General features: G+C 71.2%; 53 protein-coding genes and 1 pseudogene (1 of these 54 only partly in view). 28 read left to right on the top strand and 26 right to left on the bottom strand.

Annotation, left to right across the window (positions count from 1 at the left end; all coding sequences use genetic code 11):
• The 3 genes from F0L68_RS27800 to F0L68_RS27790 form a co-directional block, all read left to right on the top strand.
• On the top strand, positions 1 to 462 hold the 3' portion of the coding sequence (locus tag F0L68_RS27800; protein ID WP_149852773.1) for a hypothetical protein. The gene continues 660 nt to the left of window position 1, outside the view; 462 of the gene's 1,122 nt are visible here — the last part of the coding sequence; its start codon lies off the left edge, out of view; it ends in the stop codon at positions 460 to 462.
• Between the two features lie 52 nt (positions 463 to 514).
• Entirely contained in the window at positions 515 to 958 is a 444-nt protein-coding gene (locus F0L68_RS27795) for a GNAT family N-acetyltransferase (RefSeq protein WP_188316868.1), read from the top strand.
• A 337-nt stretch (positions 959 to 1,295) separates the two neighbouring features.
• Positions 1,296 to 1,640, top strand: coding sequence for a histone-like nucleoid-structuring protein Lsr2 (locus F0L68_RS27790; RefSeq protein WP_149852771.1), 345 nt, complete (start codon positions 1,296 to 1,298; stop codon positions 1,638 to 1,640).
• Between the two features lie 255 nt (positions 1,641 to 1,895).
• Here F0L68_RS27790 and F0L68_RS27785 read toward each other — a convergent pair whose 3' ends face one another.
• Positions 1,896 to 2,759, bottom strand: a complete 864-nt coding sequence (locus tag F0L68_RS27785) for a lysozyme (RefSeq protein ID WP_149852770.1) — start codon at positions 2,757 to 2,759, stop codon at positions 1,896 to 1,898.
• A 277-nt stretch (positions 2,760 to 3,036) separates the two neighbouring features.
• On the opposite strand from F0L68_RS27785, the gene F0L68_RS27780 reads away from it, so the two are divergent.
• The 5 genes from F0L68_RS27780 (at position 3,037) to F0L68_RS27760 (ending at position 9,222) form a co-directional block, all read left to right on the top strand.
• The gene (locus tag F0L68_RS27780; protein WP_149852769.1) at positions 3,037 to 4,083 is read left to right on the top strand and encodes a LacI family DNA-binding transcriptional regulator; all 1,047 of its coding nucleotides are present in this window, start codon (positions 3,037 to 3,039) and stop codon (positions 4,081 to 4,083) included.
• A 271-nt stretch (positions 4,084 to 4,354) separates the two neighbouring features.
• Complete coding sequence (locus tag F0L68_RS27775) at positions 4,355 to 5,719, top strand: ABC transporter substrate-binding protein (RefSeq protein ID WP_149852768.1); 1,365 nt, start codon at positions 4,355 to 4,357, stop codon at positions 5,717 to 5,719.
• Positions 5,716 to 6,606 (top strand): carbohydrate ABC transporter permease, encoded by an 891-nt coding sequence (locus F0L68_RS27770; RefSeq protein ID WP_223199180.1) that lies wholly within the window; start codon positions 5,716 to 5,718, stop codon positions 6,604 to 6,606. Before F0L68_RS27775 ends, F0L68_RS27770 begins: the two co-directional genes overlap by 4 nt.
• Complete coding sequence (locus F0L68_RS27765) at positions 6,603 to 7,526, top strand: carbohydrate ABC transporter permease (RefSeq protein ID WP_149852767.1); 924 nt, start codon at positions 6,603 to 6,605, stop codon at positions 7,524 to 7,526. The genes F0L68_RS27770 and F0L68_RS27765 overlap by 4 nt, the downstream gene beginning before the upstream one ends.
• A gap of 46 nt (positions 7,527 to 7,572) precedes the next feature.
• On the top strand, positions 7,573 to 9,222 hold the full coding sequence (locus tag F0L68_RS27760) for a glycoside hydrolase family 13 protein (RefSeq protein ID WP_223199179.1): 1,650 nt from the start codon (positions 7,573 to 7,575) through the stop codon (positions 9,220 to 9,222).
• A 100-nt stretch (positions 9,223 to 9,322) separates the two neighbouring features.
• Here the strand turns inward: F0L68_RS27760 and F0L68_RS27755 are convergent, their stop codons facing one another.
• The 4 genes from F0L68_RS27755 to F0L68_RS27740 all read right to left on the bottom strand — a co-directional run bounded on the left by F0L68_RS27755 (position 9,323) and on the right by F0L68_RS27740 (position 13,977).
• Positions 9,323 to 10,669: a GH1 family beta-glucosidase gene (locus F0L68_RS27755; protein WP_149852803.1), complete on the bottom strand. Its 1,347-nt coding sequence runs from the start codon at positions 10,667 to 10,669 to the stop codon at positions 9,323 to 9,325.
• A gap of 53 nt (positions 10,670 to 10,722) precedes the next feature.
• Positions 10,723 to 11,580, bottom strand: coding sequence for a carbohydrate ABC transporter permease (locus F0L68_RS27750; RefSeq protein WP_149852766.1), 858 nt, complete (start codon positions 11,578 to 11,580; stop codon positions 10,723 to 10,725).
• The gene (locus tag F0L68_RS27745; protein ID WP_149852765.1) at positions 11,573 to 12,565 is read right to left on the bottom strand and encodes a carbohydrate ABC transporter permease; all 993 of its coding nucleotides are present in this window, start codon (positions 12,563 to 12,565) and stop codon (positions 11,573 to 11,575) included. The genes F0L68_RS27750 and F0L68_RS27745 overlap by 8 nt, the downstream gene beginning before the upstream one ends.
• 83 nt (positions 12,566 to 12,648) lie before the next feature.
• Positions 12,649 to 13,977 (bottom strand): ABC transporter substrate-binding protein, encoded by a 1,329-nt coding sequence (locus F0L68_RS27740; RefSeq protein WP_149852764.1) that lies wholly within the window; start codon positions 13,975 to 13,977, stop codon positions 12,649 to 12,651.
• A gap of 164 nt (positions 13,978 to 14,141) precedes the next feature.
• On the opposite strand from F0L68_RS27740, the gene F0L68_RS27735 reads away from it, so the two are divergent.
• Positions 14,142 to 15,416 carry an ROK family transcriptional regulator gene (locus F0L68_RS27735; protein ID WP_149852763.1) on the top strand — a complete coding sequence of 425 codons (1,275 nt, stop codon included), beginning with the start codon at positions 14,142 to 14,144 and terminating at the stop codon, positions 15,414 to 15,416.
• A 48-nt stretch (positions 15,417 to 15,464) separates the two neighbouring features.
• On the opposite strand, the gene F0L68_RS27730 is transcribed toward F0L68_RS27735, so the two are convergent.
• The 4 genes from F0L68_RS27730 to F0L68_RS27715 all read right to left on the bottom strand — a co-directional run bounded on the left by F0L68_RS27730 (position 15,465) and on the right by F0L68_RS27715 (position 21,415).
• Positions 15,465 to 16,496: an acetate/propionate family kinase gene (locus F0L68_RS27730; RefSeq protein ID WP_149852762.1), complete on the bottom strand. Its 1,032-nt coding sequence runs from the start codon at positions 16,494 to 16,496 to the stop codon at positions 15,465 to 15,467.
• Between the two features lies 1 nt (position 16,497).
• A complete protein-coding gene (locus tag F0L68_RS27725; RefSeq protein ID WP_149852761.1) occupies positions 16,498 to 18,879 on the bottom strand; it encodes a phosphoketolase family protein in 2,382 nt (793 codons plus the stop codon).
• Positions 18,880 to 19,026: 147 nt separating this feature from the next.
• The gene (locus F0L68_RS27720; RefSeq protein ID WP_149852760.1) at positions 19,027 to 19,890 is read right to left on the bottom strand and encodes a class II glutamine amidotransferase; all 864 of its coding nucleotides are present in this window, start codon (positions 19,888 to 19,890) and stop codon (positions 19,027 to 19,029) included.
• Between the two features lie 97 nt (positions 19,891 to 19,987).
• Entirely contained in the window at positions 19,988 to 21,415 is a 1,428-nt protein-coding gene (locus F0L68_RS27715) for an MFS transporter (RefSeq protein WP_223199177.1), read from the bottom strand.
• A 123-nt stretch (positions 21,416 to 21,538) separates the two neighbouring features.
• Between F0L68_RS27715 and F0L68_RS44930 the strand changes: the two are divergent.
• Both F0L68_RS44930 and F0L68_RS44785 read left to right on the top strand, forming a co-directional pair.
• Positions 21,539 to 22,168 (top strand): annotated as a pseudogene (locus F0L68_RS44930) (helix-turn-helix domain-containing protein); the annotation flags it as partial.
• Entirely contained in the window at positions 22,161 to 22,448 is a 288-nt protein-coding gene (locus F0L68_RS44785) for an MmyB family transcriptional regulator (RefSeq protein WP_368732283.1), read from the top strand. The pseudogene F0L68_RS44930 and the gene F0L68_RS44785, both read left to right, overlap by 8 nt.
• A gap of 96 nt (positions 22,449 to 22,544) precedes the next feature.
• On the opposite strand, the gene F0L68_RS27705 is transcribed toward F0L68_RS44785, so the two are convergent.
• Positions 22,545 to 24,464 carry a right-handed parallel beta-helix repeat-containing protein gene (locus F0L68_RS27705; protein WP_149852759.1) on the bottom strand — a complete coding sequence of 640 codons (1,920 nt, stop codon included), beginning with the start codon at positions 24,462 to 24,464 and terminating at the stop codon, positions 22,545 to 22,547.
• Between the two features lie 95 nt (positions 24,465 to 24,559).
• Between F0L68_RS27705 and F0L68_RS27700 the strand changes: the two genes are divergently transcribed.
• The 3 genes from F0L68_RS27700 to F0L68_RS27690 all read left to right on the top strand — a co-directional run bounded on the left by F0L68_RS27700 (position 24,560) and on the right by F0L68_RS27690 (position 26,719).
• Positions 24,560 to 25,453 (top strand): TetR/AcrR family transcriptional regulator, encoded by an 894-nt coding sequence (locus tag F0L68_RS27700; RefSeq protein ID WP_149852758.1) that lies wholly within the window; start codon positions 24,560 to 24,562, stop codon positions 25,451 to 25,453.
• An 87-nt stretch (positions 25,454 to 25,540) separates the two neighbouring features.
• Positions 25,541 to 26,008 (top strand): NUDIX hydrolase, encoded by a 468-nt coding sequence (locus tag F0L68_RS27695; RefSeq protein ID WP_149852757.1) that lies wholly within the window; start codon positions 25,541 to 25,543, stop codon positions 26,006 to 26,008.
• Between the two features lie 135 nt (positions 26,009 to 26,143).
• A complete protein-coding gene (locus F0L68_RS27690) occupies positions 26,144 to 26,719 on the top strand; it encodes a DUF5994 family protein (protein ID WP_149852756.1) in 576 nt (191 codons plus the stop codon).
• Here the strand turns inward: F0L68_RS27690 and F0L68_RS27685 are convergent.
• Positions 26,710 to 27,135 (bottom strand): nucleoside deaminase, encoded by a 426-nt coding sequence (locus F0L68_RS27685; protein ID WP_149852755.1) that lies wholly within the window; start codon positions 27,133 to 27,135, stop codon positions 26,710 to 26,712. The two genes, F0L68_RS27690 and F0L68_RS27685, sit on opposite strands and share 10 nt — an antisense overlap.
• Positions 27,132 to 27,998 (bottom strand): LLM class flavin-dependent oxidoreductase, encoded by an 867-nt coding sequence (locus F0L68_RS27680; RefSeq protein WP_149852754.1) that lies wholly within the window; start codon positions 27,996 to 27,998, stop codon positions 27,132 to 27,134. The genes F0L68_RS27685 and F0L68_RS27680 overlap by 4 nt, the downstream gene beginning before the upstream one ends.
• A gap of 92 nt (positions 27,999 to 28,090) precedes the next feature.
• Here F0L68_RS27680 and F0L68_RS27675 point away from each other — a divergent pair, with 92 nt between their 5' ends.
• Entirely contained in the window at positions 28,091 to 28,537 is a 447-nt protein-coding gene (locus tag F0L68_RS27675; RefSeq protein WP_149852753.1) for an Lrp/AsnC family transcriptional regulator, read from the top strand.
• Positions 28,538 to 28,679: 142 nt separating this feature from the next.
• A complete protein-coding gene (locus F0L68_RS27670; protein ID WP_223199174.1) occupies positions 28,680 to 29,090 on the top strand; it encodes a DoxX family protein in 411 nt (136 codons plus the stop codon).
• 71 nt (positions 29,091 to 29,161) lie between these two features.
• Here the strand turns inward: F0L68_RS27670 and F0L68_RS27665 are convergent, their stop codons facing one another.
• Complete coding sequence (locus F0L68_RS27665) at positions 29,162 to 30,346, bottom strand: AI-2E family transporter (RefSeq protein WP_149852752.1); 1,185 nt, start codon at positions 30,344 to 30,346, stop codon at positions 29,162 to 29,164.
• Between the two features lie 228 nt (positions 30,347 to 30,574).
• Here F0L68_RS27665 and F0L68_RS27660 point away from each other — a divergent pair, with 228 nt between their 5' ends.
• Positions 30,575 to 31,321, top strand: a complete 747-nt coding sequence (locus F0L68_RS27660; protein ID WP_223199173.1) for a GAF and ANTAR domain-containing protein — start codon at positions 30,575 to 30,577, stop codon at positions 31,319 to 31,321.
• A 96-nt stretch (positions 31,322 to 31,417) separates the two neighbouring features.
• Here the strand turns inward: F0L68_RS27660 and F0L68_RS42700 are convergent, their stop codons facing one another.
• Positions 31,418 to 31,591: a hypothetical protein gene (locus tag F0L68_RS42700; RefSeq protein ID WP_188316867.1), complete on the bottom strand. Its 174-nt coding sequence runs from the start codon at positions 31,589 to 31,591 to the stop codon at positions 31,418 to 31,420.
• Between the two features lie 86 nt (positions 31,592 to 31,677).
• On the opposite strand from F0L68_RS42700, the gene F0L68_RS27655 reads away from it, so the two are divergent.
• Positions 31,678 to 32,331, top strand: coding sequence for a DUF4230 domain-containing protein (locus F0L68_RS27655; RefSeq protein WP_188316866.1), 654 nt, complete (start codon positions 31,678 to 31,680; stop codon positions 32,329 to 32,331).
• Positions 32,332 to 32,374: 43 nt separating this feature from the next.
• Entirely contained in the window at positions 32,375 to 33,121 is a 747-nt protein-coding gene (locus F0L68_RS27650; protein ID WP_149852751.1) for an MBL fold metallo-hydrolase, read from the top strand.
• On the opposite strand, the gene F0L68_RS27645 is transcribed toward F0L68_RS27650, so the two are convergent.
• Positions 33,118 to 35,055 (bottom strand): ABC transporter ATP-binding protein, encoded by a 1,938-nt coding sequence (locus tag F0L68_RS27645; RefSeq protein WP_149852750.1) that lies wholly within the window; start codon positions 35,053 to 35,055, stop codon positions 33,118 to 33,120. The two genes, F0L68_RS27650 and F0L68_RS27645, sit on opposite strands and share 4 nt — an antisense overlap.
• Positions 35,056 to 35,144: 89 nt before the next feature.
• Here F0L68_RS27645 and F0L68_RS27640 point away from each other — a divergent pair, with 89 nt between their 5' ends.
• The 5 genes from F0L68_RS27640 to F0L68_RS27620 all read left to right on the top strand — a co-directional run bounded on the left by F0L68_RS27640 (position 35,145) and on the right by F0L68_RS27620 (position 41,832).
• Positions 35,145 to 36,215, top strand: a complete 1,071-nt coding sequence (locus F0L68_RS27640; RefSeq protein WP_149852749.1) for a DUF2855 family protein — start codon at positions 35,145 to 35,147, stop codon at positions 36,213 to 36,215.
• A gap of 161 nt (positions 36,216 to 36,376) precedes the next feature.
• Positions 36,377 to 38,479, top strand: a complete 2,103-nt coding sequence (locus F0L68_RS27635) for an alkaline phosphatase family protein (protein ID WP_149852748.1) — start codon at positions 36,377 to 36,379, stop codon at positions 38,477 to 38,479.
• 172 nt (positions 38,480 to 38,651) lie between these two features.
• Positions 38,652 to 38,813, top strand: a complete 162-nt coding sequence (locus tag F0L68_RS27630) for a hydrophobic protein (protein ID WP_149852747.1) — start codon at positions 38,652 to 38,654, stop codon at positions 38,811 to 38,813.
• 58 nt (positions 38,814 to 38,871) lie between these two features.
• The gene (locus F0L68_RS27625) at positions 38,872 to 39,045 is read left to right on the top strand and encodes a CsbD family protein (RefSeq protein WP_149852746.1); all 174 of its coding nucleotides are present in this window, start codon (positions 38,872 to 38,874) and stop codon (positions 39,043 to 39,045) included.
• A 405-nt stretch (positions 39,046 to 39,450) separates the two neighbouring features.
• Positions 39,451 to 41,832 (top strand): DUF7617 domain-containing protein, encoded by a 2,382-nt coding sequence (locus F0L68_RS27620; protein ID WP_223199172.1) that lies wholly within the window; start codon positions 39,451 to 39,453, stop codon positions 41,830 to 41,832.
• A 49-nt stretch (positions 41,833 to 41,881) separates the two neighbouring features.
• On the opposite strand, the gene F0L68_RS27615 is transcribed toward F0L68_RS27620, so the two are convergent.
• Positions 41,882 to 42,295, bottom strand: coding sequence for a YchJ family protein (locus tag F0L68_RS27615; protein WP_149852745.1), 414 nt, complete (start codon positions 42,293 to 42,295; stop codon positions 41,882 to 41,884).
• A 191-nt stretch (positions 42,296 to 42,486) separates the two neighbouring features.
• Here F0L68_RS27615 and F0L68_RS27610 point away from each other — a divergent pair, with 191 nt between their 5' ends.
• The 3 genes from F0L68_RS27610 to F0L68_RS27600 are packed head-to-tail and all read left to right on the top strand — an operon-like array spanning position 42,487 to position 44,743.
• Positions 42,487 to 42,810: a YciI family protein gene (locus F0L68_RS27610; RefSeq protein ID WP_149852744.1), complete on the top strand. Its 324-nt coding sequence runs from the start codon at positions 42,487 to 42,489 to the stop codon at positions 42,808 to 42,810.
• The gene (locus tag F0L68_RS27605; protein ID WP_149852743.1) at positions 42,807 to 44,051 is read left to right on the top strand and encodes an RNA polymerase sigma factor; all 1,245 of its coding nucleotides are present in this window, start codon (positions 42,807 to 42,809) and stop codon (positions 44,049 to 44,051) included. Before F0L68_RS27610 ends, F0L68_RS27605 begins: the two co-directional genes overlap by 4 nt.
• A gap of 38 nt (positions 44,052 to 44,089) precedes the next feature.
• Positions 44,090 to 44,743 carry a maleylpyruvate isomerase family mycothiol-dependent enzyme gene (locus tag F0L68_RS27600; protein ID WP_149852742.1) on the top strand — a complete coding sequence of 218 codons (654 nt, stop codon included), beginning with the start codon at positions 44,090 to 44,092 and terminating at the stop codon, positions 44,741 to 44,743.
• 127 nt (positions 44,744 to 44,870) lie between these two features.
• Here F0L68_RS27600 and F0L68_RS27595 read toward each other — a convergent pair whose 3' ends face one another.
• Genes F0L68_RS27595 through F0L68_RS27575 form a run of 5 tightly spaced genes read right to left on the bottom strand, consistent with a single transcriptional unit; the run spans position 44,871 to position 52,203 of the window.
• Positions 44,871 to 47,468, bottom strand: coding sequence for a glutaminase domain-containing protein (locus tag F0L68_RS27595; RefSeq protein ID WP_149852741.1), 2,598 nt, complete (start codon positions 47,466 to 47,468; stop codon positions 44,871 to 44,873).
• A 53-nt stretch (positions 47,469 to 47,521) separates the two neighbouring features.
• Positions 47,522 to 48,559 (bottom strand): ABC transporter permease, encoded by a 1,038-nt coding sequence (locus F0L68_RS27590; RefSeq protein WP_149852740.1) that lies wholly within the window; start codon positions 48,557 to 48,559, stop codon positions 47,522 to 47,524.
• Positions 48,556 to 49,524 carry an ABC transporter permease gene (locus F0L68_RS27585; protein WP_149852739.1) on the bottom strand — a complete coding sequence of 323 codons (969 nt, stop codon included), beginning with the start codon at positions 49,522 to 49,524 and terminating at the stop codon, positions 48,556 to 48,558. Before F0L68_RS27585 ends, F0L68_RS27590 begins: the two co-directional genes overlap by 4 nt.
• Positions 49,517 to 51,073 carry a sugar ABC transporter ATP-binding protein gene (locus F0L68_RS27580; protein WP_149852738.1) on the bottom strand — a complete coding sequence of 519 codons (1,557 nt, stop codon included), beginning with the start codon at positions 51,071 to 51,073 and terminating at the stop codon, positions 49,517 to 49,519. Before F0L68_RS27580 ends, F0L68_RS27585 begins: the two co-directional genes overlap by 8 nt.
• A 38-nt stretch (positions 51,074 to 51,111) precedes the next feature.
• Complete coding sequence (locus F0L68_RS27575) at positions 51,112 to 52,203, bottom strand: ABC transporter substrate-binding protein (protein ID WP_149852737.1); 1,092 nt, start codon at positions 52,201 to 52,203, stop codon at positions 51,112 to 51,114.
• A 168-nt stretch (positions 52,204 to 52,371) separates the two neighbouring features.
• Here F0L68_RS27575 and F0L68_RS27570 point away from each other — a divergent pair, with 168 nt between their 5' ends.
• Complete coding sequence (locus F0L68_RS27570) at positions 52,372 to 53,382, top strand: LacI family DNA-binding transcriptional regulator (RefSeq protein WP_149852736.1); 1,011 nt, start codon at positions 52,372 to 52,374, stop codon at positions 53,380 to 53,382.
• A gap of 24 nt (positions 53,383 to 53,406) precedes the next feature.
• Here F0L68_RS27570 and F0L68_RS27565 read toward each other — a convergent pair whose 3' ends face one another.
• From F0L68_RS27565 to F0L68_RS27550, 5 genes are all read right to left on the bottom strand, one after another.
• On the bottom strand, positions 53,407 to 53,895 hold the full coding sequence (locus tag F0L68_RS27565; RefSeq protein WP_223199171.1) for a MarR family transcriptional regulator: 489 nt from the start codon (positions 53,893 to 53,895) through the stop codon (positions 53,407 to 53,409).
• A 60-nt stretch (positions 53,896 to 53,955) separates the two neighbouring features.
• Positions 53,956 to 54,492, bottom strand: a complete 537-nt coding sequence (locus F0L68_RS27560) for a hypothetical protein (RefSeq protein ID WP_149852735.1) — start codon at positions 54,490 to 54,492, stop codon at positions 53,956 to 53,958.
• Positions 54,493 to 54,587: 95 nt separating this feature from the next.
• Complete coding sequence (locus F0L68_RS42695; protein ID WP_188316865.1) at positions 54,588 to 54,731, bottom strand: hypothetical protein; 144 nt, start codon at positions 54,729 to 54,731, stop codon at positions 54,588 to 54,590.
• Positions 54,732 to 55,055: 324 nt separating this feature from the next.
• On the bottom strand, positions 55,056 to 55,622 hold the full coding sequence (locus F0L68_RS27555; RefSeq protein WP_223199170.1) for a nuclear transport factor 2 family protein: 567 nt from the start codon (positions 55,620 to 55,622) through the stop codon (positions 55,056 to 55,058).
• A 664-nt stretch (positions 55,623 to 56,286) separates the two neighbouring features.
• On the bottom strand, positions 56,287 to 56,499 hold the full coding sequence (locus F0L68_RS27550) for a hypothetical protein (RefSeq protein ID WP_149852734.1): 213 nt from the start codon (positions 56,497 to 56,499) through the stop codon (positions 56,287 to 56,289).
• Between the last annotated feature and the right edge of the window lie 79 nt (positions 56,500 to 56,578).

The following is a 56,578-nucleotide window of genomic DNA, read 5'->3' as shown; positions in this document are numbered from 1 at the left end:
GGCCACGTGCTGCGCGGGGCCGAGCTGACCCCGTCGGCGTGGGACTCGGCGGACGGCGTGCTGTGGCGGCGGCTGCCCGTGCCGGCCGGCGGGGGAGCGGCCACCGCCGACCGCGTCGCCTGCGCGGGCGAGCAGTGCGTGCTGGTCGGCGCTGCCGTCGGCGCGCGGTGGACGGCGATGTGCTGGCCGGTGGCCTCTGGCGCCGTCGGCCAGGGCCTGCCTGGGCCGAGCGGCACGACGGTGCAGGTGTCGCAGGTGCTCTCGCGCGGCACGCGGATGGTCGCGGTGCTGCGGGTCGACGGGACGGCGCGGCTCGGGTCGACGGACCGAACCTGCGCGGACTGGCAGGACCTCACGGCGCCGGTCGGCTCCCGCGACGCCGTGCTCGGCGACCTGCCCGGCGGCCTGCTGTTGGCCACCACCGACCAGGACTCGAGCCGCCTCTGGCTCCGTTCGGACTGAGCGGATCCGCGCCGAGCACGGGTTTCACCCGCGCAGGTCGATGCTGGCGCACATGCTGGTGTATCAACTGACGGCGGAGGATCGCGAGCTGCTCGACGTGGCCGTGCGCAGGTTCCGCCGGATCGAGGTGGCCGACCACAGGCCGTTCCTCACCGATCCCGCGACCGTCGTGTTCGTCGCGCTCGACGGGAACGACCTGGTCGGCTGGGCGTGGGGGCTGCGTCAGCGGCACGTCGCCGGATACTCCCAGGTGCAGCTGTACGAGCTGGAGGTCGTCAGGGCGGCGCGCCGCCGCGGTGTCGGGCGGGCGCTGGTGACGGCGATGCTGGAGCTGGTGGTCTGCGAGGGCCATCGAAAGATGTGGCTGTTCACCGACGAGAACAACGCGGCGGCGAAGGCGCTCTACGAATCCGTCGGCGGCGGTCCGTCCGCCCACGACGACGCGGCCTACTGGTGGACGTTCGACGACGCCGAACGCCGCACGGGACAAGGCTGAGGTCCCATACCGATGTCCCGGCCGCCGAAATGTGCGGTTCGGTAGGGCCGGGGGAAGCGGATTTGGCCGAGGATCTGCGTGGGTGGCCACGACGGTGTTCCCGGTCGGTATTCGATGGAAGCCGAGGCGAATCGGTACCTGGTGGGCATCAATCACCTGCGGTGTTCGATGCCGGCTTACCCGCCGAGCGGTTGGCCGGCGTCCCCGTGGCGGCGATCACTCTTTGAGTGTTTGTGGCGACACTCCGCGATGGTGTTTGGCGCAACGCGGTTCGGCTATGTGTGAGCTGTTACGCTGCGCCCAACTTTCAACTGATTCTTTCCTGCGAGGTTTGCACATGGCACAGAAGACCATCGTCCAGCTCTTCGACGACCTGGACGGCAGCACTGGCGAGGACATCCAGACGGTGTCCTTTGCCCTTGATGGCGTTACCTACGAGATTGACCTGAGCGAGGCCAACGCTGCCAAGCTTCGCGACGGTATCGCCGAGTTCGTGGCCTCCGGCCGCCGCCTCGGTGGCCGCGCCAAGCGCGGTTCCGCCCCGGCGTCCAGCGGTAGCGGGCGCACCAAGGAGCAGACCCAGGCTATCCGCGAGTGGGCGCGCGGTAACGGTTTCGACCTCTCCGACCGCGGTCGCATTCCGGCCAACGTCATCGAGGCGTTCGAGGCAGCGCACAACTGACCTCGACTTCGTGGCGCGCGGCAGGGTCGGCGCGTCCCGCTGTGGCAACCCGAGGACACGTCGAAGCTCCTGACCCCCGTGGATACGAGCGGGGGCCAGGAGCTTCGACGTCGGTGCCTTCGGGCCGGGGTCCGCGCACCGGATTCCGTGGTGGCATTAACAGACCTGTTCACTTCGAGTGAACATTTCGCCGGCGGCGTCCTGTCGGGACGGACGGATATCCCGGTCTACCCTCGGTTCGGCCGCATTTCGGCGTCAGCCGTTGGCCAGCGCCACCAACCTGTCGTATGGGCCGTTGAAGTAGTCCTGGTCGCCGGGGAAGATGCCGTGGTCGGCGTACTGCCAGAACGTCCAGAAGCCCCACCCGGCCGGCAGTGTGCCTGGCCCGCTGGAGTACCTGGCGATGAACAGCGGATTGGTCGAGCCGAGCCCGCCCCAGTTACCGGTGCACGTTGTCCACCAGTCCAACGTGGTGTATACGGTCGGGTAGCGGCCGGTGCGGGCGACCATCTCGTTGCTGAACGACTGAATCCAGGACCGCATCCCGCTCTGGCTGTAGCCGTAGCAGGTCGAGCCGTACGGGTTGTACTCGATGTCGAGCATGGGCGGCAGTGTCTTGCCGTCCCTTGACCAGCCGCCGCCGTGCGAGACGAAGTAGTCGGCCTGCGTCGCGCCGCCGGACCGGTCGGGCAGCGCGAAGTGATAGGCGCCGCGAATCATGCCCACGTTGTAGGAACCGTTGTACTGCTGGGCGAAGTACCCGTTGATGTAGCCGGTGCCCTCGGTTGCCTTGACATAGGCGAACAATCCGCCGTTCGCCTTGGCCGCGCTCCAGTTCACGTTGCCCTGGTAACCGCTGACGTCCATGCCGTTGAGCAGCGTGTTCGGCGTGATCGCCGAGGGTGCCGCCGAGCCGCCCTCGTGCTTGGCGACCTCGGAACCGGCGTGGTCGAGGCCCGGGTGGGTGATCGGGCCGGGTGTGTAACCGGGCGTCCGGTCGGCGGCGGCGGGGGTTGTCGCCGCGGTCGCGGGCAGGGCGCCGACGACCAGTGCCGCGGCCGCAAGGCCGATCGCGGCGGCGAGCAGCGCACTACGTCTTGCTCGGTTGGACGATCTCATCGCGGAACCTCTCGATCTGGTGGCAGGGAAGGCGATCGCCGCGCGCGAGGATCGCCGCCGCACCAGTTTCCACGGCTGTCAACGGACTAGCCGGACAGTTGGTGTATTTCTCACGTGACGTTCTGTGGAGCAATATTCACTGTTAATCACCGAACGCTCAACTGTCCACTGTGGACTGTCGGTGAGATTCGCCAGTCGGTCCGACGGGGACGCGCCTGCGTGAAAGCGCGCGTAAGCTATCGCAAGTCGTTTGCGATCAGTGTCGTATAGTTGCGGCATGACGCAGCGCAGGCTGGCCGAGGTGGCCGAGAAGGTCGGGGTCAGCGAGGCGACCGTGAGCCGGGTGCTCAACGGCAAGCCCGGCGTGTCCTCGGCGACCCGCGCCGCCGTGCTCACCGCGCTGGACGTGCTCGGCTACGAGCGGCCGACGCAGCTGCGCGGGGAGCGGGCCAGGCTCGTCGGCCTCGTGCTGCCCGAGCTCCAGAACCCCATCTTCCCTGCCTTCGCCGACGTGATCGGCAACGCGCTGGCGCGGCGGGGTTTCACGCCGGTGCTGTGCACCAGGACCGCGGGCGGGGTGTCCGAGGCCGACTACCTGGAACTGCTGCTGGAGCAGCACGTCTCCGGGGTCGTGTTCGCCGGCGGCCTCTACGCGCAGGCCGACGCGCCGCACGAGCACTACCGCGCGCTGACCCGCCGCAACCTGCCCGTCGTGCTGGTCAACGCGGCCATCGACGACCTCGGCTTCCCCGGGGTGTCCTGCGACGACGCGGTGGCCGTCGAGCAGGCGTGCGGCCACCTGCTCGCGCTCGGCCACGAACGGATCGGCGTCGTGCTCGGGCCGGCCGACCACGTGCCGTCCATGCGCAAGCTGGCCGCGCTGCGGGCCTGCCTCGACCGGGCGAGCCTGCCGCTGGCGCCGGACGCGATCGAGCACTCGATGTACTCGCTGGAGGGCGGCCAGGCCGCCGCCGCGCGGCTGGTCCGGCGCGGGATCACCGGCATCGTCTGCGCCAGCGACCCGCTCGCGCTCGGGGCCATCCGCGCGGTGCGCCGGCACGGCCTGAGCGTTCCCGGCGACGTGTCCGTGGTCGGCTACGACGACTCGGCGTTGATGAACTGCACCGACCCGCCGCTGACCACCGTGCGCCAGCCGATCGAGGCGATGGGCCACGCGGCTGTAGAGCTGCTCGCCGGGCAGATCGCGGGCAGTGCCGTCCCGCCGGACGAGCTGCTGTTCGAGCCGGAGCTGGTGGTGCGCGCGTCGACCGCGCCGGCTCCGGGGTACGGCCGCGCGTACGCGCAGGCGGTCAACCGGGCCTGAGTCCTCCGTGGTGACGGGGGCGGGCCGGGCGGCCCGCCCCCGTTCGGCGTGCGCGCGAAATCGGTAGTCAGGATATTGCGAAATATCGTGGACATATTGCGGTCACAAGTTCGGCGGTCCTATGGTGTGCGACACACCCAACGACCCGGGTCCGCCGCCCCGACCGCCGGCACGGATCCCGCACCCGCTCACCTCGACCCGACGGCCACCAGGCCGAAGGGCTGATGGCGCACGCCCGGCGGCACGTCCGCGTTGAGGAGGGTCCACTCTGATGAACAGCTTCAGAGCCCGCACCGCCGTCGCCATCGCCCTGTTAGCCAGCGCGGGCCTGCTGGCCTCGGCTTGCGGCAGCAGCACGCAGAACACCGCACAGGGCGGCAAGGTCACCATCTCGGTCAACGGCCAGCCACCGCAGACGCAGGCGTTCGACCGCAAGGTCTTCGACCAGGACGTCGCCGAGTTCGAGGCGTCCCATCCCGACATCCACATCGAACCGCACGAGGGGTTCATGGACCCCAAGACGTTCTCGGCGAAGTTGGCCGGCGGCCAGCTCGAGGACGTCTTCTACGTCTACTTCACCGACCCGGCCAACCTCATCGCGCGGCACCAGGCGGCCGACATCACCTCCTACCTCAAGGACGTGCCGCACGTCGGCGACCTCCAGCAGCAACTGCGGGACGTGTTCGGCGACGGCAAGGGGCACACCTACGGCCTGCCGACAGCCAACTACTCGATGGGCCTGCTGTACAACAGGACCCTGTTCACCAGGGCAGGCCTCAACCCCGACCAGCCGCCACGCACCTGGGACGACGTGCGCGCCGACGCCAAGAAGATCAGCGCGCTCGGCAACGGGACCGTCGGCTACGCCGACTACAGCAAGAGCAACCAGGGCGGCTGGCACTTCACCGCCTGGATGTACTCCGAGGGCGGCCAGGTCGCGCGCAAGGACGGCGACCAGTGGAAGGCCGACTTCAACAACGACAAGGGCCGCGACGTCGTCAGCCACCTGAACCAGATGCGCTGGGCCGACAACTCCATGGGCGACAAGCAGTTGCTCGAACTCGCCGACGTGCAACAACTGATGGGCGCCGGCCAGCTCGGCATGTACATCGCCGCGCCGGACAACGTGCCGACCCTGGTCAACCAGTTCAAGGGCAACTACACCGACTACGGCCTCGCCTCGCTGCCCGGCGGCGGGGGCACGCTGCTCGGCGGCGAGGGCTACATGCTCAACCCCAAGGCCACCCCCGAGAAGATCAAGGCCGGCCTGACCTGGTTGCAGTGGAAGTACCTCAACCCCGACCGGATCGAGAAGAAGCTCCAGCTCTACCAGGCGGACAAGCAGCCCGTCGGGCTGCCGGTGCCGCCGGTGGCCGACATCTGGACCGGGCCCGTCCGCGACCAACAGGAGCAGCTCAAGGCCAAGTACGCCACGGTGCCGGTGGCCAACTACCAGCCCTACATGGCCACGGCGGCCACGCTGCCCGGCCACATCGAGCCGCCGAACGCCCAGCAGGTCTACGCAGCGCTCGACAACGTCATGCAGGCCGTGCTGACGACCAGGGACGCCAACGTCGACCAGTTGCTCGGTGCCGCGGAGACCACGGTCAACGCCGCGCTGGCACAGGTCAGGTGACCTCGTTCACCGCGGCCAGGATGCGCAGGAGACTCGCCGAGAACCTGACCGCGTACGGGTTCCTCTGCGCCGCGCTGGTGTGTTTCGCGACGTTCTCCTGGTACCCGATCGTGCGTGGCGTGCTGCTGAGCTTCCAACAGGTCGACTTCGTCAACTCGCCGACCTGGGTCGGGCTGGACAACTTCCGCCGCCTGTTCGCCGACCCGCTGTTCGGGGTGGCGTGGCGCAACACCCTGCTGTTCACCGGGCTCGCCCTGGTGCTCGGCTTCGCCGTGCCGTTCCTGGTCGCGGTGGTGCTCAACGAGTTGCGGCACGCGACGGCGTACTTCCGGCTGGTCGTCTACCTGCCCGTGATGCTGCCGCCGGTCGTGGTGGCGCTGCTGTGGAAGTGGTTCTACAACCCGGGTCCCGGCCTGTTCAACACGCTGCTGCACCTGGTCGGGCTGCCGGGACTGAGCTGGCTGGACTCGACGAGCACCTCGATGCTGTCGCTGGTGCTCGTGGCCACCTGGGCGAACATGGGCACAGCCACGCTGATCTACCTGGCCGCGCTGCAAACCGTTCCGCCCGACCTGTACGAGGCGGCCGAGCTGGACGGCGCCGGGGTGTGGCAGCGGCTGCGGCACGTCACCATCCCGCACACCAGGTTCGTCCTGATGATCCTGCTGCTGCTCCAGGTCGTCGCGACGATGCAGGTGTTCACCGAGCCGTACGTGATGACCGGCGGCGGCCCGCAGGACTCGACGGTGACCGTGTTGCTGCTGCTGTACCGCTACGCCTTCGTCTACAACGACTTCGGCACCGCGAGCGCGCTGAGCCTGTTGCTGTTCCTCGTGCTCGGCATCTTCTCCGCCGTCTACTTTCGGCTGACCAGGAGATCAGGATGACCACCAGCGCACGGCGCGCCACGGCGCGGTCGGGGCGACCCGAGCGGCCGGGCCGCACGCTCGTCTCAGCCGCGCAGTGGCGCAGCAGGCGGGGCAGGATCGCCTACCCGGTGATCCTCGCCCTCGCCCTGCTCGCCTTCACCGTCGCGTTCGTCCTGCCGCTGGCCTGGGTGGCGGTCGGCGCGATGAAGTCCCCGCAGGAGCTGGCCACGGTGCCGCCGTCGGTGCTGCCGAGCACCTGGCACCCGGACACCTACGGCACCGCGTGGCAGTACATGGACCTGGCCAAGTACTTCCTCAACACCCTGGTCGTCGCGGTCGGCGCGTGGGCGGTGCAACTCGCCGTGCAGGTGCCGGCGGCGTACGCGCTGTCGGCGCTGCGGCCCAAGCTGGGCAACGTGATCCTCGGCCTGATGGCGGTCACCCTGATGCTGCCGGCGGCCGCGGTGCTGGTGCCGACCTACCTGACGATCACCGACGTGCCGCTCGTGCACGTCAACCTCGTCAACACGCCGAGCGCGATCTGGTTCCCCGCCGCGGCCAACGCGTTCAACATCTATCTGCTCAAGCGGTTCTTCGACCAGCTGCCGGCCGACCTGCTTGAGGCCGCCAGGATCGACGGGGCCGGGCCGGTCAGGACGATGTGGAGCATCGTGCTGCCGCTGTCCCGGCCGATCCTCGCGGTGGTGTCCATCTTCGCGGTCGTCGCCGCGTGGAAGGACTTCATCTGGCCGCTGCTGGTCTTCCCCGATCCGGCCCGCCAGACGCTGAGCGTTGCGCTGCAACGGTTCGCGCCGGACACGCCGATCAACCTGCTGCTCGCCGGCCTGGTGCTGGCCAGCGTGCCCATGGTGGGGGTGTTCCTGGTCTTCCAGCGGCAGATCCTCGCCGGGCTCACCACGGGCGGGGTCAAGGGCTGACCGGACGACATCGCGGCACCCGCACCACTTCCGAGAGGACGCCTCCGTGGCCGACAACAGCCGGACGAGCCCGCCAGCACAGTGGTGGCGCGACGCCGTGATCTACCAGGTGTACCTGCGCAGCTTCGCCGACGGCAACGGCGACGGCGTCGGCGACCTGGCCGGGCTGCGCCAACGCCTGCCGCACCTGGCCGAACTGGGTGTCGACGCGATCTGGCTCAACCCCTGGTATCCGTCGCCGATGGCCGACGCGGGCTACGACGTCGCCGACCACCGGGACATCGAGCCGACCTTCGGCACCCTGGCGGAGGCCGAGAAGTTCGTCGAGGAGGCGCACGCGGCCGGTATCCGGGTCGTCATCGACCTCGTGCCGAACCACAGTTCGACCGAGCACACCTGGTTCGTGGACGCGCTGGCCGGCGGCCCCGGCTGCGCAGCCCGCGAGCTGTTCTGGTTCCGGCCGGGTCGAGGGCCGGGCGGCGAGCTGCCGCCCAACGGCTGGCAGTCCCGGTTCGGCGGGCCGGCCTGGACCAGGGTGACCGAGCGGGACGGCACGCCGGGGGAGTGGTACCTGCACCTGTACAGCCCGCAGCAGCCGGACCTCAACTGGACCAACCCGGCCGTGCGCGCCGAGTTCGAGGACATCCTGCGGTTCTGGCTCGACCGCGACGTGGACGGCTTCCGTATCGACGTGGCCGACGGGCTGGTCAAGGCCGACGGGCTGCCCGAGGTGGCCGCCGAGGGCGGGCCGCTGCCGTACTCCGACCAGGACGGCGTGCACGAGATCTACCGGTCCTGGCGGCGGATCGCCGACGGCTACGGCGGCCGGCGGGTCCTCGTCGGCGAGCTGTGGCTGCCCGACAGCGAACGCTTCGCCCGCTACCTCCGGCCGGACGAGCTGCACTCGGCGTTCAATTTCGACTTCCTGTGCTGCGCCTGGGACTCGGCCGCGCTGCGCGGCGTCATCGACGCGACGCTGGCCGCGCACGCGCCGGTCGGGGCCGCCCCGACCTGGGTGCTGTCCAACCACGACGTGACCCGGCACGTCACCCGCTACGGGCGGGCCGACACGTCCTTCGACTTCGGCAACCGGCAGCACGGCGCGCCGACCGACCGGCCGCTGGGCACCCGGCGCGCCAGGGCCGCGCTGCTGCTGACGATGGCGCTGCCCGGCGGCGCCTACGTGTACCAGGGCGAGGAACTCGGCCTGTGGGAGGTCGAGGACCTGCCGGACGAGCTGCGCCAGGACCCCGTGTGGGTGCGGTCGGGGCACACCGACCGAGGGCGGGACGGCTGCCGGGTGCCGGTGCCGTGGGGCGGCGCCGAGCCGCCGTTCGAGTTCAGCCCGGCCGACGCGACCGCGCCGCCGTGGCTGCCGCAGCCCGCGGACTGGCACGCCAACACCACGTCCGCCCAGGCGGCCGATCCCACGTCCATGCTCGCCCTCTACCGCGCCGCGCTGCGCCTGCGCCGCGCCGAACCGGGCCTCGGCGACGGCGACGGCGAGTTGCGGTGGTCGGCGAGCGCGGCCGACGGCGTACTGGCCTTCGACCGGCCGCCCGGCCTGCGCTGCGTCGTCAACCTCTCGCCAGCACCGATCCCGTTGCCCGCCAACGAAAGCGTGCTGCTGGCCAGCGCCCCGCTCGCCGGCGACCGGCTGCCGCCCGACACCGCCGCCTGGCTCCGCGTCCGCTGACCGACCGCCGAGCCGACCGCCGAGCCGACCGCCGAGCCGCCCGCCGAGCCGCCCGCCGGACCGACCGCTCCGAACCCGGGAGCACGCCCGTCGCGACTGGTCAGGCCGCGGCCTCCAGGTGCGCGCGGATCAGCTCGGCATACCGGCGGCCGCTGGACTTCACCGTCCTGCGCTGACTGCCGTAGTCCACGTGCACCAACCCGAACCGCTTGTCGTAGCCGTAGGCCCACTCGAAGTTGTCCAGCAGCGACCACGCGAAGTACCCGGCCAGCGGGGCGCCCCGCCGCACGGCGCTGGCGCACGCGGCCAGATGCTCCTCGAGGTAGTTGGTCCGGTCCAGGTCCTCGACGCCCGTCCCGTCGGCCGTGTCGTGGTACGCGGAGCCGTTCTCCGTCACCAGGATCCGCCTCGCGCCGTACTCGCGGGTCAGCCGCAGCAACAGGTCCTCGAGGCCGGCGGGGTGCACCTCCCAGCCCATCGCGGTGCGCCGGGTGTCGGCGACCTCGACGGGCCGCGCGTGCGGCAGCGGGCCGGCCGGGTCGTCGGCGACGACCATGCGGAAGTAGTAGTTCAGGCCGAGCCAGTCCAGCGGGGCCGCGATGGTCGCCAGGTCGTTGCCGCGCACCGGCAGGTCGACCCCGTACAGGCGCACCATGTCCTCCGGGTAGCCGCGCCCGTGGATCGGGTCGAGCCACCAGCGGTTGGTGTGCCCGTCGGCGCGGACGGCGGCAGCCACGTCCTCCGGCCGGTCGGACGCGGCCTCGCACGGGCTGAGGTTGTTGACGATGCCGACCGACGGCGTCGCGGCCGCGTTCGCCCTGATGGCCTGCGCGGCCAGTCCGTGCCCGAGGTGCAGGTGGTAGGACGCGCGCACCGCGGCGGTCAGGTCGGTCAGGCCGGGGGCCATCTTTCCTTCGAGGTGGCCGATCCAGGCCGAGCACAGCGGCTCGTTGAGGGTGGCCCAGTCCGTGACCCGGTCGCCGAGCGCGCCGGCCACCACGGCCGCGTAGTCCGCGAACGCCTCGGCGGTCCGCCGCTCCGGCCAGCCGCCCTTGTCCTGGAGCACCTGCGGGAGGTCCCAGTGGTAGAGCGTGGCGAAGGGCCGGATGCCGGCCTCCAACAGGGCGTCGACGAGCCGGTCGTAGAAGGCGAGGCCGGCCGGGTTGACCGCGCCGTCGCCGGTCGGGACGACCCTGGGCCAGGCGATGGAGAACCGGTAGGCGGTCACGCCGAGCTCGCGCATCAGCGCGACGTCCTCCGGCCAGCGATGGTAGTGGTCGCAGGCGATGTCGCCGGTGTCGCCGCCGTCGATCGCCCCTGGCACCTGGCTGAAGGTGTCCCAGATCGACGGCGACCGGCCGTCCTCGGCGACCGCCCCCTCGATCTGGTAGGCGGAGGTGGCCACACCCCACACGAAGTCGGGTCCGAACGCGGCGATCTCGTTCATATGTAGCGAGTCCTCCTGGTGCGGTGGGCGGATGTCGTTGTCGGACAGGGGGTTCACTTGGTCGCGCCGGCGGTCAGGCCGGCGACCAGGTGGCGTTGCAGCAGCAGGAAACCGGCCACCACCGGGACGCTGACCACCAGCGAGGCGGCCATCACCTGGTTCCAGAACACGTCGACCTGGGCCGCGTAGCCGCGCAGGCCGACGGCCAGCGTGCGGGTGTCGTTGGTGGTCAGCACGGAGGCGAACAGGACCTCGCCCCACGCGGTCATGAACGCGTACACCGCGACGGCCACGATGCCGGGCACCGCGGCGGGAATGACCACCCGGAACAGCGCGCCGAGCGGGCCGGCGCCGTCGACCTTCGCGGCCTCGTCAAGGTCGCGCGGGATGCCGTCGAAGTAGCCGACCAGCATCCAGATGGAGAACGGCAGCGAGAAGGTCAGGTAGGTCAGGATCAGCCCGAGCCGACTGCCGGTGAGGATCACGCCCGTGCTGTTGCCGATGCTGACGAAGATGAGGAACAGCGGGAGCAGGAACAGGATGCCGGGAAACATCTGGGTGGACAGCACGGTCACCGAGAACAGCCTGCGGCCGGGGAACCGGTAGCGGCTGATCGCGTACGCGGCGAAGACCGCCACCAGCACCGACAGCACGGTGGCGCTGACCGAGACGACCGCGCTGTTGACGAAGTACCTGGCCAACGGCACCGTCCGCCAGATGTCGAGGTAGGGCCGCAGGGTGAGCCGGGACGGCAGCCAGCGGAACGCGCTCTGCACGTCCTGCAACGGCTTCACCGACGAGGTCACCATGACGTACAGCGGTGTCACGGTGAACAGCGTCAGCAGGGTGAGGCCGATCCGGCGGGTCCACCGGAACGAACGGGAGGACGCGGCGGTGCGCCGGTCAGTCATGGGCCGTCCTTCGTCGCGAGGTGAGGACCAGGTAGCCCGCGGTGACCAGCAGCAGGAACGCCAGCAGCAGCACCGACATCGCCGAGCCGACGCCGAAGTTCCAGGTGACGAACGAACTCTGGTAGATGTGGATCGAGATCAGGTCGGCGTCCGGCGGGGCCGAGGAGCCGAACAGCACGTACGGCGTGTTGAAGTCGTTGAAGGTCCACAGGAACAGCACCAGGACCAACACCTGGTTGACCGGCCGCAGCGAGGGCATGGTGATCCGGCGGATCTGCTGCCAGACCCCGGCGCCGTCCAGCGCCGCCGCCTCGTACAGCTCGCCGGGGATGTTCTGGAGCCCGGCCATCAGCGCCAGGAAGGCGAACGGCCAGGAGCGCCACACCACCACGGTCAGCAGCGCGGCGAAGCTGTTGCCGCCCAACAGCCAGAACGGCCGGTCGGTCGTCAGGTGTAGCTGGTCCACGAGGACGTGGTTCACCAGGCCGTTGTCCCGCTGGAACATGAAGCTCCACGCGATGACCGCCGTGTAGACGGGCAGCGCGTAGGGGACCAGGAACAGCGTCCGCAGCAGCCCCCTGCCCCGGAAGCTGTCCTGCATCAGGATCGCCGCGGACACTCCGAGCAGCCAGGACAGCCCGACGGCCAGCACGGTGAACTGGCAGGTCACCCAGAACGAGTGCAGCAACGCCCTGCCGGCGGGGGCGTTGACGTCCAGCGCGACCCGGTAGTTGTCGAACCCGGCGTCGGGGGCCTGGGACCAGCGGCGGATGAAGAACTGGGTGAGCTGCGTGAAGCTGACAGCGATGCCCGTCACCATCGGCACCAGGTGGATCAGCAACTCCAGCGCGAGCGCCGGCAGCAGCAGGAGATAGGCGAGGCGGTTGCGCCGCAGGCCCGCCAGCAGCCGGCCGCCACGGGGGCGGCGCGGTGCGGGCGGCGCGGCGGCGTGCCGGTGCTCGGGTCGGTGCCCGACGGCGACCATGGCGTCCTCTCGGTTCCGTTGGTCTCGTGGCGGCGACGCGGCCGGGCCGAAAAGCGTCTCAGGGCCATGCACCGAGACACGGCCTAGTGGCCGGGGGCCGGCATCTGTTGCTGCGCCTGGGTGAGCTTGGCCTTGACGGACTCGGTGGTGACGGGCCTGCCGCTGGCCGCGTCCGCGAACAGATCCTTCATCGCCGCGCCGACCAGCGTCTCGAACTGGCTCTCCTGCGGCACCTGCGGCAGCGGGGCCGCGGTGGTCGCCAGCACCTGCTGGAAGGTCTTGATCTCCGGGGTGCTGAACGCGGGGTCGTCGTAGGCGTCCTTCACCGGGGGCAGCGAGCCGTAGGTCTTGTTCAGCGTCGTCTGCTCGGTCTTGTTCGTCATGAACTTGACGAACTTGAGCGCGCCGTCCTTGTTCCTGGTGCCCCCGAAGATGGCGAGGTTGATCCCGGCGACCATCGAGTTGACGTGCTTGCCACCGGTCGGAGCGTTGGCGGGGAACGGGATCGGGGCGACGCCGTAGTCACCGGAACCCATGCCGTTGGCGGTGAGCGAGGTCTTCGCGGCCTGCCACATCAGCATCGCCGCCTTGCGGGTGGCGAAGTCCTTGACGGCCTCGGTTCCGTTGCCGTACTCGGCGTTGCTCGGGTTGACGATCTTGTCCGACGCCATCAGGTCGATGTACTGCTTGACGGCCGCGGTCTGCTGCGGGGAGTCGAAGGTGGCCGCGCCGTTGGCGTCGAAGAGGGAACCGCCCTGCTGCTGGCCGAGGATGAAGGCGTGGTGCGCGTTCTCCGCCGTGCTGGCGCCCTCGACGGCGAGGCCCCACTGCCCGTCGTGGGTGAGCTTCCTGCCGTCGGCGACCAGTTCGTCCCAGGTGGTCGGCGGCGCGCTGATGCCGGCGGCGGCGAACATCTTCGGGTTGTAGTAGAGGCCGTAGCCGAGGGAGTAGAGCGGAACGGCGGTCGGCGGCTTGCCGGCCGCGCCTGCGGCGGCGAGCGGGGCCTGGAGGAACCGGTCCCTGCCGCCGAACTGGTCGAGCACCGCGTCGTCCATGGGCAGCAGCGCACCGGTCGCCTGGAGCGAAGCCGACCAGGTGTTGCCGATGTTGAGGACGTCGGGGCCCTGGCCGGAGGTGGCGGCGGCCAGGATCCGGTTGAGCAGGTCGGACCACGGCACGACCTCGAGGTTGACCTTGATCCCGGTTTCCTGTTGGAAGCGGTCGAGTTCGGGTTGGAGCACCTGTTTGTCGTTGTCCAGGCTGGTGCCCTGGTTGCTGGCCCAGTACGTGAGCGTCGTTGGCGAGCTGGTGCTGTCGGCCGGGCCGCCGCAGGCCGTCATCCCGGCGAGCAGTAGCGCGGTGCTCGCGGCCGTCACGCACAGCCTCGGTGCCCTGGAGCGTGGCCGTCTCATCGTGCCTCCAACGGGGATGGGGGAGTCTGGACGGATGGTGCCGCAAGTCACACCTTATTTCAAGGTATGATTTTTGTCGTGGAACCACAGTCCACCGCAGGCGAGAAGCGCGATGCCTGTGCCGGGTGCGCCGGGCGGCGTTCGAAGCGACAGGGGTGGACCACGTGCCGGAGCCGGGTCGTCAGACCGTGCGCGACCTGCGCAGGAGCAACCGATCCACCCTGCTGCGGCAGCTGTACTTCACCGGGCCGTGCAGCCGGCAGGAACTGGGCGGCGCCACCGGACTGAGCCAGGCCTCGGTCAGCAACGTGGTCGGCGAGCTGATCGAGGACGGCGTCGTCGTCGAGGCGGGTTCGGTGGACTCCGACGGCGGCAGGCCACGGATCCTGCTGCGCGTCGACCCCACCCAGGCGTACGTGATCGGCGTCGACGTCGGCGAGACCTGGGTGCGCGTCGAGCTGTTCGACCTCGCCCTCACCGAACTCGCCAAGGCCACCCACCCGCTCGAGCCGGGCCGGCACGACATCGGCCTTGTGGTGGCGCACATCCTCGACGGCATCGGCCGCGTCATCGCGGACAGCGGCGTCGACCCAGCGACGATCGCGGGAGTCGGCATCGGCGTGCCCGGCGTGGTCGAGCAGGGCGCGGAAGTGTTGGTGCACAGCCAGACCATCGGCTGGGACGCGGTGCCGGTCGAGCGCCTGCTGCGCGCCGGCACCGACCTGCCGCTGTTCATCGACAACGGCGCGACCACCATGGGCCAGGCCGAGATGTGGTTCGGCGCGGGACGCGGCTCCCGCAACGCCGTCATCGCGCTGGTCGGTTCCGGCGTCGGCAGCTGCATCATCACCGACGGCGCGCCCTACCGGGGCACGAGCAGCAGCGCGGGGGAGTGGGGCCACACCGTCGTCCACGTCGGCGGTCGCCCCTGCCGCTGCGGCTCACGCGGCTGCCTCGAGGCGTACATCGGCGCGGAGGGCGTGCTCGAACGCTACCGGGCCGCGGCGGGAGACGGCCCTGCGGCGGCGATCGACGAGGAGAGCGCCATCGCCGACCTGCTGGCCGACTCGCTGCGCGACACCGCGCGCGCGACGCGGGCCAGGGAGGTGCTCGCGGAGACCGCGCTGTACCTCGGTGTCGGCATCGCGAACCTGGTCAACCTGTTCAACCCGGAGCGCATCATCATCGGCGGCTGGGCAGGTCTGCTGCTCGGCGAGCGCCTGCTGCCCGAGATCCGCGACGCTGCCTCGGCGCACGCGCTGCGCCACCCCTACGCGCAGACCTCCATCGAGCTGTGCCAGCTCGGCCCCGACTCGGTGGCGCTCGGCGCGGCCACGCTGCCGATCGCGCGGTTCCTCGCCACCGGTGGCGCGCCCCGCGACCGGCAGGCCGCGCCCCGCCCGACCGTCGGCGAGGTGCGGCCGACCCGGTCCGCGTGACCACGGTCCGAGCCGATCACGGCCGTTTGTCGTACCGTGCCAACGAGATCACGCCGCGAGGACGCGCTCGACACAGGCGGCGATCTCCAGGTCCTCGCGCGCCTCGACCACGAACGTGCGCACGGCCGCGTCGGCCGCGCTGATCTCGCTGTCCGGCCGCGCGTCCGCGTTGCGCCGCTCGTCGACGCGCACGCCCAGGTACCCGAGCGCCGCGCAGGCTCGCCGCCGCACCTCGGCCGCCCGCTCGCCGACGCCGCCGGTGAACACGAGCGCGTCGAGTCCGCCGAGGCCGACGGTCATCGCGGCGACACCGCAGGCGAGGCGATGGAGGTACACGTCCAGCGCCAGCCGGGCGTCCTCGTCCCGTCGCGCGAGCACGTCCCGCATGTCGGCCGTGCCGGCGAGGCCGAGCAGCCCGGAGCGGTGTTCGAGGTCGTGCGCCACCTCGTGCGGGGACAGCCCCTCGTGCTCCTCGATCCAGGTCAGCAGCCCCGGATCCACCGACCCGCTGCGGGTGGCCATCACCAGGCCCTCCAACGGGGTGAACCCCATGGTCGTGTCGACGCTGCGCCCGTCGAGCACCGCGGCCAGCGACGCGCCGGCGCCGAGGTGGCAGGTCACCACCCGGGTGGCGCCGGGGGCGAACTCCAGCGCGCGGCGGGCCGCCCACGCGTGCGAGAGGCCGTGGAAGCCGTAGCGGCGCACGCCCCATCGCTCCCGCCACTCGCGCGGCAGCGCGTAGGTGTGCGCGGCCCGCGGCAGCGTCGCGTGGAACGCGGTGTCGAAGCACGCCACGTGCGGCACGTCCGGCAGCAGCCGCCGCGCCTCGTCGAGGCCGCGCAACGACTTCGGCTGGTGCAGCGGCGCGAGCGCCACCAGCTCCCGCAGCCGCCGCTCCACGTCGGCGTCGATCACGGTCGGCGCGACGAGATCCGGGCCGCCGTGCACGATCCGGTGGCCGACCGCGTCCACCTCGGGCGCGTGCTGCGGCAGGTCGTCGTGGGACTCGACCCGCTCGCCGTCCTCGACCACGGCGACCTTGATCGAGCTGGATCCCGCGTTGACCACGAGGACGCGCATGTCAGGCGGGCCAGGTCCAGCCGGAGATCTCCGGCGGATCCTCGCCGTGCTCCCTGGTGTACGCGCGGGCGCGGGCCCGCCGGTCCACCATGTCCTGCCGCAGTCGCGCCAGCCGGCCGCCGAGCGAAGGCACCCGGTCGATCACGTCCATCACCAGGTGGTATCGGTCGAGGTCGTTCATCATGACGATGTCGAAGGGCGTCGTCGTGGTGCCCTCCTCCTTGTAGCCGCGCACGTGGATGTTGTCGTGGTTGGTCCGCCGGTAGGTCAGCCGGTGGATCAGCCACGGATAGCCGTGGTAGGCGAACACCACGGGGCGGTCGGTGGTGAACAGCGCGTCGAACTGCGCGTCGGGCAGGCCGTGCGGGTGCTCGGTGTCGGGCTGTAGGCGCATCAGGTCGACCACGTTGACCACCCTGATCCGCAGGTCCGGCAGCAGCTCGCGCAGCAGCGCCGCGGCGGCGAGGGTTTCCAGCGTCGGGATGTCGCCGGCGCAGGCCAGCACGACGTCGGGCAGCTCGGTGCCGTCGTTGCTGGCCCAGCCCCAAATGCCGAGGCCGCGCGCGCAGTGCAGCACGGCCTCGTCCATGGGCAGGTAGTTCAGCGCGGGCTGCTTTCCCGCTACCACCACGTTGACGTAGTCGCGGCTGCGCAGGCAGTGGTCCACAGTGGACAGCAGCGTGTTCGCGTCCGGCGGTAGGTAGACGCGGACGATCTCCGCCTTCTTGTTCATCACGTGGTCGATGAAGCCGGGGTCCTGGTGCGAGAACCCGTTGTGATCCTGCCGCCAGACATGGCTGGACAGCAGGTAGTTCAGTGACGCGATGGGCCGCCGCCACGGGATGTCGCGGGTCGTCTTGAGCCACTTCGCGTGCTGGTTGACCATCGAGTCGACGATGTGGATGAACGCCTCGTAGCAGTTGAACAGGCCGTGCCGGCCGGTCAGCAGGTAGCCCTCCAACCAGCCCTGGCACAGGTGTTCCGAGAGCACCTCCATGACCCGTCCGTCCGGCGCGAGGTGGTCGTCGCCGGGCTCCACGGCGGCGTTCCACGTCCGGTCGGTGGCTTCGAACAGCGCGGTCAGCCGGTTGGACGCGGTCTCGTCCGGCCCCATCACGCGGAATGTGCGCGGGTTGGCCCTGACCACGTCGCGCAGGAACGCCCCGGCCACCCTGGTCGCCTCGCCGGTGCTCGCGGCCGGCGCGGGCACGTCGACGGCGTAGTCGCGGAAGTCGGGCAGGAGCAGGTCCCTGAGCAGTTCGCCGCCGTTGGTGTGCGGGTTCGCGCTCATCCGCCTCGTGCCGGTCGGGGCGAGCGCGGCCAGGTCGGCGCGCAGCGCGCCGTCGGTGTCGAACAGCTCCTCCGGCCGGTAGCCACGCAGCCAGGATTCCAGCTGTGCCAGGTGTTCCGGGTTGGCGCGCACCCCGCTCAGCGGCACCTGGTGGGCGCGGAAGGTGCCCTCGACCCGTGTCCCGTCGACCTCGGCCGGCCCGGTCCACCCCTTCGGCGTCCGCAGCACGATCATCGGCCACGCCGGCCGCTCGCCGAGCCCGTTCCCGCGTGCCAGCGCCTGGATCGCGGCGATGTCCTCGACCGCGTCGTCCAGCGCGGCGGCCAGGTCGCGGTGCACGCGCGTCGGATCGTCGCCGGACACGACGATCGGGCGATGCCCGTAGCCCCGCAGCAGGTCGAGCAGCTCCGGCTCAGGGATCCTGGCGAGGATCGTCGGGTTGGCGATCTTGTAGCCGTTGAGATGCAGGATCGGCAGCACCGCGCCGTCGCGCCTCGGGTCGACGAACTTCGTCGAGTGCCAGCTCGCGGCGAGGGGACCGGTCTCCGCCTCGCCGTCGCCGACCACGCACGCGACCAGCAGGTCGGGATTGTCGAACGCGGCGCCGTAGGCGTGCACCAGGGCGTAGCCCAGCTCGCCGCCCTCGTGGATCGAACCCGGTGTCTCCGGCGCGACGTGGCTGGGAATGCCGCCGGGGAAGGAGAACTGCCGGAACAGCCGGCGCAGCCCGTCGGCGTCGCGGGTGATCCTCGGGTACACCTCGGTGTAGGTGCCCTCGAGGTAGGCGTTCGCCACGAGCCCCGGACCGCCGTGGCCGGGGCCGGTCACGTACATCGCGTTGAGGTCGCGCGCCCTGATGACCCGGTTCAGGTGCGCGTACACGAGGTTCAGTCCGGGCGTGGTGCCCCAGTGCCCGAGCAGCCTCGGCTTGATGTGCTCCGGCCGCAGCGGTTCGGTGAGCAACGGGTTGTCCATCAGGTAGATCTGGCCGACGGACAGGTAGTTCGCGGCGCGCCAGTACCGGTCGATCAGGTCGAGTTCGGTGTCGTCGAGGTGCCGCAGGAGGTCTGGGGATTCGGTCAACGTGGTCACCGTCCGTCGCGCAGTGCCGATGCCGGTCACGGAGTCCTGCTGGACTGCCTTCGGGAATCCGAACGTACCAACAGGTTCGGGGTGTCGCAGCGCGGACAAGAGCCGCAGGCCGGCACTCGACCAACCGACAACCGGAGCCGGCGTCGCTCAGCGGGCCAGCTGGGACGCGGCCGCCGAGCCGAGGTCGGCCACCGACATCGGGTGCACGGGCGGCCGGTCCACGACCAGCTCACGGGTGACGCGCAGGTGCCCGTCCACGTGCAGCAGCTCGCCGGACGCCAGCGGGCGCCAGCCGGGATCGTCGTCCATCCGTTCGCTGGCCACCACGACCGCGGGGTGGTCGGCGAGATCGCCCGACCGCACCCGCATCGTGGTCGCCCGGCTGGTGTGGTCGAGGTGTTCGCCCGCCCCAGCACCGGGTTCGCGCTCCAGCACCAGCAGGTCGTGGTTGTCCGGGTAGCGCAGGGCCCACAGGTCCGTCGCGGTGGTGAGCACCAGGTTGACGGAGTACAGCGGCAATCGCTCGCTGACCCACTGCACCGCCGTGCTGATCCCGGCCGTCACGTTGCCGTTGTGCCCGTCGATGTGCTTGGTGATCAACGCGAACAGCCGCTCGGAGTCCGTCTCGCCAGCCACCAGGCGGCGGTACGGGCCGAGTTCCCGGTCCAGCCCGGGCAGGTCCTCGACCACGCCGTTGTGGGCGAACAGCCGCTCCTGCTGGACGAACGGGTGGGTGTTGCGGACGTCCAACCCGCCGGTGGACGCGTGCCGAACGTGCGCCACGAACGTCGTCGACTCGTGGTGCCGCGCCTCGGTCGCGAACTCGCTGTCCCGGAACGCGGGCAGCGGCTGCTTCTCCACCAGCGGCTTACCGTCCGGGGTGAAGGTGCCGAGGCCGGTGCCGTCGGGGTTGCGCTCGCTCTGCCGCGCGAGGCTGTCGGGAGCCTCCAGCAGCCAGAACGTGGCCCGCACTCGACGCGGCGCGCTGGACATCCCGAACAACCGGCACATGCGACCATCCTCTCCCGTGGTCCCCGGAGAGCACCACACCGACCGCGCCCGCGTCGACCGGGCGCGGCGGGTGCGGCCGCGATGTCACACGATCGGGTCAGCGCACGGGGCGGCGAACGCCGAGGAACGCGGCGATCAGGGCGGCGCCGACGAGCACGACGGCCGCGTCGACCCCGATGGCGAGGCGCAGCCCGCCGAGCACGGTGTCGGCCGGGGCACCGGCGCCGACACCCGCGCTGGCGATCGCGCTCAGCACGGGAATCCCCATGGTCAGCCCGACCTGCTGGGTCATCGTGGTCAGGCCGGTGGCCAGGCCCTGTTCGTGGTCGGGCAGCCCCGAGGTCGCCGTGACCATGTAGGCGACGATGCCGTAGACGTGCCCGAAGAAGCCGACGCCGGCGGACACCATGACCAGCACGATGCCGGCGCGGTCCTGGCCGATGAACAGCATCGCGACGGTGGCCAGCCCCTGCACGGCCAGGCCGATCACCAGGCTGGCCTGCGCGCCGATCCGGCCGATGAACCGAGGGGCGATGATGCCGGCGGCGCACGCGGCGATGCCGGGAACGCCGAACGCGATGCCGGTGACCAGCGCCGAGTAGCCGAGCACGTTCTGGAGGTAGAGCGTCAAGAGGAAGACGAGCCCGCTCGCCATGGTGAACGTGACGAAGCCGCCGAGATTGCCCCAGCCGACGGTGCGCTTGGTCAGCACGCGGACCGAGGCGAGCGGGTGCGCGGCGCGGGTCTCGATGACCGCGAACGCGACCAGCAGGGCGATCGCGATGGCGAGCACGAGCAGCGTGACCGGCTCGGTCCACCCGGTGTGGCTGGCCTCGGTGACGCCGTAGACCAGGGCGAGCAGGCCGCCGGTGACGGTGATCGCGCCAGCCACGTCCAGCTTGTCGCTGCTGCGCTCCCGGCCGGCGGCGAGCAGCGCGGGCGCGGCGACCAGCAGCACGACGGCGATCGGCGCGTTGACCAGGAACGCCCACCGCCAGGACAGCAGGTCGGTCAGCAGGCCGCCGAACAGCGCGCCGACGGTGAAGCCCGCGGACAGCAGCGCGCCGTTGAGGCCGAGCGCGCGTTGCCGCAACGGGCCCTCCGGGAAGGAGGTGGTGATCAGCGACAGCGCCGCCGGGATGGTGATCGCGGTGGCCACGCCCTGCACGACCCGGCCGATCAGCAGCAGCGTCGAGGTGTTGGCGACGCCGCCGACCACCGAGCCGACCGCGAGCAGGACCAGCCCGGTCATGAACAGCCTGCGCCTGCCGAACAGGTCGGCGACCCGGCCGAACAACAGGGTGAACCCGGCGGCCGGCAGCGCGAACGCGGTGGCCACCCACTGGAGTGTGCTCAGGGACATGCCGAGGCCCCTGCCGATGTCGGGCAGGGCGACGTTGAGGATGGAGAAGTCGACCGACAGCATGAACTGCGTGCCGAGCAGCAGCACGAGGATCAGCTTGTGCCGCGCGGTCATCCGCGGTGCCGCGACCTCGGCGGCGACCTCGGGAACGGTGATGGACATGATCGCCCTTTCGCTCTGGTGAGACAGAGCCTCGGGCCTTCGACCGGCGCTGCCCAGATCCCCCGATGTGGTATCCCTGGCAGGGGCAGGCTCCCGGACGGGTGGCCGGGCGATACTGGTCCCATGGCGCACACGGACGATCTTGGGGAGTTCCTGCGGTCGCGGCGGGCGCGGCTGACCCCGGCCGACGTCGGGCTCGTCTCGTACGGTTCGCGGCGGCGCGTGCCGGGCCTGCGGCGCGAGGAACTGGCCCGCCTGGCCGGCGTCAGCATCCAGTACTACACGCGCCTCGAACAGGGACAGAGCAGGAACGCCTCGGAGGAGGTGCTCAACGCCCTCGCCGCCGCGCTGCGGCTGACCGCCGTCGAGCGCGCGCACCTGCATGACCTGGCCAGGGGAGGGCAGCCGACCCGCCGCGCCGCGCCCGCCGAGCGGCTGGCCCCCGGAGTGCCGCAGCTGATCAACGCCATGGGCGCCTTTCCGGTGATCGTCATGGGGCGACGCACCGACGTGCTCGCCTGGAACCCGCTCGGCCACGCCCTGATGGCCGGGCACCTGGACTTCGACAGCCCGCAGCGGCCGGCCGACCGGCCGAACATGTCGCGGCTGGTGCTGCTCGACCCGCACCTGCGCGAGCTGTTCGTGGACTGGCGGGCCAAGGTGCAGGAGGCCGTTGCGCACCTGCGGCTGGCCGCCGGTCGGCACCCCCGACGACCCCAAGCTCACGGCCCTGATCGGCGAGCTGGTGGTGAAGAGCCCCGAGTTCGCCGCGCTGTGGCAGACCCGCGCCGTGGACGAGTGCCGCTACGTCGTCCGGCAGTACCGCCATCCGCTGGTCGGCTCGCTCACCCTTGTCCAGCAGCCGCTGGCCATCCCCGGCCACCCCGAGCAGCGCGTGGTGACCTTCACCGCAGCGCCGGGCTCGCCGTCCGAGGCGGGCCTGCGCCTGCTCGCCGGGCTCGTCGCCGACGGTGGGTCGACCACCGACGGCGGTTCGGTGAGCCGACCGGATCGGGCCGCCGCGACCGTCTGACCCGGTCCGCGCGGGTCGCGTGACTGGGCGAACCCTGTTGGCTCCAGCGAACACCGGGCCCGCCGCCGGGCGCCGAAGGCCCGGCGGCGGGTCGGGTCACCGCGTGCGCCGTGCGTCGCCTCGGCCCGCTCCGGCCAGGATGTCGGCCCCGGCGGGATCGGCGGCGAGCGCCCGGTCGAAGTCGTCCTTCGGCAGCACCGTGTTCCCGGCCAGGGTGACCCCGGCCGGCGGGTGTTCCACGTCCTGCGGCCAGTCGTCCCAGAAGTTCCCGAGGAACACCACGTTCTCCAGCGGCGGCGTCACCCGCAGCACGATCGGGGTGTCGCCGCGGTGCACGATGTTGCCCTGCACGGTCACCCACGAGGCGCCGTAGTCCGTGTAGAGCCCAAAGTTGTAGGAGGTGATCGTGTCGCGGATGACGTTGCCCCGCACCACGGTGCCGCTAGCGAAGGACGCACCCTGGGGACCGGAGAGATAGATCCCGCCGCCGTCGGCGAGCACCGTCATGGTGTGGTGAATGAGGTTCTCCACCACCTGGACCCTGGCCGCGTTGTCGCCGCCCGCGATGACGACGCCGCTGTAGGGCACGTCGTGGATCTCGTTGCGTGCCACCGTGGTCTCCCGCGAGTCGGACACCCAGACGGCCGGCGAACCCCGATACTCGCGCCCGATGTGGTGGATCAGGTTGCGCTCGATCCGGACGCCGTTGCCGGTGTTCACCGCGATGCCACCGCCGGAGACGTCCTCGACGACGTTGCCGATGACCGCGTTGTCCGCCCCGCCGCCGGAGAACGCGAGCGCGCCGGCACCGAGATGGACGAAGGTGTTGTCCAGCAAGGCGATCCGCTCGGCCGAGCTGAACTCGACGTTCGACGGCACCAGGACGGCCGCGCCGGGCACGCTCACGTGGCCCATGCCCTCGGCGATCTCGACCCGCTGGAGCGGGCCGCCGCCGTAGTACGCATTGCCGTGGTAGTGCAGGAATCCGCCCGGCCCGCTCGGCCTGTCCCAGCCGGCGTGCGCGAAGGTCAGGCCGCGCAGCACGACGTCGTGCAGCGGGTGCTCCGCGGTTCCCTTGCCCACCACCAGTTTCTCCAGGACCGGCGCGATGATCTCGGACTCGGTCGGGTCCTCGCCCGGCAGCGGCAGGTAGTGCAGGACGTGCCGGCCAGGATTGCTGCGGTCGAGGACGAAGGTGCCGGGTTCGGTCAGGAAGCTGGTGCTGTTCTCCGCCGAGCTCGGCGCGGCCAGTCCGTCGAAGGCCACGGTCCCGCCCCCGGCGGGGATCTCGATGCCGTTGGGGATCTCGCCGCCGTTGGGGATCTCGCCGTGCCATTCGGCCGCGTAGAGCCCGAGCGCCCGTTCGAAGCCTGGCTGAACCATGGTGATCGTGCTGGAGTGTTCGTCGCCGGAGATCGCGGCGACCCCGCAGCGCGCCTCGGACCAGGGATAGACGCCCTGGAAGACGAACTCGATGCCGGTGGGATTGCGCCAGCCCTGCGGAACCGTGCTGTCCGTGACGTAACCGGTCGCTGTTTTCGTCACGCGGCCCGGGATGCCGGGATGCAGCGCCGCACGCGGCGCCCTGTGGCCGTTCACGTACAGCTGCCGGGTGGTCAGGTCGCCGACCTCGGCCAGCCAGACCCCGTCGACGTCGCCGGGTTGCCAGCCGGTGATCGCGCGGCCGCCGCTGAGCACCGCCGCAGCGCGATCGGGCGTGCCGTGGCCGTACGCCTGGTAGACGACCCGGTGGCCGTGCTGGCCGGAGTCGCCGGCGTCCGCGCGTAATTCCACGGGTTCGGTCAGGACGTGGCGGCCGGCGTGCAGGTTGACGACGAGGTCGGCGCGCATCGCGGCGGTGCCGGCGCGGACGGCCCGCTGCGCGGCGGGCAGGGTGGCGAACGGCTGGTCGAGCGTGCCTGGCCAGGAGTCCCGACCCCAGGGCGCGACGTGGAACTGGTTCTCTGCTGCCTGGTTCTCGACTGTGGAGTTCTCGACTGTGGAGTTCTCGGGCACGACAGACTCCTCGTCCAGTAGGTTTATGGTGTACGCGGAATGTGTACACCATAAACCGTCAATCGCGGTGTGCGTCAAGCGGGAAGGAGGCGAGGGTGACCGGCGAGAACGACGCGGCCGACCCCGCCCGCACCATCGAGCTGCTGTGGGGCGGCGGCGCGGACGGCGAGGGCAGGACCGGGCTGAGCCTTGGTCGGATCGTCGCGACCGCGATCGAGCTCGCCGACGCGGACGGTCTGGCCGCGCTGTCCATGCGGCGCATCGCGGAGCGGCTCGGCTTCACCACGATGTCGCTGTACCGGCACGTGCCGGGCAGGGCGGAACTCGTCGAGCTGATGCGCGACGCGGCGGTCGGCGAGCTGGCGCGGGTCGAGCCGGCCGACGACGGCTGGCGGGCCGGCCTGGACGCCTGGGCAAGGGCGCACTGGGCGCTGCACCTGCGGCATCCGTGGCTGGTGCACACCGGGGGGAGCAGGCGGTTGCCTGGCCCCAACATCCTCGCCGACTACGAGCGGGCGCTGCTGGTCGCGGAGGGCACCGGGCTGCCGCCGTCCGAGATCGTCGCGGTGGTCTCGCTCGTCGGGGGCTTCGTGAGCTCCGCCGCGCGCCAGGCGGACGAGGCCGTTCGGGAGGAACGGAGTTCCGGCGTCTCGCACGAACGATGGTGGCAGGACCGGGGCGAGCTGTTCGACCACATGGACCCCTATCCGGCGCTGGGCCGGATCTGGCTGGCCGGCGCCTTCGACGAGCCAGAGGATCCGTTCGACTTCGGCCTCGCCCGCACGCTGGACGGCGTCGAGCTGCTCGTGCGGCGCCGTCGCGTTGAAAAGCGTGATGAAAAGCGTGATGAAAATACGGCGACGGCGTCGGTGGCGGGCTGCTCGGTCTGCGGCGGGCCGATCGACGGCGGCGCCAGGGGCCGGCCGAGGGACTACTGCTCGCGCGCCTGCCAACAGCGCGCCTACCGGCAGCGGCACGCCGGGCGGTAGTCCGCGCGCGGACTACCGCCACCGCCGATGCGGGTCCGGGCAGGGGCCCGCGCGCCGGATCCGTTGCCACCGGGCAGAATCGCCGACATGGCGGCGACGCGCAGCGCGGGAATCCTGGTGTTTCGCAGGACCGGCCCGGACACCGAGGTCCTCATCGCGCACATGGGCGGCCCGTTCTGGGCCCGGCGCGACGAGGGCGCCTGGTCGGTGCCCAAGGGGGAGCTGGAACAGGACGAGGAGCCGCTGGCCGCCGCGCGCCGCGAGTTCGCCGAGGAGCTCGGCCTGCCGGTGCCCTCAGGCGACCTCGTCGACCTCGGCTCGGTCACCCAGTCCAGCGGCAAGGTCGTGACGGTGTGGGCCGTCGAGGGCGACCTCGACCCGGCCGACGTCGTGCCGGGCACCTTCGAGATGGAGTGGCCGAAGGGCTCGGGGCGGCTCAGGGAGTTCCCCGAGGTCGACCGCGCCGCCTGGTTCGGCCTCGCGGAGGCCGCCGCGAAGCTGGTTGCCGCGCAACGGGACTTCCTCGACCGACTGCGGCGGCATCTCGGGGAGTGACGCGGGTAGCACGACCAGGAGGGCCGCGTTAGGGTCGTCAGCACCGAGAGCACGTCGCACGCCGGCAGTGGAGCCGGCGTCGTCCTCGGCGCATCTCCCAGCGGTCGCCCGGCGGCCGGGACGGGAGCCAGGGCCATGACATCCACCGTGCCCACGACGGCCGCCGACCAGGCGCGTCGAACACTGCGCCTGCGGCTCAAGCCGAAGGCGCGCGCGATCGGCCACGTCGACGGCGCCTGGTGGCCGCACTCGCGCGAGCTGTCCAGGGAACTGCCGGCACTGATCGAGGTGCTGAGCGTCCGGCTCGGCGCGGTCACCCGCGTCGCGTACGCCATGGCGGCCTGGCCGGAGACCCCGCGCCGCATCGAGGTCGCCGGCCAGCCCGTCCGGCTGGAGGGATTCCGCACGCAGGACAACAACATCGTGCACGTCTCCGGGCCGGACCGGCAGCGCGTCAGCCTGTTGGTGGTGCCGCCGGGCGCGTCGGAGGCCGCCGGCCACGACGCGATGATGACCGCGGCCACCCGGGGCAACACCGACAGCCCCGAGCGGCTGCTGGCCTCCTGCGGGACGGGTCACGCGATCCCGACACCCCGGTCCACCATGGACGACACCGGTCCGTCCACACAGGACGACGCCGAGGCCAGGTGGGAGTTCGAGGGCGGCCACCTGCGTGGCAGGGAGCCCGTGGCCGCGCGGCGTCAGCGGTAGTAGCCCTCCAGCGGCACGCGCGCCTCCTCGAACAGCGCGGGCCCCTCGAGAAGCACCCTCGGCGGGTCGGCCGGCGGCTTGAGGCCGGTCAACTGCTCTCCGGACAGCGCGAACACGACGCGGCCGAGGCCGGAGCGGTCGATCGCGCCCGCGCACATGGTGCAGGGCTGGCAGCTGGTGTACATCGTGGTGGCCGCCGCCGTCTCGGCGTCCAGCTCGCGGGCCGCCCACCTGGCCAGCTTCTGCTCGGGATGGGCCGCGATGTCGCGGTCGGTGAGCACGGTGTTGCGCTCCTCGGCGAGCACGGTCCCGTCGGGGCCGACCAGCAGCGAGCCGAACGGCGGGTTCCCCGCCTCCCGCGCCGACGCGGCCAGCCCGATGGCCCTGCGGAGAAAACCCTCGTCGTTGCTCATCATCGCTCCGTTTCTGATTGTGTGGTGCTGGGGTTCCAGGTGGCGACCACGGTGGCGAGCGCCTGCCAGGCGGCCTCCGGGCGCAGTGTTTCGGCAGGGTCGCCGTTGAAGGGATCCAGCACGACGGTGTCGGCCCCGAGCAGCCGCAGCTGGTCGAGGTCGTCGACGACCTGCTCGATGGTGCCTTCGCCGGCCAGCCGGTCCGGGTCGGCGAGCGGCGCGTCGGTGAGCCGAAGGGCGATCCTGGGCGCGAAGGCCGGCACCGGCCGCCGCTGCTCGTCCGCGACGGCCCGCATCCGGTCGCGCGCCTCGCGCAGCCAGGGGAGGGTGCGCCGGAGCGGATGCCACGCGTCGCCGAGCCGCACGGCCCTGCGCAGCCCGGCGTCGCTGTTGCCGCCGACCCAGATCGGGGGCCGACCGCTGCGGTAGTCGGCGTCGTCGGCCCAGGCCGCGCGCAGCGTGCGCAGGGTCGCGTCGGTCAGCCTGCCGCGCTGCTCGAACGGGACGCCGAGCGCCGCGAACTCCTGCCGCGCCCAGCCGACGCCGACGCCGAGCACCAGCCGGCCGCCGCTGAGCTGGTTGAGGTTCGCGGCCATCCGCGCCACGAGCAGCGGATGCCGGTACGGCGCGATCAGCACGGTGGTGCCGAGCCCGATCCGGTCGGTCACGCCGGCCAGCCAGGACAGCGTGGTGAACGGCTCGTAGAACGGCGCCGGATACTGCTCGGCGACGTCGGGCGTCACCGCGACGTGGTCGGAGACCATCAGCAGGTCGAAACCGAGCCCCTCGACGGTCCGCGCCCAGCGGCGGAGCGCGTCAGGATCGGTGCCCTGACCGAAATTCGGTACGTTCACGCCAATTCGCACTCATCAAGGCTATGCGGCGGACAGGGCGCCCGGAAGAGAATGGTCCCCGTGTTGGGGTCGATCCGCAGTGGATCTGCCGGTAGATTCGGCGTATGACCGAGAGTCTCGACGCGACCGACTGGGCCATCCTGGTCGAGCTCCAGCGCGACGGCCGCATCCCCCTCACGGAGCTGGGGCGGCGGGTGAGCCTCAGCGCCTCCGCGACCACCGAGCGGGTCAAGCGGCTGGAGACGGCCGGCGTCATCACCGGCTACCGGGCCACGGTCGACCTGCCGAAGGTCGGCCTCGCCGTGCTCGCCGTGGTGCGCCTCAAGTACGCCGGGCACCAACACGGGCCGCTGCTGCGTCACCTCGACGACCGCGTCGAGATCCTGGAGTGCCTGCGGACCACCGGGGACGACTGCTACACGCTGAAGGTCGCGGCGACCTCCATGGGGCACCTCGAAAAGCTCGTCGACGAGTTGGCCCAGTTCGGCGACACCACCACCAATCTCGTCTACAGCCAGACGTTGGCCTACCGGGGACCGCAGGGCCCCTGACCGCAGCCGCGCGGCGACGCCCCGACATCCCGCCAGTCACATCCGTTCGCCCCGATCCGTCATAGCAGTGACGCGCCACATTCGGGTGGTGGCAGGACGAGGGGACACGACGATGGGCAAGACACGACTGATCGTTTTCTGGTTGACCACCGCGACTATCGGCTTCACCTGGCTGTCCGGTGGTGTGGCGGACCTGATTCACCGGCCGGAGACTCTCGAGGGGATGGTGAAGATCGGCTACCCGCCCTACATCCTGACCATTCTCGGGTTCTGGAAGATCGCCGGCGCGGTCGCGATTCTTGCCCCGCGCTTCCCCCGGCTCAAGGAATGGGCCTACGCCGGCACGTTCTTCGAGCTCACCGGCGCGGTCGCGTCGCACGCGTTCTCCGGTTCGAGCGCGCAACACCTGATCTGGCCCGGCCTTTTCGCGCTGTGCTCGGTAGTGTCGTGGGCACTGCGACCGCAGAGCCGCACCATCGGCACGCTTTTCCCTGCTATGGCTGGGAAGTCGCAGTCGATGGCGCTGGCCGGACGCCGGGTCGTGGCGGACTAAGCGGTTCCGGTCATTCCCGGACGGAATGACCGCCCGAGGGCGCGAGCGGCTGCTCGGCGAGCGGCCGCACCTCAGGCCTCGTCGAGGCGCGGGTACACGACCTCTCGCAGGATCAGCAGGACGGCGGCGGCGATCGGGATGGCCACGATCGCGCCGATCACGCCGAGCAGCACGCCGCCAAGCAGCACCGCGACGACGGTGACCAGCGCCGGCACCTTCACCACCCGGCCGATGATCTTGGGCACCAGCAGGTAGTCCTCGGTGAACCGGTAGACCAGGAAGAAGCCGATGGTGGCCAGGCACACCGGCAGCGACACGGTCAGCGCCACCAGGGCGACCAGCACCCCGGCCATGGTCGAGCCGATCACGGGGATCAGGTCGAGCACCGCGACGAGGATCGCCAGCAGCAACGGGTAGGGCACGTCGAAGATCGACAGCCAGGCGAAGGTGACGGCGGCGGCGATCACCGAGATCAGCGCGTTGCCGAGCACGTAGCCGCCCACCTTGGCGAAGATCTCGTCGCCGATCAGGATCACCCTCGGGCGGCGGGAGTGCGGCACCAGCCGATAGAGGTTGCGGCGGATCCTCGGCAGGTCGGCGAGGAAGTACACCGTCAACACGATGACAACCAGCAGGCTGCCCAGCGCGCTGAACACCACCCTGCCGGCGCCGAGCACCCCGTTGACCATCCCCGACCCGCCGCTGGTGAGCAGGTCCTGAAGGTGTTGCTGGAGCTGGAACCGGTCGTTGAGCCTGCCGAGCAGCGAGTTGTGGTCCTGAAGGCCGTGCAGGTACTTCGGCGCCTGCTCGGCGAACGAGCTGAACTGCTGGACCAGCGGCGGGATGGCCGCGGCGAGGAAGCCGCCGACCATCAGCACCATCGAGCCGAACACGATGGTCACCGCCGCCCACCGGGGCAGCCGGTCGCGGGCCAAAAACGACACGGCCGGTTCGAGCCCGATCGCGAGGAACAGCGCCAAACCGATCAGCACCAACACGTCCTGAGCGGTGATCACCAGCTCCACCACGCCGACCGTGACGGCGACGCCGGCCGCGCCCGCCATGCCGACGAAGAACGGCGACCGGTGGTCGACCGGCCTGCCCGGCTGCCCCATCGGCTGCTGAGGGGTGCTGATCTCGGCCGCGACCGCCTCCGCCTCGGCGACGGGCCCCTCGTCCTCGGAGTGCGGCTGCCCGACCAGATCGTGGTGGCCGCCCTCGGCCGCGTCGGGATCGCGTCGGTGCGAGTCGGACATGTCACTCCCTTCTGCGTCGCCGTCGGCGACGCGAGGAACCGTCCGGCCGTGAACGGCCCATGTGGACGGTGGGCCGATCGGTGGTCCGCCGCGCGGCGCCGTCCGTGCATCGGACGATAGACCCGCCGCGCCGTGCGGGCGCGTTGCCGCGATGCCGCGCACTCAGGTTTGCCGGAGTCCGATCCGGGGAACGATCTCCTGGTCGGAACCAACGGGAGAGGTGCGCGGGTGAACGCCGAAATGCTGACGTTGGGCCAAGAACTGGCCGAGGTCACTCGGTTGGTCGAACACGACGACGTGCCGGCGACGCTGGAGCGCTACGTCGCCAGGGTCGTGCGCACCGTGCCGGGGTGCCATCACGCGACCATCACCGTGCTGACGGATCGGGGCGCGGACACCGTCGCGGGCGCCGGCGAGCCGCTGCTGGCCTGCCGGCCGGACGACCCGGCACCCGTCGCCAGCCCGGTGTTGGAGTCGCTGGTCTACCGCGAGCCCCGCAGGCTCGACGACGTCAGGACCGACCAGCGGTGGTCGGCGTACGCCGACCTGCTGGCGCAGGCGGGCTATCGCAGCGTGCTGGCGCTGCCGTTGGTGACCGACACCGAGCCGTCCGCGGTGTTCACGCTGTTCTCCCGCGAGCCGGGGAAGTTCGGCGAGACCTCGTTCGACGTCGTGCTGTTGTTCGCGCTGCACGCTGGGGTCGTCTTCGACAACGTCACCCTCTACCAGGACAGCAAGTCCCTGGTCGAGCAGCTGCGGGGCGCCCTGCGGACCAGGACGGTCATCGGGCAGGCGCAGGGCCTGCTGATGCAGTGCAACGGCTACGACGCCACGACCGCGTTCGCCGCGCTCACCACGGCGTCGCAGCACCACAACATCAAGCTGCGCGACGTGGCCGCGACGCTGGTCGCCGCGCACGAGCAGCACGATCTCGAGGTCGGCCTGGCGAAGTTCGGCCTGTCGGTCTCGCGGTGACGATCGGTGCGGCGGGCGGGAAACTGGTTGGCCGCAATGAAATACGGGCATCCCTTCGGCATGACTGGGTATGTCAGGGTGAACAGCGGCGCTGAGTCACCATGCGGCCCGCGACGGGCCGCCCGCGTCGGCGAGCACCAGGATCGCGGGACGCGAGCCGGGGTCGGGCGCATTGATCTTCGAGCCCTTGCGGTAGCCGCCGAACATCATCCCGAACACCAGGATGGCCAACAGGATCAGCAGCAGCCACAGCAGGACAGATCTGCGCACGACGCCTCCGTATGTCAACACCGTCCGTCGCACCGTACCGGTCCCCGGGTAGGATGGAGCGACCACCGCGTAGGAGTGAACTGCCAATGCTGAAGTGGCGCAAAAGGGTCATCGGGGCCCTCGTGGCCGTGGTGGTGCTCATCGGAGCCGTGCTCGTCGGATCGGCGGTCCACCTGCTGCCGCAGCTGCGCAACCCGTTCGGCGAGACCACGCAGGAACGGTCGGGGCCGGTGCTGCTCAAGTCGATCGTCGACCTGTCCCGGTACGAGGCGGCCAGCGGCACCTTCCAGGTCGTCGTCGACATCTCCTCCGGTGGCTCGATCCTGCCGAGCTTCCTTCAGGGCAGCGACACCATGTTCATCGGCGTCGGCTCGGTCAACGCCTACGTCGACTTCTCGCACCTCAAGGGCGACGCGGTGAAGGTGTCCGACGACCGGCTGTCGGCGACGCTCGCGCTCGGGCACGCCCAGCTCGCCGACGCGACCCTCGACGTCAAGGAGTCCTACGTCTACGCGCAGCAGCAGGGGCTGTTCACCAGGATCAACGAGTTCCTCGGCGGCAACCCGAACTCGCAGCAGGCCCTGTACCAACTCGCGCAGCACAACATCCAGGACGCCGCGGGCAAGAGCTCGCTCGCCGCGGACGCCGAACGCAACACGAAGACGATGCTGGTCGGCCTGCTCCAGTCGCTCGGCTTCAAGAACATCACGGTGACCTTCGACAAGCCGAACGCCGGCTGACCCACCGGTCGACGGCACCGGCGTTAGCTCTTAGGGTGATCGGGTGAAGATCACCGTACTCGGCGGCTGCGGGGCGTGGCCCTCGGCGGGACAGGCGTGCAGCGGGTATCTCGTTGAGCGGGAGGGCTTTCGCCTGCTGATCGACCCCGGCTACGCCACCCTGCCGAGGCTGCTGGCCACGGTCGCGGCCGAGCGGATCGACGCCGTGCTGGTCAGCCACGGCCACCCGGACCACTGCGCCGACCTCAACCCGTTGCTGCGGGCGCGGGCGCTTGGCGACCAGCCGCCGCCCGCGCTGCCGGTGCACGCGCCGCCCGGCGCGCTCGACGCGGTCCTCGCGCTGGACAACGCGAGGATGCTGGCCGGCTCGTACGCGCTGCACGACCTCGACCCGGCCCGCCCCGTCGAGGTCGGCCCGTTCCGCGTGCAGACCTGGGCGTTGCCGCACTTCGTGCCCAACGCGGGCATGCGGCTGACGGCGGGGGACCGGGTGCTGGCCTATACCGGGGACACGGGGCCGAGCGAGGACATCGTGACGATGGCCCGCGACGCGGACGTGCTGCTGGCGGAGGCCACCTTCCCGGAACACATCGTGCCGGCCGCCGATGCCCCCTACCTGTCCACGGCGCGACAGGCCGGCGAGTACGGCCGCGACGCGGGTGTCGGGCGGCTGCTGCTGACCCACCTGTGGCCCGACACCGATCCGGCCGCCGCCGAGGCCGCCGCGGGCGTCGCGTACACCGGCGACCTAGGCACGGCCGTCCTCGACCTGGTGCTGGACCTGGGTTAACCGCCATCTTCGGCAGGCGCGGGCACGGGCCCGGTCTGGTAGTTGCGCGACTGGAGTTGGTACAGCTCAGCGAATCGGCCGCCCTCGGCGATCAACGACAGCGGGGTGCCCTCCTCGACGAGTTCGCCGTCGTGCAGGACGTAGACGTAGTCGGCCATGTGCACCGACGCGAGCCGGTGGGTGATCAGGATCGTGGTGCGGCCCGCCGCGAGCGTCGCCAGCGACTCGTAGACCTGCGCCTCCGCGCGGGCGTCGAGGTTGGCGGTCGGCTCGTCGGCGATGATCAGGTCGGCGTCCCGGTAGAGGCCGCGCGCGATGGCCACCCGCTGTTCCTGCCCGCCGGACAGGCGCACGCCGTTGACGAACTGCCGCGACAGCATCGTGTCCCAGCCGTGCGGCAGCTGGTCGGCGACGACGTCGGCGCCGGAGGCCAGCGCGGCGTGCCGCAGCGCCACGTCGTCGGGGTCGGGCCGGTCGATGCGGCCGATTCGGACGTTGGCGCGCAACGTGGTCGGCCAGTGGATGGGGTCCTGCATCACCACCGCGACGCCGTCGCGCACCGTGTTCGGGTCGGCCTCGGCCAGGTCGACCTCGTCCCAGCGGATCCGGCCGCTGTCGGGGTGGTAGAGGCCCGCCAACAGTTTGGCAAGCGTCGACTTGCCGGAGCCGTTCTCGCCGACCAGCGCGATGATCTGGCCGCGCCGGAACTCCAGGGTGACGTGCGACAGCGCCTGCCGCTCGGCCCCGGGATAGGCGAACGACACGTCCTCGACGCGGTAGCGCTCCGGCGTCGTCGGGGCGGGCCGGCCGCCGCCGGGATGGGTGCGGCCCTTGGCGTCGGTCAGGAACGTGTCGTAGTCGGCCACGTAGAGGCTCTGCTCGTACAGCCGGGACACCGCGAGCAGCATGTCCGTCAGGCGCGCCCGCCCGACCTGGATCGCGATCAGCGCCGCGCCGCCGACGGCGAGCGGGATGCGGCCGGTGTAGAGGAACAGCCCCAGCAGCCCGTAGGCGAGGCCGAGGCCGATGCCGCCGGCGACCCGGCCGAGCAGCGTGGTGCGGGCCTGCACGCCGGCCAGCCGGACCTCCTCCTGTTCGAGCAGCCCGCCGATCCGCTGAAGTTCCTGCAACAGGAACGGTTGCGCGCGGTAGGCGCGGATCTCGGCGGCGGGCTCCTCGTTGCGGATCATCCTGGTGATCAGCCAGCGGCGCCTGCGCAGCGTGCTGGTGCGGCGGACGGAGTCGTACAGCAGCCGGGACGCCTGCAACGCGGCCAGCGAGGCCGGCAGCGTCGACAGCACGAGGGCGGGCAGCAGGAACGGGTCTAGCGCGGTCACCGTGACCGCGGTGGCCAGCAGGGAGATCAGCGAGCCGAGCGCGGTGACCATGCGGGAGAACGCGCCTGCGATGTGCGCCATGGACGAGTCGTAGGCCCGGTCAAGCCCGTCGAACCAGTTCGGGTCGTCGTAGGCGGCGAGGTCGACGTGCGAGGCCACCGCGATCAACTGCTGCGCGGCCCGGTACTGGATGCGCGCGGAGAGCGTCTGGGACAGGTAGGCGCTGAGCGTGCCGCCGAGCTGTTGCACGCTCAGGAACGTCACGACGAGGGCGAGCGCCGGCAGGGCGGCGATCAGCCGCTGCGGGGTCGGGCCGGTGGTCAGCAGCTGGCGCAGCACCGACGCCGTCGAGTAGAGGCCAAGCCCCGACGCGACACCCGAGGTGATCTCGATGGCCAGCAGCACAACCACGGTGGTCGGCGCGGTGGCGCGGGCGGTGGCCAGCATCGACACCACGGTCGACGGCAGTCGCGCGAGCATCCGCCACAACGAGGTGCGGGCCGCGGCGTCGTCGAAGGACACGTAGGAGGGGATGACCATTTCCTCGCCGGTGCCGTCCAGTGGGTTGTCCGGCACGGGTTTCTTCCGTGGGAACACGTCTCGTCCTTTCGCCGCGACCGACCTCCCACCAGGCAAGCAGGTTTGCCGCCTGACCGGACAGTGGGTTTCCCAGTACGTTTTGTCGCATGACCATGTCCTGGACCCTGGCGGTCGCCCGCGATGACCTGTCCCGCACGGCCCTGTCGGAGCTGGCCGTGCCCGAGTGCGGCGCCGGCGAGGCGCTGCTGCGCGTCGACCGGGTCGGGGTGACGGCGAACAACGTGACCTACGCCGTGCTTGGCGAGTCCTTCCACTACTGGGACTTCTTCCCCGCCGAGCCCGGTTGGGGGCACGTGCCGCTGTGGGGCTTCGCCGAGGTGGTCGCCTCCGCCGTCGACGGCGTCGAGGTCGGCGCGCGCGTGTACGGCTACCTGCCGCCGGCAGGTCATCTGGTGGTGCGGCCGGACCGGGTGGACCCCAGGGGTTTCCGCGACGCGAGCCAACACCGCGCCGGGCTGCCCTCGCCGTACAACAGCTACGTCCTGACCGCCGCCGACCCAGCCTACGAGCCGGACCTGGAGGACCTCCAGGTGCTCTACCGGCCGCTCTTTTTCACCTCCTACATGCTGGCCGACCAGTTGGCGGACAACGGGTTCCACGGCGCGGACGTCCTCGCCCTGTCGTCGGCGTCGAGCAAGACCGCCTACGGCGCGGCCTTCCTGCTCAAAGGCACCGGGCCGCAGGTCGTCGGCCTCACCTCGCCGGGCAACGTCGCGTTCGCCGAGAGCCTCGGCTGCTACGACCGGGTGCTGACCTACGACGCGCTGCACGAGCTGGACGCGACCGCGCCGACGGCCTACCTGGACCTGGCCGGCAACGCCGAGGTGCGCGGGCGGCTCCAGCGATACCTCGGCGAATGGCTGGTGCGCGAGGAGATCATCGGGGTGACCCACCAGGACCGGACCGGCGCGAAGGAGCTGAACGGCCCGCGCACCGCAGTGTTCTTCGCGCCGAACCAGCTGCGCAAGCGGGTCGAGGACTGGGGCAGGGAGGAGCTGGACCGCCGCTTCGCCGAGGCCTGGCTGAGCTTCGTGCCTTCGGTGCGGGGCTGGGTCGACGTCCGTGCGCAGCAGGGGCCGGAGGCACTGCGGGACGTGTGGCTCGAGGTCGCGTCCGGACGCAGCGAGCCGAGGGTCGGCAACATCGTCACGTTCTGACCGATCCGGTCGACGCCGCCAACTGAACCGAACATGTTCAGCCATGTTCGCCCGATGAGTTCGCTGTCGGCGTTCGCAGTTCACGCCGACTTCATCGCCGCCGACTTCGCTGTGCGTGACATGTACAACCAAGTTCGGCTACCGAAGGCTGAGGACGAATCGTGTCTCGACCCGCACTGCGATGGCGACGATCGCTGCCCTTGCTGATCATGACGGTGTTGGCGCTGCTGACCTCGGCCGGTGCCCTGCCGGCGTCGGCCGCGGCCAGTACGGTCACCCTCGACCACCCCACGTACACGCAGGGCCAGAGCGTGATCGCCTCCTACGCGACGGGCCAGGTCTCCTCGACGAACTGGGTCGGCGTCTACCAGAGCGACGCCACGCCTGGGCAGACGTCGTCGCTGGTCTGGGCCTACACGCCGAACGCGTCGGGATCGGTGACCCTGGCGACCGGTTCGCTCGCCCCCGGCAGCTACCGAGCGAGGTTCTTCTACAACAACGGGTACACCGAGTTGGCCAACTCGGTGTTCTTCACCGTGTTGAGCGCGACCAGCACCGGCACCCCCAACGGCATGCTGTGCACCGGCCAGGTGGGCTACCCGCAGGGGCAGGACGTGGTCGCGTCGTACGCCACGACGCGGGTCTCCTCGACGAACTGGGTCGGCATCTACGCCGACGGTCAGAAACCGGGCACGTCGAATTCCCTGGTGTGGGCGTACGCCCCGAATGCCGCGGGCTCGGTGCGCCTGTCGACCAGCGGCCTTGCGGCGGGCAACTACGCGGCCTACTACCTCTACGACGACGGCTCGACGCAGCTCGCGAACCCGACGCCGTTCGCGGTCACCTCGGGCGGCCAGGGCGGCAGCCCGAACCTGATCGTCAACGGTGACGCCGAATGCGGCAACCCGTCCGCGAGCGGCTACGACGGCGTGACCGTGCCGGGGTGGCGGGTGACCGGCCTGCCGAGCGTGGTCGGCTACCCGACCGGCAACGGCTTCCCGTCGCCGAGCACCGCGGGCCCTTCGGTGCGGGGCAACCAGTTCTTCTCCGGCGGCCCGGTCGGTGACGCCACGCTCACCCAGACGGCCGACGTCTCGGCGGCCGGCGCCGCCATCGACGGCGGCGGCGTCACCTACGACCTGTCCGGCTGGCTAGGCGGCTACGCGTCGGAGACGTCGACGGCGACCGTGCGCGTCGCCTTCCTTGACGGCGGCGGGAACTCCCTCGGCACCGCCCAGCTCGGCCCGGTGACCTCGGCCGACCGGGGCAACGCGACCGCGCTGCTGCGGCGCGCGACGGCCGGCGGCGTGCCGGCCGGCACCCGCTCGATCGGGACGACGCTCCAGCTGACCGGCGATCCCAACCGGGCCAACCGGTACAACGACGCCTACGCGGACGACCTCGCGCTCACGCTGTCCACCGCGCTGCCGGTTCCCGCGGTGCCCGCTCCGGCCGCGCCTGCCGTCCCCGCGTTCGACCACGTGTTCTTCGTGATGCTGGAGAACAAGTCCTACGACCAGGTCATCGGCAACTCCGCCGCGCCGTACCTGAGCGGGCTCGCGAACGGCAACGTCGCCCTCGGCAGCTCCTACGGCCTCATCCACCCCAGCGACCCCAACTACATGGCGGTGGCCGGCGGTTCGACGTTCGGGCACGTGGACAACCCGATGCCCGGCGCGATCGGATCGCTGACCGGACCGCACATCGGCGACCTGGCCGAGCAGGCCGGCCGGAGCTGGCGCGGCTACGTCGAGGACATGCACAGCCCGTGCAACCTGGCCAAGAACGGACATTACGACCCGGACAACCTGCCGTTCCTGTTCTTCCACGACATCGCCGCCGATCCGGCGCGCTGCCAGGACAAGCTGAAGCCCGTCACGCAGCTGTGGACCGACCTGCGCTCCACCGCCACCACGCCCAACCTCGTGTGGTTCGAGCCGAACTCCTGCAACACCATGCACGACTGCGATGTCGCGACGGGCGACGCGTGGATGCGGAACAACCTGCCGACGCTGTTCAACTCGCCGGCCTGGACGCAACAGCGCTCACTGCTGGTCATCACCTTCGACGAGGACGATTCCGCGCACGGCCAACGCATTCCCACGATTCTGGTCGGCTCCCAGGGCACCACGAAGGCGGGATACAACTCCAACACCCAGTACACGCACTACAACGTGCTGCGCACGATGGAAGACGCGCTCGGTCTCGGCCGGCTCACCCAGAACGACCAGTACGCCAATCCGATCAACGACGTCTGGCGGTAGGGCCGCCGCGCGCCAATGGCCGCACGTCCCAGTAGCGCCCGATAGCGAACGGTGCCGACCGGAGTGAGCTCCGGTCGGCACCGTGATCGTGGCCGCATCGCGCATTGCCTGTTTAGGGCGGGGGATTCCCGGGTAGTCCCTTGTTGAATGCCCCACCCTAAGGAGAGATCTGATGCTTGCGATTCTGCTCGTGCTGTTACTGGCCCTGCTGCTTGGTGGCGCCGGTTTCGCCGTGCACGCCCTGTGGGTCATCGCTGGAATCGTCCTCGTGGTGTGGATTCTGGGCTTTCTCGTTCGCAGCGCCGAGGGCGGAGGCCGTTGGTACCGCTGGTGACAGCGGGCGAACCGAGACCGTTCGAGCGGACCACGAGAGCACTGACGAAGGAGTGAACATGGGTACCGGTGACAAGATCGACAACAAGGCCGAGGAGCTCAAGGGCAAGGCCAAGGAAGGCGTCGGCAACGCCACCGACGACCAGGAGCTTGCCGACGAGGGCAAGGCGGATCAGGTGAAGGGCAACCTGAAGCAGGCCGCCGAGAAGGTCAAGGACGCCTTCAAGAAGTAAGCCTGGTGCAACAGTGCAGGGGCGGCCGATTCGACCGGCCGCCCCTGTGCGGCGGCATTCGGCTGCGCTCTCCGCGCCGACATCCCTGGTGCGGATGGATGCGTACCACCGCGATGCGCCAAGCCGCGTGTCATGCTCACTCACACAGGCCAGCAACACCGCGAGGTAACCGCTTTAGGTATGGCGCGCGGCGCGGCGGCAAGGCGGGAGAGTGGGACTCCTCGGCGGCCCGGTGACATCGTTTGCCTGGTGGATGGATGGTTCCTAGATTGCATGATGTCCAGGCCGGAACGGGAAATCCGGTCAATCCTCATGGAAATCGGGAAACCAGACATGCCGCGAACGCGCATCCCTTGCACCACACGAAGATATGCACTGTTCAGTGCCGCACTCCTGGCGGTCGGATTGACCACCGGGATTTCCGCCGTCATTCCGGCGACCGCCGCTCCCTCGTCCGTGCTCACCAAGTCCGCGCAGGACGTCACGTCGCCTGGCGCGAATCCGGCGAACCACGGCGACACCGTCAACTGGTCCATCGGCTACACCGACAACGGTTCGGCGACGCCGGCCCCCGCCACGATCACCGACCCGATCAGCGCTGCGGCGACCGCCCAGACCTATATGCCGGGCTCGCTGCACGCGCCACCGGGGTGGACACCGTCGTGGTCCACGGACGGCAGCACCTTCCAGTCGACCGACCCCGGCACCGCGACGACCGCGGTTCGCGCGAGCAACCCCTCGGCCCGGCCCGGCGGCACCAGCATCAGCAACCCGCTGCTCGCGCCCGTCCAGGCGACCGCGACCGCGACCGGCGGCGACGGGTACACCCCGATCCTGCACCGCACCGCCTCGGGCGCCGTGGAGTCGTGGAACTTCTACCACCACAACGCCGCCAGCCAGCCGAAGGCGGTGTGCGTCGATCTGCTGACCGGCGCGCTGTGCGCGGGCGGACCGTGGCCGAAGCCGCTGAACACCGCCCCCGGCCCGCTCGGTTCCGGCGCGACCGGTGACATCGCCACCCCGTTGACCCCGCAGTACGTGCAGGACCCCGCGCGGCCGGACGTCGTCTACTACGCGGCCGTCACGGTGGCCTCGGTCGGCGTCGGCTGCATCGACCTGGCCGCCCGCGCCAACTGCGGCTATTTCCCGCTCCAGAACACCGGCGGCTCGCCGGTCGTCAGCGGACTGGCCGGCCTGGTCGCGCTCGGCGGGAACATGTACGGCGTGTCGACCAACGGCCAGGTGCTGTGTCTGTCGATCGCGTCGCAGACCCCGTGCGCTGGACAGCCCTACGCCGCCATCGTGCCGCCGAACAACACGGGCGGCCTGTACCTGGGTTCGATGACCCTCGCTGGCGGCAAGATCTTCGCGTCCTCCTCGCCGCAGGGCTCCGCGCAGCCGATGCTCGGCTGCTTCGACCCCGCGACCAACACCGTCTGCGTCGGCTGGGCCTCCCCGCACGCAGTCGGCGCGGCCGGCTACTTCGCCTACGGTGCCTACACGGCGTACGACACCTCGGGCGCGGAGATCGGCGCGTGCGTCAGCGTCGTGAACACACCGCTGACGACCTGCTACACGATCGCGGGCGCGCCGCTCGCCGCGCCGGCCGGCCTCGCGTTCCCGGCGGGGGCGTTGTCGTTCAACCCCACCACCATCACCGCGCCGAACGGACGCCTCCAGAGCTACTTCCCGATCTGGGGCGGCGCGGTGGCCGGCGCGAGTGTCTGCTACGACTGGAACTCGGCGGCGCCCTGCGCCGGTGTGCCGAACCCGCAGACGCATCCCGGCGTGAACGGCGGGGCGACCCGCGACTACGGCTACGCCTACGACAGCACCACCCAGTGCCTGATCGGGCTTGGCGACGCGGGTGTGCTCTTCTCCCAGGATCCGACCACCGGCGGCTCGCCGTGCGTGCACAGCGGGGCGAAGGTCGCGCTCAACCCCTCGGCGTTCTACTGCGACGGCGGCGCCGGGCACGTGCGGGGCTACCAGAAGGCGCAGCTGGAGAACATCAACCTGGCCGACGTCAACCTCGGCGCGTCAACCGCGGTGGTCTCCGATTCCGGCGGGGCGCAGATCGCCACCCTCGGCTTCGCCGCCGACGGATCCGTTGACCTGTCGGGCATTTCCGTGACCGCGCATCCGGACATCACCGTGGACGCGCACCTGGTTCTGCTCAACGGCAACGACTTCACCGGCGGCAACCACCCGGACATGGTGGTGAGCTTCGTGGGTGACGCGCCGCAGGTCTGCTTCCGGACCACCGTCGCGGCCGCCTGCACGGTGACCTCGTTGGCGGACACCGCGACCGGCGTCGACAGCACGGGTTCTTTCTCCTCCAACGCGGTCAGCCTGCGCGTCGCGCCGGGACCGAACTGCCAGCCGAAGGTGTCGGTGAACAAGGAGATCTGCGCGGCGCACAGCGACCACCTGGCCGACTGCGGGCCCGGTGGGGTCGGGCCGTGGGTGAAACAGACCCCGCTTGGCGTGCTGTACGTGCACGCGTTCTGGCGGATCACCGTGGGCAACGCCGGGCCGGTCGGCATCACCCAGGCGACTGTCGTCGACCCGGCCGAGCCGTCCTGCGCGAGCGCGGCCGGCACCTTTGACCTCGCCGCGGGCGCGAGCACCCAGTTCTACTGCGGCAGCTCGATCGCCGTGCTCGACAAGCCCTTCACCAACACCGCGAGCGTCAGCTACCTGCCGATGAACTCGCCGGACGGCACGCCGCCGAGCACGGCCGGTCCGTCCTCGGCGACGGCCTGTCAGTTCGTCTGCGCCTCCTGACAGATTCGGCGGGGGCGCCGCGAACGGGCGCCCCCGCCGACCCTGTGGGCTATGGCGCGATCGGCCCAAGGTAGACCCAGCGGCCGTCCTCCCGCAGGAACCGGCTGTGCTCGTGCAGGTCGCCCGGCCGGCCGCCGTCGCGGTAGTGGGCGCGGAACTCCACCGTGCCCTCGGCCTCGAACAGCCCGCCGCCGGTGCGGCCGAGGACGTCGAGCCGCACCCAGCTCAACTCCTCGTCGAACTCGAGCGAGGCGGGCCGGGTGCTGGAGTGCCAGCTGCGCAGCAGGTAGGGGGCGTCGCCGACGGCGAACGCGCTGAAACGGGAGCGCATCAGCGACTCCGCCGTCGGCGCGGCCTGGCCGGCGTGCAGCCGGCCGCAGCACTCGCCGTAGCTGCCGCCGAGCCCGCACGGGCAGGGTGCGGCCGGGTCCGTCGCCGGTCGGCGCCTGTCGCGTCTGCTCACCCCCCGATTGTCCCCGCAGCCCCTGCGCGGCGCCTCCCGCCCCCGGTGGCGCGCCCGCCGGTTGCCGGTTGGGTGGCGGGGCGCGAGGATCGTCGGGACCCGATGTCCATCCGGCGCGGTCCCGTTCGTCGGTTGGGTGGACCGGCGGCGCGGATCGGCGGTCCGCACCCGAGGGCCGGCGAGGAGAGCGCGTGAACTACCTGCTGATGATCTGCGGCGACGAGACCACGGCCGAGCACGCCGACGACGGCTGCGGCGGCTGGTCGGAGGAGATGGAGGCCAGGGGCGTGCTGCGGGGCGGGGCCGGGCTGCGACCGCCCTCCGACGCCACGACGCTGCGGGTGCGGGGCGACGAGGTGCTGCTGTCCGACGGACCGTTCGCCGAGACCAAGGAACAGATCGGCGGCTTCTGCCTGATCGAGTGCGCCGACCTGGACGAGGCCATCGAGATCGCCGCGAAGCACCCGGCGGCGGCCTACGGCACGATCGAGATCCGACCCATCTGGCAGCCATGACCGTCGAGGTCGACGCCGCGGTCGCGCAGGCTTTCCGGGACGAGTGGGGCCAGGTCGTCGCGACCCTGATCAGGATCACCGGGGACTGGGACCTCGCCGAGGAGTGCGCGCAGGACGCGTTCGCGCAGGCCGTGCGGAACTGGCCGCGCGACGGCGTGCCGCGCCGGCCGGGGGCGTGGCTGACCACGGTCGCGCGCAACCGCGCCACCGACCGGCTGCGGCGCGACGCGGTCGGCGCGGCCAAGCTGAGGGAGGTGGCGGCGATGCCGCCCGAGCCGTACACCGAGGACGACAGCGGCGTGCCGGACGACCGGCTGCGGCTGATGTTCACCTGCTGCCACCCGGCGCTGGCGCTGGAGTCGCGGGTCGCGCTGACGCTGCGGACCCTGGCCGGGCTGACCACCGCCGAGATCGCCAGGGCGTTCCTGGTCGGCGAGCAGACCATGGCCAAGCGGCTGGTGCGGGCCAAGCAGAAGATCCGGCACGCGGGGATCCCCTACCGGGTGCCGGCGGCGCACCTGCTGCCGGAGCGCACTCCCGCCGTGCTCGGCGTGCTGTACCTGCTGTTCAACGAGGGCTACTCGGCGACGGCCGGCGCGGACCTGGTGCGGCGCGGGCTGACCGGCGAGGCGATCCGGCTGGCCAGGGTGCTCGCCGAGCTGATGCCCGACGAGCCGGAGGCGGTCGGCCTGCTCGCCCTGATGCTGTTGCAGGACGCCCGCAGGGCCGCGCGGCTCGACCCGGCCGGCGAGCTGGTGACGCTGTCCGAGCAGGACCGGTCGCGCTGGGACGCCGCCGAGATCGACGAGGGCCTCGCGCTGCTGGACGGCGCCCTGCGGCGCGGCAACGCTGGCCAGTACCAGGTGCAGGCCGCCATCGCCGCGTGCCACGCGAAGGCCGAGGACGCGGCCGACACCGACTGGGCGCAGATCGCGGCGCTGTACGGCTGGCTCGCGCGGTTCGTGCCCTCCCCGGTGGTCGAGCTGAACCGGGCGGTCGCGGTCGGCATGGCCGCCGGGCCCGCCGCGGGCCTCGACCTGGTCGACGCGCTGGGCGCGACCGGCGCGCTCACCGGCTACCACCTCCTGCCGGCGACCAGGGCCGACCTGCTGCGCAGGCTGGACCGCGCCGCTGAGGCCGCCGTCGCCTACCGCGAGGCGCTCGACCTCGCCGCGACCGAGGCCGAGCGCCGCTACCTTGGCCGCAGGCTGGCCGAGGTCACCGCCGGATCGACGCCGTGACGGTGTCCTGCTGAGACCGAGCCGTTCGTCGGTGGGGCATGGACAAGGAAACAAGGACACCGACCGACACTGAGCTGCGGGAAGCGATCGCGGCCGAACGCGGCGAACTGGCCGCCGTCCTGGACGGGCTGTCCGAGCGGCAGTGGGACGCGCCGACGCTGTGCGCCGGCTGGCGGGTGCGCGAGGTCGTCGCGCACGTGACGATGCCCTACCGGTACTCGACCGATCAGATCGCGCTCGAACTCGCCGAGGCGGGCGGGAACTTTGCCACGATGGCCGATCGCGGCGCGCGGCGCGACGCGGCGGCCCTGTCCGCCGGTGAGCTGGCCGCGACGCTGCGGGACAACGCGTCCCACCCGTGGAAGCCGCAGGTCGGTGGGTACGCGGGGGCGCTGACCCACGACGTGATCCACGGCCTCGACTACACCGTGCCGCTCGGCGTCGACCGGCGGGTGCCGGCCGACCGGCTGCGCGTGGTGCTTGGCGGCCTCGTCACGCCGGAGGGCCTGCGGTTCTTCGGCGTCGACCTCACCGGGGTCGAGCTGCGGGCTGACGACCTCGACTGGACCTTCGGATCGGGGACCCCGGTGTCCGGCGCGGCCCAGGACCTCGCGTTGGTGTTGTGCGGCAGGCGATTGCCGGCCGGCAGGCTGCGCGGCGAGCCGGAACAGGTCGCGCGGTGGTGCGGCTGACGGCAGGGCGGCGGTCGCGGGTGTCGCGGCGTGGTCTGGCAGCCCGAGAGGACGGGTGTGCAGTCGAGACAGGGGAAGGGCCGGCGCGGGGCAGGGGAGAGGCCGGCCCCGCGCCGGCCGAGCTTCGTCAGATCAGCCGCCACAGGTGGTCGGGCGTGCCGTTGTCGGTCCACTGCGTCACCTGCGCGCCGTTGGCCATCGACTGCTGGTCAACGGCGACGACCTTGCCGCTGCGCACGTTGACGATCCGGCTCCAGCCGCCGCCCGCGTCCACCAGCCGCCACAGGTGGTCCGGCGTGCCGTTGTCCTGGTACTGCTGCACGTGCGCGCCGTCGTCGAGGCTCTGGTCGTGCACCGCGAGCACCTTGCCGCTGTTGCGGTTCACGATCCGCACGGTGCCATCCCCGTTGTCCACCAACGACCACACGTGGTCGGGCGTGCCGTTGTCCTCCCACTGGGTCACCTCGGCGGTGTCAGCCAGCGACATGTTCGAGACGGCGAGCAGCTTGCCGGAGTGCTGGTTCTGGATCCGCCGCCAGGACGTCGTGCTCGCCGCCGGCCGCACCACCAGGGAGAACATGCCGCCGACGACCGGCCGGTCGGCGAAGCCGCGCTGGCTGGCGTCGGCGACCACGTACCAGTCGGTGAACGGCACCCGCTGCTGCGTCGCCTGCGCGAACCCGAAGACGCCCTCCACCAGGGTCTGCCGGATCGCGGGCTGGTCGGCCAGCCACGCGGCCGTCCAGAGTTCCCAGTCGCCCTTGGCGTAGTTGTTGCGGGGATCCAGGATCACGCCGTGGTTCCCCGCGTGTGACTGGTACCAGGCGGCCTCCTGCGCGGCCACGCCGACGGGCACCAGATCCAACCCGAGCACCCGGTCGGCGAAGCCGTTGTACTTCAGGCTCCACGTGCCGTTCTGGTCGTAGGCCAGCTTGAGGTGCTGGTTGGACGGGTCCTGCGCGAGGGTCACCCACTGGCTCGCGTAGCCGCGCGAGATGGACCGGTAACGCGTGACGTCGCCGGCGTTACCCGCCGCACCGGCGATCACGCCCATCGCGCCGACGCCGATGATGCCCTTGAGCGCGAGGTTGGCGCTGTGCGCGATGAAGCCGGTGAAGTCGTCTGTCTGGTTCTGGAAACCGGGATCGAGCGCGTTGCCGACCAGGTACTCCGCCCACTGGCGCAGGATCGGGTAGTGCGCGGTGGCGAAACCGCTCGCCTCGGCCCGCCCGAGCCGCTGGATCACGGCGGCGGCCATGATCAGCATGTTGGCAGACTCCTCGACCGGCATGTCCTCCTGGCCGCCGAGGTGCCCGTCCGCGATCGGGTAGGACGCGCCCGTGTCGTGCTCCGCAAACGCCTGGCTCCACCCGCCGCTCTCCGCCAGGTGGAGCAGCGGTTCCAGCAGCATGCGCAGGTAGCTCGGCGACAGGTAGAGGTACACGGGGAACGACGGGTACACGACGTCCACAGTGGACACGTTGCCGCTTGAGGAGATCTCCTTCTGGAACGCCCAGGGCGAACCGTCGCGGTCGACCAGTTCGGCGCCGCCGACGGCCTGGCGCAGCGCCAGCGCGCAGATCGCCGCGTAGTGCTCGCCGGTCGAGCCACCGCCCGCGGCGGCCACCGCGTCGTCGTGCACCCGCTGGTCCAGCGCGACCGCCGAGGCCAGCGCGGCGCAGTGGTCGCCGTTGAACCAGTCGACCAGGTCGGTCCAGGATGCCCAGTAGTGCGTCCACCACGGGCTTAGCGGCGCGCCGAGGTAGCTCAGCGCCGGCGTGCGGACGTGCCCGAGGGACACCGTGAACGGCGCGCTGGTCGTGCCGGGGTTGACCGTGCCGAGCCGTTGGTTGAGGCCGAGCACCGGCCAGCGGTCGTTGATGGCCCGTGGCTGGGCCGGGTCGGAGGTGCCGTTCAGCGCGCCCTGCCCGGCCGCCGCCGCCCGCACCACGGTGTCCTGGCCGATCTGCCAGGTCAGGCCGTCGGCGGTCGGCGCGGCGAACACCAGGGAGCCCCAGGACGCCTGGTCGTTGAGTTCCTTGAGCACTTCCGGGTTGGCCGGCGCGCAGGTGAGCGCGGTCATGCTGCTGGTGCGCTGCTGCGCCCAGATGATCGGGGTGGTGATGTCGTTGTGCACCCACTCGCCGGACGCGTCCAGGTAGAGGCTGACGTCGTGGGCCCGGCCGTCGTTGCTGGCGGCCTGCATGGTGACGTAGCTCAGCGGCACGCTCTGCCGTTGCAGGTTGCCGGGGTCGACCGGGGAGAAGAAGGTGACGGTCAGGGTGATGCCGCCGCCGCTCAGCGTGTAGATCGAGCGGGTCGCGGTGAGCTGCAACGAGTTCTGTGTCATGGCGGTCAGGGCGGGGCCGCCGGGCAGGCCGGGCGCGCCGGCGAACACGTACGACGTGCCGTCGATCCGCGCGATGCCGCACAGGGCCGTGATGTGGCCGTTCCAGAACGTCGGCCAGGTGCCAGGCAGGGTGTCACCGGCCAGCCAGGTGGTCAGGTAGGGCGAGCGGACCGCCAGCGGGGTCGCCGGCGGCCGGAGCGGGCTGAATGTGGTGGCAGGTAAGGCCTGACCGGCCGACGGGGACGCGCCCGCCTCGACCGAGGGTAACCAGGCGGTGCCCGCCAGGGCCGCGGTGGTGAGCCCGCTCCACCTGAGCAGATCGCGCCGGGACAACGGGTTCGGGTCGGCGGGGGAGTGGTCCTGGGAACTGGGCATCGGCAGGGTCCTTCCTGGCTGGGCCGAGCACAACTCGCGGACTGGGGGTGCGGCTATCGGCCCGCTCTCGGGCGAGCCAGGGACCGCTGGACGACCACGACGGCGAGCAGGAAGCCGCCGCTGACCACCGACTGGTAGTTGCTGTCCAGCGTGCCGATCTGGTTGATGACGTTCTGGATCACGTTGCGCAGCAACACACCGATGACCGTGCCGAGGACGGTGCCCGCGCCGCCGGTGAGGAGGGTGCCGCCGATGACGACCACCGAGATGGCGTCGAGTTCGGTGCCGACGCCGATCACCGTCACCCCGGACTGGAGGTAGGCGGCGGTCATCGCCCCGGAGAACCCGGCGAGCAGGCCGCTCAGCGTGTACACGACGATCTTGGTGCGGGCCACCGGCAACCCCATCAGCAGCGCCGAGGACTCGGCGCCGCCGGTGGCGAACACCGACTGGCCGAACCTGGTGTGCCGCAACAGGACACCGCCGGCCGCGCACAGCGCGAGGGCGAGGTAGACCGGCACGCCGAGGCCGAGGACCGTGCCGCGCCCGAGTTGCAGGAACGCCGACCCGCCGTGGATCTGGTAGGTGGTGGCGCCCTCGTTGGTGATGGCCAGCAGCAGTCCCCTGGCGAACAGCAGCGAGGCGAGCGTCACGATGAACGGCGCCATCCTGGTGCGGGCCACCAGGATCCCGTTCACCAGGCCGATCAGCCCGCACACCGCCAGCGGCAGCGCGAGCGCCCCGAGGAAGCCCCACCGCGACCCGTACGCGGCCAGCACCCCGCCCAGCGCGTACACCGAGCCGACGGACAGGTCGATGCCGCCGGTGATGATCACGAAGGTCATGCCGAGCGCGATCACCGCGAGGAACGAGCTCTGTAGCGCCAGGTCGCGCAGGTTGTCGGCGCCGCCGAAGCGCGGGAAGGACACCCAGGCGGTGGCGAGCACCAGCACCAGCACGACCGCCGCGCCCTGCCGTTGCAGCACCCCGGCCAGCAGCTGCCGACGGGTGCGCGCGGCGGACGCCGGCGTCGCGCGGGATGTCTCGGCCGCGGCCCGGTCGGCGGCCCTCGGCGTGGTCGACGGCCTCATCGGCTGCTCTGCTCTCGTGCGGCGTACACGGCCACGACGATGATCGCGGCCTGCACCATCTGCGCGGTCGAGTCCGGCAGGTCGTGCTTGATCAGGGTGGCGCGCACCAACTGCATGAGCAGCGCGCCCAGCACCGTGCCGAGCACGCGCACCCGGCCGCCGGTCAGCGGCGTGCCGCCGACCACCACGGCGGTGATCGCGGACAGCTCCATCAGCAGCCCCACGTCGGCGGGATCGCTTGCACCGAGGCGCGCGGTGGCCAGCACGCCCGCGACGGCGGCCAGCAGCCCGCAGATCGCGTACACGCCCAGCAGCACCCGGCGCACCGGCAGCCCGGCCAGCGTGCTCGCGGACCGGTTGCCGCCGACCGCCACGATCCGGCGGCCGAAGGTGGTCCGCCCGACCAGCAGACCGACCACGACCGCGAGGACCGCCGCGACCAGCACGCTGATCGGGACGCCGAGCACGTCGTCGGTGCCCAGCGCGCGGAAGGCGGGCGCGTGCACCTCGACCAGCCGGCCGTGCGCGATCACCAGCGCGAGCCCGCGCCCGCCGACCAGCAGCGCCAAGGTCGCCACGATCGGCTGGATGCCCACGTAGGCCACCAGGAAGCCGTTGAACAGCCCGGCAGCCAGCCCGACGAGCAGCGCCACCACGATCGACGGCACGACGCCGTAGCCGAGGTAGAGCGGGACCAGCGCCGCCGCGAGCGACATCACCGCGCCAACGGACAGGTCGACGCCCTCGGTGCCGATCACCAGCGCCATGCCGAGCGCCACGACGCAGACCGGCGCGGCCTGCACGAGCTGGGTGCGGAAGTTGGCCGTGGACAGGAAGTTCGCGGTGAACAGCAGGTTGAAGACGAGCAGTCCGGCGACGGCGAGGTACACGCCGTACTCCTGGAGCCAGCCGGTCGTGCGGACCCGGCGGGTTCCGACCGGCGCGACGGTCGCCTGGTCAGTCATCGGGATTCCCCTCGTCGACCGCCGCGATCGCGGCCAGCACGTTGTCCTCGGTGACCTGGTCGCCGACGAGTTCGCCGACCACCGCGCCGTCGCGGAGCACCACGACGCGGTCGGCGCCGTCGACGAGTTCCTCCATCTCCGAGGAGATCAGCAGCACGCCGAGCCCCTCCTCGGCGAGTTCCTCGATCAGCGCCTGCACCTCCGCCTTCGCGCCGACGTCGATGCCCCTGGTCGGCTCGTCCAGCAGCAGCACCGTCGGCTGCGTGCACAACCACCTGGCCAGCAACACCTTCTGCTGGTTGCCGCCGGACAGCTCGGCGACCTTCTGGTCCGGGCTGACCGCCTTGATCCGCAGCCTGGTCATGAAGGCCCGCACGATCCGGTCCTGCCTCGCGCGGCTGACCACGCCGAACCGGGACAGTCTCGGCAGCGCGGCGAGCACGATGTTCTCCCGCACCGACAGGGTGGGGATGATGCCGTCGGCCTTGCGGTCCTCGGCGAGCATGCTGATGCCGGCGCGCATCGCCGCGCCGATGTTGTTGCGCCGCACGGGTTTGCCCGCCAGCAGCACGGTGCCGCCGTCCAGCGGCAGCGCGCCGACCACGGCCCGCGCCGTCTCGCTGCGGCCGGAGCCGAGCAGCCCGGCCAGCCCGACGATCTCGCCGGGCCGGACGGTCACGCTGACGCCGGCAAGGCGGTGCGGGCTGGACAGGTTCTCCGCGCGCAGCAACGGTTCCTTGGCCGCGTGCCGGTCGTGGCCGAAGCTGGTCGCGCCGTGCTCGCGGATGTCGCCGACCTCGCGGCCGAGCATCCGGGAGACCAGCTCGATCCGATCCAGCTCGGCCAGCGGCCCGGTGTGCACCCGCCTGCCGTCCCGCAACACGGTGACCCGGTCGCAGATCCGGTACAGCTCCTCCATCCGATGGCTGATGTAGAGGACCGCGATGCTCTGCCGGTGCAGCCGCCCGATGACCGCGAGCAGCGTCTCCACCTCGCGCGGCTCCAGCGATGAGGTCGGCTCGTCCATGATGACCACGCGCGCGTCCACCGAGATCGCGCGCGCCAGCGCCACCATCTGCTGACCGCCGACGCTCAGCTCGCCGAGCGGGCGGCGCACGTCCTCGTGGATGCCGTAGTCGGCGAGGAGTTCGCCGGCCGTCGCGTTCATCCGCGACCAGTCGACCAGGCCCCACCTGGTCCTCGGCTCGCGGCCGAGGTGGACGTTGCCGGCGATGCTCAGCAGCGGGACGAGGTTGACCTCCTGGTAGATCGTGGAGATGCCGGCCTGCTGCGCCTGAATCGGCGTGCCGAAGGCGACCCGCCGCCCGGACTGCCGCAGCTCGCCGCCGTCCGGCTGGTGGACCCCGGTCAGCACCTTGATCAGCGTCGACTTTCCCGCGCCGTTCTCGCCGACCAGCCCGTGCACCTCGCCGGCCCGCAGCGCGAACGACACCCGGTCGAGCGCGGTGACGCCGAGGAACCGCTTGGAGACCTCGACGACCTCGAGGACGGGTTCGTCGTCCACCCTCGTGTTGCCCTCTCGTGCCACGAACGCACTCCTCCCGTTGTCCCGGTGGGGCTCAGCGCTCAGTAGGCGTTGCCGACCTTGGCGGCCGCGTTGGTCTCGTCGTACTGGTCGTCGGAGATGATCACCGTCGGCGGGATGGCCTGGCCGTCCTCGAACTGCTGGAGGGTCTGGAAGGCCAGGTGGCCGAAGCGGGGGTTGGACTCGACGACCGCGTTGTAGCTGCCGTCGGCGATGAGCTGCACCGCGTTGCGCGTGCCGTCGATCGAGACGATCTTGATGTCCTTGCCAGGTGTCCTGCCGGCCGCCTTGAGCGCGTTGACCGCGCCGACCCCCATCTCGTCGTTCTCCGCGTAGACGGCGGTGATGTCGGGGTGGCTCTGGATCAGCTGCTCCATCACGGCCTGGCCCTTGGACCGGTCGAACTCCCCGGTCTGTTCCGCCACAACGGAAAGACCCTTGCTGGCGGCGAGCTGGTCCTTGAAGCCCTGCGTGCGATCGGTCGTCACGTTGTTGCCCGACGCGCCGAGCAGGATGGCCACCTTGCCGGCTCCGCCGGTCACCCTGGCCAGCTCGTCGGCCGCGCGCTTGCCCTGCTCGACGAAGTTGGAGCCGATGAAGGTCAGGTAGTCGGCGCACGGCTGCGAGGTGACCTTGCGGTCGATGGTGACGACGGGGACCTTCTTGGCCTTGGCCGCGTCCAGCGCGGGTTGCAGGCCGTCGGAGTTCAGCGGGGCGACGACGAGTAACTGCGCGCCCTGGTCGAGCATCGACTTGATGTCGCTGATCTGCTTGTTGAGATCGCTCTGCGCGTTGGTGACCAGCAGGTGGTTGGCCGGGATGCCGAGCTTGCCGGCCTCATCCCTGATCGACTGGGTCTCGGCGATCCGGAACGGGTTGGCCTCCTTCTCCGACTGGGAGAACCCGACGACCGCGTTCTTGAGGTCCACCTTGGGGTAGCCGGTCCGGTCGAGCGCGCAGCCGGGGCCGGCGGACTGCGAGGACGCGGCGGACGCCGCGGGACCGGCGCTGCTCTGGCCCGAGGACTGGCTCTCGCTCTTGCTGCATCCGGTGAGCGCGACGGCGGCCACGGCGGCCAGCAGCAGGGTTCGGTTGGCTCGTCGGACGAGTTCGGAGTGTGCCGGCACGGGCATGGTTTCTCCTTGGGCAGACGGGTGCGCCGAGGCGAACGAGGTGCAGGGCTTCAGTGACCGGGGTCACGTCTCTCGGCACTTGTTTACATCGTTGGAACAACGTTGTAAAGAGCGTCGGGCGTGGTTAGACTTCGGCCGCCGGTCCGTTGGTGGGGAAGGGAATCGTGGATGGTCGCCACGCTCAAGGACGTCGCCACGCTGGCCGGCGTGTCGGTCAAGACCGTGTCGAACGTCGTGAACGGGTACGCGTTCGTCAAGGCCGAGAACCGGCGTCGGGTCGAGGAGGCGTTGGCGGCCACCGGCTACCGGCCCAACGTCGGCGCGCGGAACCTGCGCAGGGGCCGCACCGGTTTCCTCGCGCTGATGGTCCCCGAGCTGAGCATCCCCTACTTCGGTGAGCTGGCGGGCCTGGTGATCACCGCGGCGCAGCAACAGGACTGGAGCGTGCTGATCGAGCACACCCAGGGCACCAGGGAGCGCGAGCGCGCCACCCTCGGCTCGCTCGGGCCGCACATGGTGGACGGCGCGATCGTCAGCCCGGAGGCGCTGGAGGCGGAGGACTTCGCCGCGCTCGGCACCGGTGTTCCGCTGGTGATGCTCGGCGAGCACGCCGTCGACGTGCCGATCGACCACGTCGCGATCGACAACGTGCTGGCCGCCAAGACCGCCGTCGGCCACCTCGCCTCGCTCGGCCGCCGCCGGATCGCGGCCATCGGGCAGAACCAGCACCGGGGCACGGCCGCGCTCCGACTGGCCGGCTACCGCGACGCGCTCGCCGAGGCCGGGCTGCCGCAGTCGGACGACCTCGTCGCGCCAGCGCGGAACTATCACCGCCGCGACGGCGCGGAGGCCATGGCCCACCTGCTTGAGCTGCCCGAGCCGCCCGACGCCGTGTTCTGCTTCAACGACCTGCTGGCCATCGGCGCGATGCGGGCCGCGGCCGAACGCGGGCTGCGGATCCCGGCGGACCTCGCGATCGTCGGGTTCGACAACACCGAGGAGAGCGCCTACAGCCTGCCGGCGTTGACCACGATCGCGCCGGACAAGGCCGCCATCGCCAGGACCGCCGTCGACCTGGTGCGGCGCAGGATCGAGTCGACCGACCAGCTTGCCCCGCAGGACATCCAGACGCCGTTCTCCCTGGAGGTCAGGGAGAGCACCGTCGGCCGCGCCACCTGACCGACGCGCGTGCCGAGACCGCCGCTAACCGGACTTCTCCCGGTCGGCCGCGGCCGCCGCGATGCGCTCGCGGAAGGGCCGGCGCTCCAGCGCCAGCACGATCGCGTCGAGGACCTCGCCGAGCGGGTGGGGCAGTTCCGCGTCGAGTTCGGCCGCGGCGGCCGTGGTCGCCGCCCACTCGGCCTCCAGCAGGGGGAGCAGCGCCCTGGTCTTCTCGGTGAGGTGGACGATGCGCTGGCGCGCGTCCTCGCCGGGTTCCAGCGTGACCAGCCCGCGCTTGCTCATCTGCGCCACCGTCTGGCTCGCGGCGGAGTGCGTCACCGAGACGGCGCGCGCCAGATCGCGGATCGGGCTCGGGCCAAGGGACAGCAGCGCGCCGACGACCGGGGTGAACCTCGGCCGGTAGTCCTCGACGCCGAGGTCGACCAGGTAGACGGCGACGTCGCCGTCGAGCAGTTCGAGGACGTGTCGCAACCGCGTGCCGAGCCCCGCCCTCATCCGCAGCGAGTCCATACCGAGATAATAACAGCGCTGTTGCATATCGCCTGGTTCGGCAGAGTCGAGCGCCTGTAGTCACTCAGGCAGACTCTGGTCCACTTCCGCGACGGCTGCTCGCAATACCTCGGCGATAGAGCTCCCGATTTCCTGTTTGTTGTGATACTCGGCGACGGTCGCGATCTGGGTGGGGTTGACGGCGATGACAACACAGGAGCTGTGGCCGTCCCCCCAGCTCAACGTGAGTCCCTGATGGAACTTTCCGACCCAGGGGGATGCCGTTGGGGGCTGCTGATGGCTGTTGGGGGCTGCTGCGTTTTCCTTGGCCAGATACTCCTGAACGGTATGCACCTCCTGGTCCAGCCTGACCGCGACCGCGTCGCCAGCCGTGGTCGACCAGGAGCACTCCGCGTAGCTGGATTTGGCGTCTGTCCTGTGCGGCCCCCACAGCCCGAGCTGCCTGGCCTGGTCGGCGGAGATCAGCCAGCACGGGTCAAGACCGCCGAGCGGGCCCGGCGAGCTGGCAGTCACCGCTCGGCCAGGTACCGGCGCGGAGCATGCCCCTGTCATCGCGAGCAGGACGACGAGCCCAGCGCAGAACGCAACGATCTTCACGCGATCCCCCTGCACACCCAGCGCCCACGACGCTGCCAACGACGGCAGCCTAGCTGGGCGGACCTGCGCGCTGAGGACGTTTGGGCGCGATGAGTTCACCTGCCCCTGCCGGACAACTGGGCCCAGGACGTCCCGGCCAGGACACCCCTAACGGACTCGATCCATTGGCGCACGCGCAGCAGGGCGCGCTCGGCCGGGCTGGGGGCGGGGTCGCTGGTGTTCTCGCGGGCTGGGCGCACCAGGTGCGCTCCCAGCCCGCTGAGGAAGCCCTCGAAGCCCTTTCCCGCGAACCCCTTGTCCGCCAGGATGACCTGCCTGCGGCGACCAGGTGGGAGTCGGCTTCCAGCAACGCGGCCATGACCTCCCGCAAACCCAGGGCGGGGCTGGCAAGGCACCATCGTTCTAGCCGCGGATTGTCAGGACATTCTTGGTGAACAGCTTCAATGACCCGTTCGGACCGGTCACCTCCAATCCCCGCGCCCTCGCCTCGGCGACCATCGCCGCCGCGGCGGCCTGGCCACCAGTTCGGACCCTACGACGGCCGGGGCCGGGCCGGCCACGGCTCAGCGGGCGCTGCCGAGATCGCGGTCCGTTCCGGTGCCTTCGAGAAGGAGGGTGGTCTCCTCGACCCGGCGGAAGCGGCCGTCGGGGGCGTACTCGGCGAAGAGGTAGACCTCCATGCGGACCGTGGCGCCGTCGGTCTTGGTGACGGTCACCGTGTGCCGGTCGGCGTAGCGGTCGCCGTCGACCAGTTCGTCGTGTACCTGGACCGAGCCGTCTGCCACGACGCGGCGCAGGTGCGCGATGTGCGCCAGGAATTCCGGCCGGTCGTCCCAGCGGCCGTCGGTGCGCTGCCGGTAGTCAGGCGCGAAATGGCGGTCGGCGGCGACCTGCAGTTGGCCGAGGAGGCCGAGGGGGCCGCCTCCGCCGACCTGGTCCGCTACTGGGCGACGCGCCAGCCGGAGGCCTTCAGCGTCTACCGCCTGGTGAGCACCGGCCGGATCGTCGCGTTCACCGCCTGGCTCGCCCTGCCCGCCCCGGCCGACCCCCAGGACCTGGCCACCGACCCCGTGGTCGCCGCCGCCTGGGAGTACGCCGAGGCCACCGCTCCGGTGCGACCCGGTGAACACATCGGCATAAGCCGCTTCTCGGTCTACCCCGGGCGGTACCAGGTGCCCTCACGCGTCATCGATCTGAGCAGCTCCCGTGCCCAGGCCGAGTCCGCCCGCGCCCGCGGCCGCGCCTACGGCTTCGCCGTGTGGCGGGACGCCGACGCCTGGGCCGAGCGGGTCAAGGGCAGCCTCACCGACTCCGGCGCGCGCCCGCGGGTCGGCGAGCACACCTACGGCCTGTTCGGCGTCGACTGGCGGCAGGTGCCCGTGGAGACCTGGCTGCGCCACTTCATCGCCGCCACCGCTATACCCGCCTCATCCAGGCCCTCTGGCTTCTCCCGCAACGCGTTCGACCAAGCCGTACGTGAAGCCCTCGCACACTGGCGCACTCCCAGGTCCTTCGCCGCGTGCGCACTGCTGCGCGCCCGCCTGGCGGCAGATCTCACCGACCCCGCTGAACAGATGCGCGCCCTCCTACGCCGTACCGTGGACGATTTGGCCGCCGACCCTCGCGGCGTGCGCGCCCGCGAGGCCCTGACCGCGAGCTACTTCTCCGGCGCGCCCACCCAGGAGGCCGCCGCCCGCCGCCTCGGCCTCCCTTCGGCACTTACCGCCGCCACTTACGCCAAGGCCTGGACCTGCTCTGCGACACCCTCTGGCAGCAGGAGTTGCACGGCCCCAGCTAAACGGGCTTACGAACGCGGCGCACGCCGCTGGACGCGGCCCCGACCGCTTGCTTGGCCGCGGCGATCTGGTCCGGGCGCAGCCTGGCGACACGGCGGGCGAGTGTGTCGACGAAGTCGTCGAGTTCGTCGGTGGGGAGGGCGCGGTTGACCCAGCCGTAGCGCTCGGCTAAGTCCGCGTCGAGCAGGTTCCCGCTGGGGATGACTTCCAACGTCCTAGCGCGCGCGTTCCGGGGTGAGCAGGGTGGGTCGGTCTCCCGGGGCGTCTGGCCCTTGGGGAGACCGACCCGC

The sequence above is a fragment of the Solihabitans fulvus genome (assembly GCF_008386585.1).
Lineage (GTDB): Bacteria > Actinomycetota > Actinomycetes > Mycobacteriales > Pseudonocardiaceae > Solihabitans > Solihabitans fulvus.
This window is presented reverse-complemented; position numbering and strand designations above follow the sequence as displayed.

Coding starts and splice junctions, on each gene's coding strand:
- F0L68_RS27675 (WP_149852753.1), top strand. CDS start 28,091: ATGACCGAGAGTCTCGACGCGACCGACTGGGCCATCCTGGTCGAGCTC.
- F0L68_RS27730 (WP_149852762.1), bottom strand. CDS start 16,496: ATGCGCGTCCTCGTGGTCAACGCGGGATCCAGCTCGATCAAGGTCGCC.
- F0L68_RS27785 (WP_149852770.1), bottom strand. CDS start 2,759: ATGAGATCGTCCAACCGAGCAAGACGTAGTGCGCTGCTCGCCGCCGCG.
- F0L68_RS27665 (WP_149852752.1), bottom strand. CDS start 30,346: ATGTCCGACTCGCACCGACGCGATCCCGACGCGGCCGAGGGCGGCCAC.
- F0L68_RS27600 (WP_149852742.1), top strand. CDS start 44,090: ATGGACAAGGAAACAAGGACACCGACCGACACTGAGCTGCGGGAAGCG.
- F0L68_RS27745 (WP_149852765.1), bottom strand. CDS start 12,565: ATGGTCGCCGTCGGGCACCGACCCGAGCACCGGCACGCCGCCGCGCCG.
- F0L68_RS27740 (WP_149852764.1), bottom strand. CDS start 13,977: ATGAGACGGCCACGCTCCAGGGCACCGAGGCTGTGCGTGACGGCCGCG.
- F0L68_RS27595 (WP_149852741.1), bottom strand. CDS start 47,468: ATGCCCAGTTCCCAGGACCACTCCCCCGCCGACCCGAACCCGTTGTCC.
- F0L68_RS27565 (WP_223199171.1), bottom strand. CDS start 53,895: ATGGACTCGCTGCGGATGAGGGCGGGGCTCGGCACGCGGTTGCGACAC.
- F0L68_RS27695 (WP_149852757.1), top strand. CDS start 25,541: ATGGCGGCGACGCGCAGCGCGGGAATCCTGGTGTTTCGCAGGACCGGC.
- F0L68_RS27715 (WP_223199177.1), bottom strand. CDS start 21,415: ATGTCCATCACCGTTCCCGAGGTCGCCGCCGAGGTCGCGGCACCGCGG.
- F0L68_RS27790 (WP_149852771.1), top strand. CDS start 1,296: ATGGCACAGAAGACCATCGTCCAGCTCTTCGACGACCTGGACGGCAGC.
- F0L68_RS27755 (WP_149852803.1), bottom strand. CDS start 10,669: ATGAACGAGATCGCCGCGTTCGGACCCGACTTCGTGTGGGGTGTGGCC.
- F0L68_RS27575 (WP_149852737.1), bottom strand. CDS start 52,203: ATGCCCGTGCCGGCACACTCCGAACTCGTCCGACGAGCCAACCGAACC.
- F0L68_RS27780 (WP_149852769.1), top strand. CDS start 3,037: ATGACGCAGCGCAGGCTGGCCGAGGTGGCCGAGAAGGTCGGGGTCAGC.
- F0L68_RS27605 (WP_149852743.1), top strand. CDS start 42,807: ATGACCGTCGAGGTCGACGCCGCGGTCGCGCAGGCTTTCCGGGACGAG.
- F0L68_RS27775 (WP_149852768.1), top strand. CDS start 4,355: ATGAACAGCTTCAGAGCCCGCACCGCCGTCGCCATCGCCCTGTTAGCC.
- F0L68_RS27655 (WP_188316866.1), top strand. CDS start 31,678: ATGCTGAAGTGGCGCAAAAGGGTCATCGGGGCCCTCGTGGCCGTGGTG.
- F0L68_RS27685 (WP_149852755.1), bottom strand. CDS start 27,135: ATGATGAGCAACGACGAGGGTTTTCTCCGCAGGGCCATCGGGCTGGCC.
- F0L68_RS27795 (WP_188316868.1), top strand. CDS start 515: ATGCTGGTGTATCAACTGACGGCGGAGGATCGCGAGCTGCTCGACGTG.
- F0L68_RS27570 (WP_149852736.1), top strand. CDS start 52,372: ATGGTCGCCACGCTCAAGGACGTCGCCACGCTGGCCGGCGTGTCGGTC.
- F0L68_RS27765 (WP_149852767.1), top strand. CDS start 6,603: ATGACCACCAGCGCACGGCGCGCCACGGCGCGGTCGGGGCGACCCGAG.
- F0L68_RS27750 (WP_149852766.1), bottom strand. CDS start 11,580: ATGACTGACCGGCGCACCGCCGCGTCCTCCCGTTCGTTCCGGTGGACC.
- F0L68_RS27640 (WP_149852749.1), top strand. CDS start 35,145: ATGACCATGTCCTGGACCCTGGCGGTCGCCCGCGATGACCTGTCCCGC.
- F0L68_RS27625 (WP_149852746.1), top strand. CDS start 38,872: ATGGGTACCGGTGACAAGATCGACAACAAGGCCGAGGAGCTCAAGGGC.
- F0L68_RS27630 (WP_149852747.1), top strand. CDS start 38,652: ATGCTTGCGATTCTGCTCGTGCTGTTACTGGCCCTGCTGCTTGGTGGC.
- F0L68_RS27585 (WP_149852739.1), bottom strand. CDS start 49,524: ATGACTGACCAGGCGACCGTCGCGCCGGTCGGAACCCGCCGGGTCCGC.
- F0L68_RS27720 (WP_149852760.1), bottom strand. CDS start 19,890: ATGTGCCGGTTGTTCGGGATGTCCAGCGCGCCGCGTCGAGTGCGGGCC.
- F0L68_RS27690 (WP_149852756.1), top strand. CDS start 26,144: ATGACATCCACCGTGCCCACGACGGCCGCCGACCAGGCGCGTCGAACA.
- F0L68_RS27590 (WP_149852740.1), bottom strand. CDS start 48,559: ATGAGGCCGTCGACCACGCCGAGGGCCGCCGACCGGGCCGCGGCCGAG.